General features: G+C 56.0%; 44 protein-coding genes, 1 tRNA gene and 6 pseudogenes. 34 read left to right on the forward strand and 17 right to left on the reverse strand.

What is annotated here, in order from left to right; genetic code table 11:
- The first annotated feature begins 257 nt into the window (after positions 1-257).
- The 4 genes and pseudogenes from FH061_RS24470 to FH061_RS24485 all read left to right on the forward strand — a co-directional run bounded on the left by FH061_RS24470 (position 258) and on the right by FH061_RS24485 (position 2,549).
- Positions 258-563: a DUF4158 domain-containing protein gene (locus tag FH061_RS24470; RefSeq protein ID WP_151638459.1), complete on the forward strand. Its 306-nt coding sequence runs from the start codon at positions 258-260 to the stop codon at positions 561-563.
- A 45-nt stretch (positions 564-608) separates the two neighbouring features.
- On the forward strand, positions 609-1,547 hold the full coding sequence (locus FH061_RS24475) for a hypothetical protein (protein ID WP_151638460.1): 939 nt from the start codon (positions 609-611) through the stop codon (positions 1,545-1,547).
- Positions 1,498-1,881: a phosphoenolpyruvate carboxylase gene (locus tag FH061_RS24480; protein WP_151638461.1), complete on the forward strand. Its 384-nt coding sequence runs from the start codon at positions 1,498-1,500 to the stop codon at positions 1,879-1,881. Before FH061_RS24475 ends, FH061_RS24480 begins: the two co-directional genes overlap by 50 nt.
- Positions 1,882-1,932: 51 nt before the next feature.
- Positions 1,933-2,549: pseudogene (locus FH061_RS24485) on the forward strand (transposase).
- Between the two features lie 804 nt (positions 2,550-3,353).
- Here FH061_RS24485 and FH061_RS24490 read toward each other — a convergent pair.
- Positions 3,354-4,991 (reverse strand): sigma-54 interaction domain-containing protein, encoded by a 1,638-nt coding sequence (locus FH061_RS24490; RefSeq protein ID WP_151638462.1) that lies wholly within the window; start codon positions 4,989-4,991, stop codon positions 3,354-3,356.
- A 130-nt stretch (positions 4,992-5,121) separates the two neighbouring features.
- Between FH061_RS24490 and FH061_RS24495 the strand changes: the two genes are divergently transcribed.
- From FH061_RS24495 to FH061_RS24510, 4 genes are read left to right on the forward strand one after another with little or no spacing between them, the layout of a single operon-like run.
- Positions 5,122-5,556 (forward strand): PaaI family thioesterase, encoded by a 435-nt coding sequence (locus FH061_RS24495; RefSeq protein ID WP_151638509.1) that lies wholly within the window; start codon positions 5,122-5,124, stop codon positions 5,554-5,556.
- Between the two features lie 51 nt (positions 5,557-5,607).
- Positions 5,608-8,922, forward strand: coding sequence for an acetyl-CoA carboxylase family protein (locus FH061_RS24500; protein WP_151638510.1), 3,315 nt, complete (start codon positions 5,608-5,610; stop codon positions 8,920-8,922).
- 4 nt (positions 8,923-8,926) lie between these two features.
- The gene (locus FH061_RS24505) at positions 8,927-11,392 is read left to right on the forward strand and encodes a CaiB/BaiF CoA-transferase family protein (protein WP_225984851.1); all 2,466 of its coding nucleotides are present in this window, start codon (positions 8,927-8,929) and stop codon (positions 11,390-11,392) included.
- Between the two features lie 45 nt (positions 11,393-11,437).
- Positions 11,438-12,463 (forward strand): Bug family tripartite tricarboxylate transporter substrate binding protein, encoded by a 1,026-nt coding sequence (locus tag FH061_RS24510; RefSeq protein WP_225984852.1) that lies wholly within the window; start codon positions 11,438-11,440, stop codon positions 12,461-12,463.
- 545 nt (positions 12,464-13,008) lie between these two features.
- Here the strand turns inward: FH061_RS24510 and FH061_RS24515 are convergent.
- From FH061_RS24515 to FH061_RS24525, 3 genes are all read right to left on the reverse strand, one after another.
- Complete coding sequence (locus tag FH061_RS24515) at positions 13,009-14,193, reverse strand: GGDEF domain-containing protein (RefSeq protein ID WP_225984853.1); 1,185 nt, start codon at positions 14,191-14,193, stop codon at positions 13,009-13,011.
- A gap of 380 nt (positions 14,194-14,573) precedes the next feature.
- On the reverse strand, positions 14,574-17,513 hold the full coding sequence (locus FH061_RS24520; protein WP_151638463.1) for a putative bifunctional diguanylate cyclase/phosphodiesterase: 2,940 nt from the start codon (positions 17,511-17,513) through the stop codon (positions 14,574-14,576).
- Positions 17,514-17,605: 92 nt separating this feature from the next.
- On the reverse strand, positions 17,606-18,391 hold the full coding sequence (locus tag FH061_RS24525; protein ID WP_151638464.1) for an N-acyl amino acid synthase FeeM domain-containing protein: 786 nt from the start codon (positions 18,389-18,391) through the stop codon (positions 17,606-17,608).
- A gap of 403 nt (positions 18,392-18,794) precedes the next feature.
- On the opposite strand from FH061_RS24525, the gene FH061_RS31870 reads away from it, so the two are divergent.
- From FH061_RS31870 to FH061_RS24550, 5 genes are all read left to right on the forward strand, one after another.
- A complete protein-coding gene (locus FH061_RS31870) occupies positions 18,795-19,094 on the forward strand; it encodes a putative glycolipid-binding domain-containing protein (protein WP_404822508.1) in 300 nt (99 codons plus the stop codon).
- Between the two features lie 965 nt (positions 19,095-20,059).
- Complete coding sequence (locus FH061_RS24535) at positions 20,060-21,106, forward strand: LacI family DNA-binding transcriptional regulator (protein ID WP_151638465.1); 1,047 nt, start codon at positions 20,060-20,062, stop codon at positions 21,104-21,106.
- A gap of 90 nt (positions 21,107-21,196) precedes the next feature.
- The gene (locus FH061_RS24540; RefSeq protein WP_225984854.1) at positions 21,197-22,609 is read left to right on the forward strand and encodes an FAD-dependent oxidoreductase; all 1,413 of its coding nucleotides are present in this window, start codon (positions 21,197-21,199) and stop codon (positions 22,607-22,609) included.
- The gene (gene ilvD, locus FH061_RS24545; RefSeq protein WP_151638466.1) at positions 22,606-24,279 is read left to right on the forward strand and encodes a dihydroxy-acid dehydratase; all 1,674 of its coding nucleotides are present in this window, start codon (positions 22,606-22,608) and stop codon (positions 24,277-24,279) included. The genes FH061_RS24540 and ilvD overlap by 4 nt, the downstream gene beginning before the upstream one ends.
- A 64-nt stretch (positions 24,280-24,343) precedes the next feature.
- Positions 24,344-25,324, forward strand: coding sequence for a Bug family tripartite tricarboxylate transporter substrate binding protein (locus tag FH061_RS24550; protein WP_151638467.1), 981 nt, complete (start codon positions 24,344-24,346; stop codon positions 25,322-25,324).
- A 772-nt stretch (positions 25,325-26,096) separates the two neighbouring features.
- Here the strand turns inward: FH061_RS24550 and FH061_RS24560 are convergent.
- The gene (locus FH061_RS24560) at positions 26,097-27,014 is read right to left on the reverse strand and encodes a LysR family transcriptional regulator (protein WP_151638468.1); all 918 of its coding nucleotides are present in this window, start codon (positions 27,012-27,014) and stop codon (positions 26,097-26,099) included.
- A gap of 138 nt (positions 27,015-27,152) precedes the next feature.
- Here FH061_RS24560 and FH061_RS24565 point away from each other — a divergent pair, with 138 nt between their 5' ends.
- The 5 genes from FH061_RS24565 to FH061_RS24585 are packed head-to-tail and all read left to right on the forward strand — an operon-like array spanning position 27,153 to position 33,298.
- A complete protein-coding gene (locus tag FH061_RS24565; protein ID WP_151638469.1) occupies positions 27,153-28,136 on the forward strand; it encodes a Bug family tripartite tricarboxylate transporter substrate binding protein in 984 nt (327 codons plus the stop codon).
- A gap of 10 nt (positions 28,137-28,146) precedes the next feature.
- The gene (locus tag FH061_RS24570) at positions 28,147-30,240 is read left to right on the forward strand and encodes an acetate--CoA ligase family protein (RefSeq protein WP_151638516.1); all 2,094 of its coding nucleotides are present in this window, start codon (positions 28,147-28,149) and stop codon (positions 30,238-30,240) included.
- Positions 30,233-30,994, forward strand: coding sequence for an enoyl-CoA hydratase/isomerase family protein (locus tag FH061_RS24575; protein WP_151638470.1), 762 nt, complete (start codon positions 30,233-30,235; stop codon positions 30,992-30,994). The genes FH061_RS24570 and FH061_RS24575 overlap by 8 nt, the downstream gene beginning before the upstream one ends.
- Before the next feature lie 42 nt (positions 30,995-31,036).
- Complete coding sequence (locus tag FH061_RS24580) at positions 31,037-32,452, forward strand: aldehyde dehydrogenase family protein (RefSeq protein WP_151638471.1); 1,416 nt, start codon at positions 31,037-31,039, stop codon at positions 32,450-32,452.
- A 33-nt stretch (positions 32,453-32,485) separates the two neighbouring features.
- Positions 32,486-33,298, forward strand: coding sequence for an enoyl-CoA hydratase (locus FH061_RS24585; RefSeq protein WP_151638472.1), 813 nt, complete (start codon positions 32,486-32,488; stop codon positions 33,296-33,298).
- A 273-nt stretch (positions 33,299-33,571) separates the two neighbouring features.
- Here the strand turns inward: FH061_RS24585 and FH061_RS24590 are convergent, their stop codons facing one another.
- Entirely contained in the window at positions 33,572-33,886 is a 315-nt protein-coding gene (locus FH061_RS24590) for a CopD family protein (protein WP_225984855.1), read from the reverse strand.
- 428 nt (positions 33,887-34,314) lie between these two features.
- Complete coding sequence (locus FH061_RS24595; RefSeq protein ID WP_151638473.1) at positions 34,315-34,599, reverse strand: hypothetical protein; 285 nt, start codon at positions 34,597-34,599, stop codon at positions 34,315-34,317.
- A 919-nt stretch (positions 34,600-35,518) separates the two neighbouring features.
- Between FH061_RS24595 and FH061_RS24600 the strand changes: the two genes are divergently transcribed.
- Positions 35,519-35,595: transfer RNA gene (locus FH061_RS24600), tRNA-Gln, on the forward strand.
- Between the two features lie 282 nt (positions 35,596-35,877).
- Positions 35,878-36,245: pseudogene (locus FH061_RS24605) on the forward strand (transposase); the annotation flags it as partial.
- 24 nt (positions 36,246-36,269) lie between these two features.
- Here the strand turns inward: FH061_RS24605 and FH061_RS24610 are convergent.
- Entirely contained in the window at positions 36,270-36,452 is a 183-nt protein-coding gene (locus FH061_RS24610) for a porin (protein ID WP_151638474.1), read from the reverse strand.
- A gap of 392 nt (positions 36,453-36,844) precedes the next feature.
- Here FH061_RS24610 and FH061_RS24615 point away from each other — a divergent pair.
- Positions 36,845-37,087 (forward strand): annotated as a pseudogene (locus FH061_RS24615) (IS3 family transposase); the annotation flags it as partial.
- Positions 37,088-37,234: 147 nt separating this feature from the next.
- On the opposite strand, the gene FH061_RS24620 reads toward FH061_RS24615, so the two are convergent.
- From FH061_RS24620 to FH061_RS24635, 5 genes and pseudogenes are all read right to left on the reverse strand, one after another.
- Positions 37,235-38,305, reverse strand: coding sequence for an SGNH/GDSL hydrolase family protein (locus FH061_RS24620; protein ID WP_151638475.1), 1,071 nt, complete (start codon positions 38,303-38,305; stop codon positions 37,235-37,237).
- Between the two features lie 16 nt (positions 38,306-38,321).
- Positions 38,322-38,537, reverse strand: a complete 216-nt coding sequence (locus FH061_RS31215; RefSeq protein WP_225984857.1) for a hypothetical protein — start codon at positions 38,535-38,537, stop codon at positions 38,322-38,324.
- Between the two features lie 84 nt (positions 38,538-38,621).
- A pseudogene (locus tag FH061_RS31665) lies at positions 38,622-38,690 on the reverse strand (hypothetical protein); the annotation flags it as partial.
- A gap of 360 nt (positions 38,691-39,050) precedes the next feature.
- Entirely contained in the window at positions 39,051-40,712 is a 1,662-nt protein-coding gene (locus tag FH061_RS24630; protein WP_151638476.1) for an SMP-30/gluconolactonase/LRE family protein, read from the reverse strand.
- 370 nt (positions 40,713-41,082) lie between these two features.
- Positions 41,083-42,024, reverse strand: a complete 942-nt coding sequence (locus FH061_RS24635) for a LysR family transcriptional regulator (protein WP_151638477.1) — start codon at positions 42,022-42,024, stop codon at positions 41,083-41,085.
- Between the two features lie 167 nt (positions 42,025-42,191).
- Here FH061_RS24635 and FH061_RS24640 point away from each other — a divergent pair, with 167 nt between their 5' ends.
- From FH061_RS24640 to FH061_RS31230, 10 genes and pseudogenes are all read left to right on the forward strand, one after another.
- Complete coding sequence (locus FH061_RS24640; RefSeq protein ID WP_151638478.1) at positions 42,192-43,439, forward strand: acyl-CoA dehydrogenase family protein; 1,248 nt, start codon at positions 42,192-42,194, stop codon at positions 43,437-43,439.
- A 31-nt stretch (positions 43,440-43,470) separates the two neighbouring features.
- Positions 43,471-44,529 (forward strand): phosphotransferase family protein, encoded by a 1,059-nt coding sequence (locus tag FH061_RS24645; protein WP_225984858.1) that lies wholly within the window; start codon positions 43,471-43,473, stop codon positions 44,527-44,529.
- Complete coding sequence (locus FH061_RS24650; protein ID WP_151638480.1) at positions 44,529-44,876, forward strand: histidine phosphatase family protein; 348 nt, start codon at positions 44,529-44,531, stop codon at positions 44,874-44,876. Before FH061_RS24645 ends, FH061_RS24650 begins: the two co-directional genes overlap by 1 nt.
- Before the next feature lie 20 nt (positions 44,877-44,896).
- Complete coding sequence (locus FH061_RS24655; RefSeq protein ID WP_151638481.1) at positions 44,897-45,655, forward strand: SDR family oxidoreductase; 759 nt, start codon at positions 44,897-44,899, stop codon at positions 45,653-45,655.
- 35 nt (positions 45,656-45,690) lie between these two features.
- Positions 45,691-45,873: a hypothetical protein gene (locus FH061_RS24660; protein ID WP_151638482.1), complete on the forward strand. Its 183-nt coding sequence runs from the start codon at positions 45,691-45,693 to the stop codon at positions 45,871-45,873.
- A 30-nt stretch (positions 45,874-45,903) separates the two neighbouring features.
- Entirely contained in the window at positions 45,904-47,601 is a 1,698-nt protein-coding gene (locus FH061_RS24665) for an AMP-binding protein (protein WP_151638483.1), read from the forward strand.
- 14 nt (positions 47,602-47,615) lie between these two features.
- Positions 47,616-48,719, forward strand: coding sequence for a hypothetical protein (locus tag FH061_RS24670; RefSeq protein ID WP_151638484.1), 1,104 nt, complete (start codon positions 47,616-47,618; stop codon positions 48,717-48,719).
- A 22-nt stretch (positions 48,720-48,741) separates the two neighbouring features.
- A complete protein-coding gene (locus tag FH061_RS24675; protein WP_151638485.1) occupies positions 48,742-49,581 on the forward strand; it encodes an SDR family NAD(P)-dependent oxidoreductase in 840 nt (279 codons plus the stop codon).
- A 33-nt stretch (positions 49,582-49,614) separates the two neighbouring features.
- Positions 49,615-50,580, forward strand: a pseudogene (locus tag FH061_RS31225) (NADPH:quinone oxidoreductase family protein); the annotation flags it as partial.
- A gap of 129 nt (positions 50,581-50,709) precedes the next feature.
- Positions 50,710-51,126, forward strand: a pseudogene (locus FH061_RS31230) (MaoC family dehydratase); the annotation flags it as partial.
- Positions 51,127-51,436: 310 nt separating this feature from the next.
- On the opposite strand, the gene FH061_RS31235 reads toward FH061_RS31230, so the two are convergent.
- Positions 51,437-51,748 carry a hypothetical protein gene (locus FH061_RS31235; RefSeq protein WP_225984865.1) on the reverse strand — a complete coding sequence of 104 codons (312 nt, stop codon included), beginning with the start codon at positions 51,746-51,748 and terminating at the stop codon, positions 51,437-51,439.
- On the opposite strand from FH061_RS31235, the gene FH061_RS31875 reads away from it, so the two are divergent.
- Positions 51,674-51,853: a winged helix-turn-helix domain-containing protein gene (locus tag FH061_RS31875; protein ID WP_225984862.1), complete on the forward strand. Its 180-nt coding sequence runs from the start codon at positions 51,674-51,676 to the stop codon at positions 51,851-51,853. The genes FH061_RS31235 and FH061_RS31875 overlap by 75 nt on opposite strands.
- A complete protein-coding gene (locus tag FH061_RS24690; RefSeq protein ID WP_151638488.1) occupies positions 51,775-52,350 on the forward strand; it encodes an IS630 family transposase in 576 nt (191 codons plus the stop codon). The genes FH061_RS31875 and FH061_RS24690 overlap by 79 nt, the downstream gene beginning before the upstream one ends.
- A 260-nt stretch (positions 52,351-52,610) precedes the next feature.
- Here the strand turns inward: FH061_RS24690 and FH061_RS31245 are convergent, their stop codons facing one another.
- The 3 genes from FH061_RS31245 to FH061_RS24710 all read right to left on the reverse strand — a co-directional run bounded on the left by FH061_RS31245 (position 52,611) and on the right by FH061_RS24710 (position 56,464).
- The gene (locus FH061_RS31245) at positions 52,611-54,041 is read right to left on the reverse strand and encodes an IS110 family RNA-guided transposase (protein ID WP_225984859.1); all 1,431 of its coding nucleotides are present in this window, start codon (positions 54,039-54,041) and stop codon (positions 52,611-52,613) included.
- Positions 54,042-55,120: 1,079 nt separating this feature from the next.
- On the reverse strand, positions 55,121-55,567 hold the full coding sequence (locus FH061_RS24705; RefSeq protein ID WP_151638489.1) for a hypothetical protein: 447 nt from the start codon (positions 55,565-55,567) through the stop codon (positions 55,121-55,123).
- A 135-nt stretch (positions 55,568-55,702) separates the two neighbouring features.
- Complete coding sequence (locus tag FH061_RS24710; protein WP_151638490.1) at positions 55,703-56,464, reverse strand: hypothetical protein; 762 nt, start codon at positions 56,462-56,464, stop codon at positions 55,703-55,705.
- 609 nt (positions 56,465-57,073) lie between these two features.
- On the opposite strand from FH061_RS24710, the gene FH061_RS24715 reads away from it, so the two are divergent.
- On the forward strand, positions 57,074-57,553 hold the full coding sequence (locus FH061_RS24715; RefSeq protein WP_151638491.1) for a hypothetical protein: 480 nt from the start codon (positions 57,074-57,076) through the stop codon (positions 57,551-57,553).
- The last annotated feature ends 118 nt before the right edge of the window (positions 57,554-57,671 follow it).

Genomic DNA, 57,671 nt, shown 5'->3' on the forward strand with positions numbered 1-57,671 from the left:
ACTCGCTTGGCCAGATCAATTCCGAGAACGGTAACCTTCATGATGGACCTCCGGTGAAGAACGGTTGATCGAACATGTAGTTTCCCCGAAGGGAAGGTGTCGGGTCCATCTCAGTAATTTACGACGGTAGCACGAGCAAGCATCCATGCGGGTTTGCAGCGAGTGTTTTTCGAATAATCGCATTAAATCAATAACTTGCTGTCGACCCCTGCTTAAGGCGGTAAGATTCCGGTCCTTTCCTTTTTCACAACGGAACGATGGACCATTGGCGCATACCTTATCTTGGCTTGCGACAGATACTCTCCGATCTCACTGCCTTCGAACTGGACATCTTCTTTACCTTTTCACCCAAGGAGATCGAACTGATGGGTTCGCGGCGCTCGGATCTATACCGCCTGGCGCTGGCCCTGCATATCGGATTCGTCCGCATGGCCGGACGTACGCTGGACGCGTACAAGCAAATTCCGAAGGTACTCTGGAAACACCTGGCTGAACGACTGAACGTACCTTCGCTCGACATAGGCACTCTGCGCTCGCTTTACGAGGCGCGGCCCCGTACATAGGTCGATCATCAGCAGTTAGCCTATCAATGCCTTGGCTTTGGTGTCATGACAGAACATCAGCGCAGGCACCTTATCCGCTGGCTTAAGGAAACGCTGAACGGGCGCCCGAATTCCTCCATGCTGCTTAGCCAGGTCAAGGCCTGGTTATATGAGCATCGCCTCCTGATTGCTGGCGACCGGTTGTTGAGGACGCTGATCGCCCAGGCAGTTCGCGCCTATGAAGATGAAATGGAGGAAGTCCTTCTGAACACGGTAGGACCAGCACTATCCGACTACTGGAGCGAACGATTGGTCGCCCAAACGCAAGACCGCATCAGCTTACAAGAGTGGCTATGGTCTGTACCGGTTCGAAACTCGACCGTGCAGATGAAAGAGTTGTTCGGCAAGGTTGAATTCCTTCGGTTTCTTCACGTGGACGCACGGTGGCCGGAGGCAGTCAATGAATCCTTGATTCGTCACTATGCACGGCGCTGCGCGAGCCGAACGCCTTCCGCCAACAAACGCCTGGCTCAGCAAACAAGACGGATTAACGCTGCCTGTTTCATGCGTTACGCGCTATGCGCAGCGACCGATCACCTGCTGCAAATGCTACGACGGTGGCTGGCGGACGTGGCCAACGACGCTGGCAAGCAAATTAACAACGGTCGTCAGGATGATGCAAAGGCGCTTTCCGAACTCGTGCAGGCAATCAAAGAACTAGCCGCCAATCCGGCGATGGCGGCTGACGAGCTACGCGCCGCGCTACCGCGACTCACGGACAAAGCGCTGCCACGTTGGGCATCAAGCCGACGTAAGCTTGTGCGTCTGCAGCTGATGACGAAGAGTACACAGGCCAGAAAGGTGCTACCCAAGCTCGTCGCGCTGCCATTTGCTAGCGAGACGCCGCATCGGCTACTTGATACGCTTGCGGTTCTTCGAGAGTTATACGGAAAAGATGACGTTAGCAAATGGCTTGCCAGAGGAAGTTCAAATCGACTTGGGTAGACCATGGCATGACCTCATTCATGGACAGGATCGAGTCAATGCACTACGTGCCTTTGAATGGGCAACGCTGTTCGGGCTGCGCGTAGCGTTGCGTAACGGCTCCGTCTGCATCAATCACAGCTTTTCCTTCCGCAGCAGAACCACCTTACTGATTCCATCGACGGGGCAGACCCGCGTGCTACGTAGTTCGAAGCTGTCGGTACTCGATGAAGTGGAAAACGGATTGTCCTACTTCGACTACACAATGCTGGCGGAACTGCCGCGTCTTTACGCGTGTTTGGAAGATGTTCTTGCTGCACGCATAGCGTCTAACTGCCTGTTTGAAAACAGATGAAGGAGGAGTAAGTTGGTAATCTGAAGTGGGGAAAGTGCACGGAGGATTACCATGTGGACAGAACCGCAGCGAGCCAGACAGGTCGAGCGCGAACGCAAAGCCAAGCGCTATCCAAGTGATCTGAGCGATCAGGAATGGCAAGCCATTGAGCCATTGTTACCGTCACCAGCGAGAACTGGCCGTCGCCGCATCACGGACCTGCGCGAAGTGCTCAATGCCATTCGTTACCTTGTGCGCTCCGGATGCGAATGGCGCATGTTGCCGGTGCATTTCCCGCCCTGGCAAACGGTGTACTGGTGGTTTCGGCGCTTTGTGAGGCGGCTACTCTTCAAGGTTATCCACGATGTGGCGCAGAATGGGTGCTAGTGGCATTGAAGAAGCGATGGCCATGGGTGAAGCATCTGTTTGCTGATGCCGCGTATGACCGACGCAGATTGCTCGACGAGGCAACGATGCTTGGATTCGTTGTTGAGGTCGTTCGCAAGCTGGAGAGGCAGCACACGTTTATTCCGCTCCCTCGTCGCTGGGTTGTAGAGCGTTCCTTTGGCTGGATGGTGCAATGGCGGCGCTTGGTACGTGACTACGAGGGCCGCATCGACGTCTCTTCCGAAATGATCTATGTCGCTATGGGTAGCTTGCTTCTCAAGCGATTATTTGAAAACGACTAGTTATCAAACGGGCTCTAAGGCCTTTGGGTTCTTTCCTTCCAAGGTGGTACTTATAGGTTGACTAAGGCGCCAGGTAATTGAAGTGGCATCCAAGTGGCAAGGAGGGGCGTGCCATGGTCATGAATTCGGTAGTTGACGTTCGGTAGAGCAAGGACCAGTAACTATCATGACCATGTTGGCCATGCAAAGGACGCTGAAGCCGGGTTGGATAGATGAGTTGTTGAACAGGAGGGCGGTCTGCAGTACACCTGTTCGCTGCTGTTCTCTACCACGGTCGCACACATGTCTATGGTAGCCGTAGGCCTGCGTCCTTCCTTGCATGCCGCTACCAAGGCGTGCAAGGACTCGCCGTTCTTCCTACAGGCGCTGTATAACAAGGTCAACGGCACTTCCTCGGCCTGGTTCACCCTCTGGTACAAAGCAGTGCGACTCGCTCTGGTGAAGTTCTGGCTCCCGTGCCGGGTGGCACATCATCCATGGTATCCGGTTACCATTTGCGCATTGTTGACAGCGACCACCTGCCAGCGAGAAGCGTCCCGAGGCGCTGCATAGGTTTCGTGTCGACGCTACCGGGACAGTTGCGGGTGGAATACGACCTGAACAGCGATCTTGATGTCGACATGCTGCGTTGCGAAGGTGGCCATACTCACGAACACATTGATGATGTAAGCCACTTTGCAACAGGGGCTGCTAGGCCAGCAGTGGATTGCCGAGCGGATCTTCAGCATACAAGCCTTCTTTTTTGCATGTTATGGAGGCAGGCCTACAATGCATTGAAAGACACTTATATAAGAATAGAAAATACTAACGCAATAGTTTATATAGATAGGAGCGTGAAATTCCTAATTGCTGAGCTGCACGTAGCTTATTTCCTCCGCATAGTTCAACGGCACGCATAGCGACAGTCCGCTCAACGGCTTTAAGTCTTTGTAGTTTTACGGGCACATAGCTATCCTGAACAGTCGATGTCTCGGATTGTGCCGTATCTAAAGGAGAATCGTCGCGGAATGCCTCATTGCGTTGAAACGCATCTAGCGTTAATAAGCTGGGTCCTGAAAATACTAAGGCTTCCTCTACCCGATGCTTCAATTGGCGCAGGTTGCCTGGCCAGGATTGTTCAGCCAAGTAACGTGAAACGGAAGGATCAACATCGGGCACAGGTAAAGAATTTCGTTGACAGAACGCTTCGATAAAGTGAGTCACCAATGCCGGGATGTCTTCAAGGCGTTGTCTGAGCGGAGGGAGTCGTAAGGTAACGCCGCTAATTCTGTAAAAGAGATCATGTCGAAATGTTTTGTTCCGAATCAGGTCATCCATGTCACGGTGTGTGGCGGCAACCAAGCGAAAAGTACACTGTTGGGATTTGTGGCTTCCCAGTCTTTCTACGACATGGTTCTCCAAAACACGAAGCAATTTAATCTGTATATCAGCGGGAATATCGCCCACCTCGTCCAAAAACAGTGTCCCATCATTGGCCATTTCAACTTTCCCCGGACGGCCTTGTCGTGCTCCGCCCGTAAAAGCCCCAGCTGCATAGCCAAACAATTCGGATTCCACCAAGCTTGATGGCATTGCTGCCAGATTAATGCTAATCAGAGCCTGATTCGGGCGACTGAGGCGGTGAATAGCGCGAGCTACCAACTCCTTGCCCGTACCGCTTTCACCAATAATCAGTACCGGGACGTCGAGTTTTGCTACCCGGGCGATTTCATTACGTACACGTGCCATTGCCTGGCTATCACCGATCAGTTCGTCCATCGCCTGTTGTGATTCGCGCAAGTCACTCAATTCTCGGCGGTAAAACTCTAGTTGTGTTCGAAGTTGATTAATCTCTTGAGCCATTTCTGAGACCGCATTGGCATCGCGAAACATTACACTACCCACGGCACCAATGACCTTATTGTTCTTCCAAATCGGACGGCGGGTAACTACGCGCGTAACACCATTAGATAATTCCTGCGTTTTTCCAATTTCCGCTTTCCCACTTTCAATTACCGAACGTAGCCGAGAATTTGGAATGGCTTCTTCTGCAGGCAAGCCTCGAGTTCCACCGTGGGGAAAACCGAGAAATTTTTCATGAACAGGGCTGACGTACAGCATAGATCCGGTGTGATCAGCCACCGTGAGACCCCGATACGGATCATTAAGAATTTGTTCAAGGATATCGAATGCGAAGGGGACTGCAGCAACGAAATCAAATAGAGTCGCATCCAAGCTCGCAGCTCTGACAAGCGCAACCTGCAACCCTTCCATGGACAGCACCAGGCATAGACTCGGGCCCGATGGCAATGTAATAGGGAACATCGTGCGTGACTGAGACCCTTCTAATGCACTTACCAGTGCCTCTTGAGCAGAGAGGTCGGCAACGATACCTAATGCTGAAACAGTCTTGCCCTCACTGCGAATAAGCAGGCCAAAAACATCATTTGGGATCTCGTCCATGTGTATTTTGTGCATACACAAATTCTACTATAAATACACTGAGTGTATTTATTGAGGACATTGGCAATCGCACTTCCTACTAAAGCTAGATATGGTCTAGTGGCATGGTTTATGCGATATGGCAGCCATGATGACGACAAAAACACCTACACCTAGCTCTGTAGATAACCCGGCTAAACCCTATTTTGGCATTGACGTTCCTTTCATGGACCACATCGGCTTGCAACCTGTGTCTCTGGACGAATCCTCCTGCCATACACACTTGGCGATAGATACTTCCCTGACCAATAGCCGAGGTGACCTGCATGGCGGAGTCTTGATGAGCGCATTCGATTTCACGTTGAGCGCTGCTGCGCGTGCACATGACCCCCTCCAGTTCGGCGCGGTCACAATCGAGATGAGCACACATTTTTATGAGTCGGCTCGCACTAGCGTGCACGTGATGGCACGTTGTCCTCGGCGTGGTAAATCCATTGCGTTCTGCGAGGGTGAGATCAGGGACGAGACGGGAAAGCTGGTCGCCGTTGCCCGAGCAACGTTCAAATTAATTGCGCTTAATAAATAACATTGCCATGATCGTCGGGTCAAGGGTGCCAGCAACTGTGAGGATAGAGTGATCAAGAAGATATTGATAGCCAACCGAGGCGAGATTGCGCTGCGAATCCAGCGAGCAATACACGACTTAGGATTGAAGTCGGTCGCCATATATTCAAGAGATGACAGTAACGCTCGGCATCGATTCCTTGCGGATGAGGCATATGCCCTCGAAAGCACCGGCCCTGCGGCCTACATTGACATCGCGTCGATACTAGAAGCTGCCAAGGACATGGGCTGTGATGCTGTACATCCTGGATACGGGTTTTTGAGTGAACGTGCCGATTTTGCGCAGGCCTGCAATGCAGCCGGAGTGCGGTTCATTGGTCCGGCCCCTAAACATCTGGAGCTTTTTGGTGATAAAGGCTCTGCCTTGAAGCTGGCGCGTCAGTGCGACGTACCCGTGATGCCAGCCACTCCAGGGAATGCCAGTCTGGAAGATATTGCGCAATTTTTCGAAGCGCAAGGCTCGACAGGTATCGTAATAAAGGCTGTTGGCGGTGGCGGTGGGCGCGGCATGCGTGTGGTTCGGCAGAAGGAAGACCTGGCGGAGGCCTATGCCCGCTGTCGTTCGGAAGCTGCCAGCGCGTTTGGTGTGGACGCGCTTTATGCCGAAAAGCTAATGGTCCGTGCACGCCATATTGAAGTGCAAATAGCTGGGGATGGCGTCGATGTGGTCGCTTTGGGTGATCGCGATTGCACTTTGCAGCGCCGTTTTCAGAAGCTGATTGAAATTGCCCCCAGCCCAACATTGGAAAGCAGCCTGCGCGACCGTATTGAACGTGCTGCAATTAAACTTGCCAAGGCAGTCAACTATTGCAGTCTGGGTACTTTTGAGTTTCTCGTTGAAGAAAACGAAGCACGCGAACAGAAAGCTTTTGTCTTTATCGAAGCCAACCCCAGACTGCAAGTGGAGCACACGATTACCGAACAGGTTACAGGAGTGGATCTTGTAAGGCTGCAAATCGGTCTTGCCAACGGACATAGTCTCCAAGATATTGGGATAGATCCGAATGCACCGCCCATGCCTCGAGGGTTTGCAATCCAAGCCCGGATCAATGGCGAATCGACAGATGCGCAAGGACTTTCACGACCTTCGCACGGATGCTTGGAACGTTTCGACCCGCCAACCGGGCCGGACATGCGAGTCGACACGCACGGATATACCGGGTATATACCTTCCCCCCAATTTGACACCTTGCTGGCTAAACTCATCGTGACCAGCCGCTCAGGACATTTTGAAGACGCTGTGCGCCGCCTGCAACGTGGCCTGGCTGAATTCCGTCTTGTCGGAATGGATACCAATCTTAATTTGCTGCGTGCTTTAACACGACGAAAGGATTTTATAACGCAGGACGTGCACACGAGGCATTTCGAAGCGATCTTGGATGAGTTGCATGCCTCCGCAGAAGTCATTGCAAACGAAGAAGCCGAGCGCTCGATGCTGGAGGGGGGGACTGTGCAGCGTCGTACGCCACCAGTTCGCGCAGTCGAGCCGCCTGAGCACTTCGGCGACAACATTTTGGCAGTACGCGCGCCCTTGCCTGGCCGTGTCGTAGAGCTTTCGGTTCAACCTGGTGATGTAATCAAATTTGGCCAAACTTTGGCTGTCCTTGATGCCATGAAAATGGAGCACACTATTTCTGCGTCCTCAGCGGGCCGCGTCCTGGATGTTCGAGTGCACACAGGCGGACTCGTCGAGGAAGGCAGTGTGCTCATTCTGCTGGAACCACTCGATGAGCAAGGCGCTTCGGTTGCCACCGAACAGGTGGCCGACCTGTCAAGCATTCGTCCCGATTTGCAGCGCGTGCATGATCGCCATGCCTATCTCTATGACAAGGCGCGTCCCGAAGCGGTAGCGAAGCGGCGCTCGCGTGGGCAAAGGACTGCGCGCGAGAATGTTGCGGACCTGTGTGATGCTGACAGCTTCGTCGAATACGGCGGATTGGTGCTAGCCGCCCAGGCGACGCGACGCAGCATCGACGATTTGATTGTCAATACTCCCGCTGATGGATTGATTACGGGCATCGGAAGCGTCAATAGTGAAATTGTAGGCAGAGATCGCTCCCGGACAGCAGTAATGGCCTACGATGCAACGGTTTTAGCCGGAACCCAGGGCAAGCGCAATCATGTGAAGACGGATAGGATCGTAGAGGTCGCTGCACGTGACGAGCTACCGCTCGTTCTGTTTGGTGAAGGTGGCGGCGGACGTCCTGGCGATATTGATATCCCCTCGGTTTCTGGACTGTATCAGCCATCATTTGCTGCGTTTGCTGAACTCAGCGGACACGTACCAGTTATTGGAATTGTTTCAGGGCGCTGCTTTGCCGGCAATGCTGCTTTTGTCGGCTGCTGTGATGTCATTATCGCCGACCGCTCCGTCAACCTCGGAATGGCAGGGCCAGCCATGATTGAAGGGGGAGGCCTCGGTGTGTACCGTCCGGAGGACATCGGTTCAGCGTCCGTGCAATTTGCCAACGGCGTGATCGACATTCTGGTCGACGACGAAGTTCAGGCGGTGAGCGCAGCAAAGCACTACCTATCCATGTTCCAAGGCCGGGCGTCTCATTGGAGCGCTCCGAATCCAATGGCACTGCGTCATGTCGTCCCCGAAAACCGACTGCGGGTCTACGATACCCGCAAGGCCATCGAAGGCATTGCTGACCTCGGTAGTGTGCTGCATCTACGCAGCGGCTTTGGTCTCGGTATCCATACTGCGCTTGCTCGCGTAGAAGGGCAACCGATCGGAATCATGGCAAATAATCCCTACCACTTAGGAGGCGCCATTGATGCGGATGCGGCAGACAAGGCGGCCCGCTTCATGCAGCTTTGCGATGCGCACGGGTTACCAATTATCTCGTTGATTGACACCCCAGGCTTCATGGTGGGACCGGAAACGGAAGCCGATGCACAGGTGCGGCACGTTTCACGAATGTTCCTTATCGGAGCGAAGCTTCGTGTTGCTTTCCTGGCAGTGACTCTTCGCAAAGGTTACGGGCTGGGGGCAATGGCAATGGCCGGCGGTGGATTCAGGTCGTCCAACTTCACAATTTCGTGGCCGACCGGGGAGTTTGGACCCATGGGTTTAGAAGGTGCGATACGCCTAGGATTCAAGAAAGAACTCGAAGCAGTCGCTGAAGGTCCTGCGCGGCAGACGCTTTTCAACAAGCTTGTTGCCCAAGCTTATGATCGAGGACATGCGATCAGTACCGCTGCGGCTGGAGAAATCGACGCGGTGATCGATCCGGCAGAAACGCGTAAATGGATCGCGCAAGGCATTTCGTCCGCTTCAACACGGACGTTACGTCCTCGCCGTTCTTTCATCGATGCATGGTGAAACGATGAAGACGATTGCCCACGGTGCTTCCCTGCCACGCGAAATGGTTTTCAGTTCAATTCGTGTGCTTGAAGTCGGTTACGGTCCTGCGCTGGCGTATGCAGGAAAACTGTTTGCGGATTTTGGAGCGGAAGTGATCAAGGTCGAACCGCCCGAAGGTGATCCATGGCGACGCATGCCGCCGTTATTGAATCCGGAATCTGCTGCATCCGACAGTGCGCTTTTCGCTTGGCTGAACACTAACAAGCGCAGTGTGACCGCGGACCTTTCATCAGAGCTTGAATGGCTTCATACGCTGGCTGCGACCTGTGACATTGTGCTAGATGCACGTGCGCTCGGAGAGGGCGGCAAGATTCAATCCGCACCTGAATTAGGTGAGCCCGGCCTGCCGGAGCAGGTGCCTGTCACCGTCGAGCTCACGTGGTTTGGAGAGGACGGGCAATATAGTCGCTTCAGAGGAACAGAATCGGTTTGCCGTTCACTTGCGGGTGCGGTTCATGGAAGCGGTCCCATAGATGGACCTCCGCATATGCCCCACGATATTCAGACCGGCATCGTTGCGGGCCTATCTGCGTTCACCACGGCTACCGCCGCCTGGATCGGACGCGAACACGGGAGCCGGCGCTTTGTGCTTAGTATCCACGAGGCCGTACTCGGCGTTGTGGAGATGGAGGCAGGTATGGTGCAGGATAATCGGCACCCATTGAAGCGACTCGGTGTTAACCGCTTCTGTGGCACCCATCCCTCCGGCATCTACGAAACAGCAGATGGATGGCTTGGCCTCTTCACGCATACCTTGCCGCAGTGGAAAGGGCTGTGTCTAGCCATTGGACATCCCGAACTGGGCAATGATCCGAGGTATTGCAGTGGGCCTGACCGGATGTCCCGAGCCGACGAAGTGGATGCTCTGCTCATTCCCGCGCTGCGTACCCGTACGGCTAGTGAGTGGTTTTCCATCCTGGGCAACCTGAAGCATCCAGCAGTGTTTGTGCCGACAATGGAGGAACTGCTTCAGCAAGAGGTGCATCGCCAACGGGGCGCTTTTGTAAGCGTCGCTGTTGAAGGAACGCATTTTAAAGCACCCATTGTTCCATTCCGCTTGGATGATCTTGGCCCATTAAAGGGCGGTAGGGCGGCCACGCTTGGTGAGCACAATACTGAGTACAAGGATGGTCTGCAAGGGACCCCTGTCCGGAACATGCCAGCGGCACCAGGAGATACGCTCCCTTTAGCCGGCTTGCGGGTATTGGATCTCACAATGGGATGGGCAGGGCCGTTAGCTACCCGTACATTAGCCGACCTTGGTGCCGAAGTAATCAAGGTGGAGAGCATTAGCTACCCCGACTGGTGGCGTGGCACTAACTTCACCGACGAGTTCTACCAAGAACATCTCTACGAAAAAAACAATAACTTCAACCTGATGAACCGGAATAAGTTGGGCATCACACTCGACTTGACATCGCCAGAGGGAAAGCGGTTGCTGTTGTCTCTAGCCTCACGCTGCGACGCGGTAGTGGAGAATTTTTCGGCTGAAGTATTACCAAAATTAGGGCTGGACTACGAGGCGATGCGTGCAGTCAATCCCAAACTGGTCATGCTTTCAATGCCCGCATTCGGCCTGGGTAACGCGTGGAGCGATACCCGCGCTTACGGTGGAACCCTGGAGCAAGCAAGTGGCTTACCGCTTTATACCGGCCATCCGGAGTATCCTCCTGCGATGACTTCCTATGCCTATGGAGATCCAATTGGCGGCATGAATGGCGGTGCAGCACTGCTACTAGCTTTAATCGCTCAGCGCCGCAACGGTCAGGGTCTGCATGTCAACCTCTCGCAAGTTGAAGCGATGTTGCCGATGACCGCGCCTTTTCTCATTGCACAATCGGTACACGGATCTGTCGCCCAACGACAAGGCAATCGCCATCCAGTGCATGTGCCGCATGGCTGTTACCGGTGTGCGGGTGAAGACTCCTGGATCGTGGTAAGTGTGATTAACGATGACGATTGGCGAACCCTTTGCAACGTTATGGGCCGAGGCGATCTCGCTGGAGATGAGCAGCTTGCAACGGCAACTGGGCGACAGGCTCGGCAAATGGAGTTGGACGTCGTGTTGCAGGCGTGGACCGAAAAGCAAGACGTAGAGCTTGTTATGAATACGTTGCAGGCAGCAGGGATTGCAGCCGGGGCTGTGCGGTCGATGGGGCAAGTACTGACTGATCCTCACTTGCAATCGCGGTCGTTCTGGCAACCGTTGAAAAGGGACTTTGTAAAACAATATTTGTCGACCAGCACACCCTACCGCCAAGGAAAACGTCCAATGCCGATACGGCTAGCGGCCCCTACTTTGGGGCAGCACACGGACGCTGTTTTGGGTGATCTGCTGGGCCTCGATGCAAGCGACATTGCTAAGCTAGAACGACAGGGCGTAATTGGAACGCAAGCCCAGAGAAAAGCAACCCGCACTGCTAGGTAAGTAACAGACTGTGCCAATCCGTAGACCACCAGAAAGGAAAAAATCATGAGACAAGGTCACTTCGCTGGAAATAGGCGGAAAACTATTGCACGTACAGGAAAGATAGCCTTTGCCTTGGCAATTTGCGCCATGACGACGTTGCCCGGTATAGCCGCGGCGCAGGCTGCTTGGCCCAGCAAACCCGTCCGCATTGTCGTTCCGTTCCCGCCTGGTTCGTTTACTGATCTAGTGGCACGGGTCGTCTCGGAAAACCTTTCCAAGTCGATTGGCCAACCAGTAATTGTCGATAACAAATCCGGAGCGAATGGGGTGGTGGGGGTGGGTGAAGTGGCCCGCTCGGCTGCAGATGGATACACACTGTTAGTAACAAATTCGAGCAGCATCACGATCAACCCGCAACTGTATAAGTCGATTTCTTACAAGGTATCTGATTTCGTTCCAATCACTAGCTTGGTCGAATCGCCGTTCATCTTGGTGGTAAACCCCGAATGGGCACAAAAAAATAAGGTTGGTTCGACTAAAGACCTACTCGAATATGCCAAGAAAAACCCAGGACAACTGACTTACGGTTCGGCTGGTCCAGGTAACATAGCCCACTTGGGCTTCACGATGTTGAGTAAAAAAAGCAATGTCCAAACCATGCATGTACCATACAAAGGTGCATCGATGGCACAAACGGCGATCATAAGCGGCGAGATCAACGCTGCATTTGACACTTGGGCAGCATTGCCTCATATCCAGTCCGGCAAGCTCAAGGCTTTGGCGGTTTCTTCCAACAATCGCATGCAACAACTCCCTGACGTGCCAACTGTAGAGCAAGAGGGTGTGCCAGACTTTAATTTGACGTTCTGGATCGGCCTGCTCGCACCTGCGGGAACGCCGCCGCAAATTATCAGAAGGATTCACCAGGCGACGTCGCAAGGCATTCTTGAAAATCCAAAATCCAAAACAGTGTTGAGCGCCCAAGGCGAGATTGTGATCGTCGAGCCCGACGTCTTCTCGCAGCGCATTAATCGTGAAGTGTCCGGCTGGCGCTCCTTGATCAAGAGCGAAAACCTCACGTTGGACTAACAATTATCAGGGACGCATGTCCCTGATGGCAGGCTTGGCATCTTACAGCGAAAAATTGAAGAGACGGCCATTCGGTGTTAAGACTCAGCATCTGGATGAGTTCATCGTGAATCTGTGCGATCTCGATGCCACTGAAGTAATAACCGCTACCCAGCAGCAGAGGGGAAAGCCCAAATATCCATCGTTGGACGTTGATCGACACCTTGATTACAGCAAGGGCTCGTATAGGTAACCCCATTTTTGGCGAGCTGACCGATCATTTTCATCACTTCCAGCCACGGAGAGACACGATAACAAGCTCACAACCTTCACCTTGAACACGAGTCTATGATCAAAACATGCGTTCAGACATTATGGTGATAATGTCGCTTTTCCCCCTTGGGACAACCTGGAACGTTTGAAGCATCGTCGACCGCTGGCAGTCTGGCAATTATGTCGAGACTCGGGCAGTCCTTTCAAATTGGATGGCGCAGTTGGAACCTTGAGGAGGTCAGCTTTGTGCCTAGTTCCTGACGTGCATTGAACTCTCGCAAGTCTATTCTAGGTTATACCGTCGAATACGAAAGCGACCGGTACTCCTTTTCTAAGGCGACTTGATTACGCCCCTTTTCTTTTGCTACGTAGAGTGCCGTATCGGCGCGCATCATCAGCGATTTGAGAGTGTCTTCCTTTTGCAGTGCGGCTACGCCGATGCTCACTGTGACTCCTGACAGCAGCTCGTGCGCGGCCGCTATTCTTAGCCTCAGGCGCTCGGCAACAACAGCTGCACCCGCGAGGTCGGTTTCCGGCATCAGTACCGCAAATTCGTCGCCTCCCATACGACACAATGAGTCGATGCTTCGCAGTTCCTGATGTATCTCGTGCACAATGTCTTGCAACACTCGATCGCCGGCAATATGGCCGGACGTATCGTTGACTGGCTTGAAGTTGTCCATGTCCACCAGCAGCAGCGACAGAGGGCGATCTGTGCGAGTTGTGCGCGAAATTTCCCGGTTCCCAATGTCGAAGAAGGCCCGCCGTGACCAGGCGCCGGTCAGGTAATCGTGGTTTGCCGCATGCTCTGCCAAGAGCACAATACGGCGATGTGCAATCAGCAGAGCGCCAAACGCAAGTACCGGCAGAGCGAAAGCGCCAGCAGAAAGAACAAACACATTCCATCCTGACGGCTCAAGTAAGGATGCTGGCGCGCCGTCGGAAAACAATTGGTATAGCACACGGATAGCGTGCCCGCCAGCGATCAGACCACACATCGCTAGAATGAAAAATTTCGGATAATAGGGGCGCCGCCATTCACTCCGTGCGCGGAGCAAGGTATAGCTAATCGCACCCGCAACGCCAGCCTGAAACAGGGACGCGACGGTAGTTCGAGCTATGAAAGAATCTTGCACATAATGGAAGAAAGCGATGGCCGCCGTCAGTCCAAGAACACCGAGCGCAAGCGGGCGCGTAGGTGCAGGGCGCTTGAACAGCCGGCGGTAGCCGATCAGGATGGCAGCTGAGGACGCGGCATATACCCCATTGGCTAGCTCATAAGCGAAAAAAGGCGATAACTCACGCCCATACGCAAACAGGATATTCCCCGCCATGCCAAGCACGCTCGCCAGGATAACTTGCCGCATGCCTTTCACGCCGTTTTCACGGAATGAAAACAGCACGAGGAACGTTACGAAGCAGAGGAGCGAGGCAATCAGGAAAACTTGTTTGGTACTTAACATAAGCGTCGTGGCCATAAAAGGCCATTGTCTGCGGGGTGGCCAGCGTGAAACCAATATCGTAGCATTGGATGTTTCACACGCGGGTACGAGGCCCCCAATTTGATCTATCCAGTTAGATTCCCTGTAAAAGGTTACTCACAACGTGGCGATACGGACAAGAGAGCTTTTGTTTGAATGCGCGTCGTGACAGAGAAGTCAAATGGGACAGTGCGCAGGACTTGGGGCTGTTCCCTTCGCTGGCAACGACCTCGCTGATTTGGATGACTAGCGACAGAACCAAGTAGTTAGGATATGCATCACGATTTGCGCGAAGCTAGAGCTTGCTGGCGGCTTTTATGGGTTGCTTGCAATGATAATCAGTGCAAATCTTCATAGGACAATTTGCAAGGAAGGACCTAATGCAAGTCGCCCAGACGAACGACATTGGGAGCTGACGCAAGGATGTCCGAGTTCGAGCCTAAGCGTTGGACCAGCGTCAAAAGCGTCTCGTCGGTGATAAAGCTTGTCGAAGAGGATGCCGTCAGCAGTTTATCAGGAGGTTGAGAGCGGGAGATCACATAGCCCTGAACATAGTCGACCCCAATCTCAGCAAGCGTTTCTACCGTTGCCGCGTCTTCGGCCCATTCGGCAATCGTCTTCATGCCAAGATTCACTGCCAGGTTTACGATCGCCTCCACAATGGCGACGTTCGCAGGGTGCGCATTGATATTGACCACGAAATTGCCGTCGATTTTCAATACGTCTGCAGGAAGCTCTTTCAGATAGGAGAATGATGTGTACCCTGCACCGAAATCATCGAGCCCGATCTTTGCCCCATAGCTGCATACCTGGTCAATAAACCGGCGGGTATTGTTGAGGTCGTGCAGCGCAACGCTTTCTGTAATCTCGATGCATACACGCTTCGCCGCTTTTGGATGATCCGCCAGAATGGACAAGGCGTCTTGCACGAAGCGTTCGTCGTTCAACGATGCGCCGCTCAAGTTCAGGCAGACGAACTGCGTCTGCTGCAACCGTTCATAGTTTGTCTCAATCCAGCCCAAGGTCGTACTTAACACCCATCGATCAATCACACCGGTGCGCCCGCACTTTTCAGCCGCACCGATAATGCGTCCGGCCGGAATGGTACTGCCATCCCGGTCCCGCATTCGTAGCAGAACCTCGAAATTAAGTGACTCTTGCGGTGCGCGCAATGACATGATGGGCTGCATTTCGAGAAACAAGTCATTGGTGGCATCGTGGCCGGAGAGCCGTTCGATAAAACCTAGTTCCATTTCCCGTTCATGAAACGCAGAAGCATTTTTCTCATAGACGACCAATCCGTCCGGAGCAGCCTTGGCTTCGCGGCAGGCGCGGTCTGCCGTCGACATGGCATCCTTGATCGGCATCTCCGGGCTGACGTCAATGAGCCCTACCGAGCCACGCACATGAAATGCCTTGTCGGCCACCCGGTAAGGCGTGTTGCCAATAGTTTCAACCAGGCCTCGGCATATCAGCGTTGCCAGCGGTAGCGCGGTGTCCGGCATTACAATCAGGAATTCATCCCCGCCTACCCGCCCCACTGAGTGGCTAGACGGCAGGATCGCGCCAATACGCTGGCAGACTTGCTTGAGCACTTCATCACCGGCCGCATGGCCAAACAAATCATTGATCAGTTTGAACCTGTCCAGATCCAGATAAGCCAATGTCAGTGGCTTAGTCCCGGTAGTTGGACTTGATCGCTTGAACGCGTCTTCGATTCCGCGTCGATTGAACACCCGGGTCAGCGGATCATTATTGGCCATGAAGCGTAATTCCTCGGTGGCTTTCGCTTTCTCGGTCACATCCTGCAAAAAGCCCTCGATCTTTTCCTGGGCCAGCGTGGCCTTTACCAGGAAGCGCCGATCACCGGCACGGCTACGCAATTCCAGCTCTCGATCCTGCTGGCCGTGCACCAGGCCGTGCAACCGTGTCCAGGCATTGTCTTCAAAGTATTGCTGCCAGGATAAGTCGGCAGCAGTAAGCACATTTGTTCCCAGTATTTCATTTAGGGCGGCGTTGGCACTGACAAATTGGCCGCGTCCATCCAATGTGAATAATCCAATCGGCATGACTTCGTAAGCATGGCGAAGCTGCGCCTGTGCCTCCATCCGTTGCCGTTGCTCCTGGCGCATTTGCTCGGCCAGGGCAAGCGCCGTCAACAGACTGGAAAGCAGGGCGCCAGTGACACTATTGATGAGCCCTACCAATTCCCGTCGCCCCGATGCCGCAGCAACGACTTCCAGCAGGCTGGTGACAAAGGTGACGCCAAATGACGCCGCATACCATAGGGCTACGCGACTACGAGATTGCCGGATGACCGACGTCAGGCTCACCATCATCAGCAGAAGGCCGAGACCGGCCATCACCCACATCACAGGCAGGAAATGGCGGAACGGCAGTGCGATGGAAGCAAGCAACAGGAGCGGGCAAAGCCATTGTGCCGCTACTAAGGTGCCACGCGACTTGGTGCGGGCCAAGTCCTCCCGAAACAGCTCCTGATAAAGAGTTAATGTCAGAAGGGCATACAGTGCAACCATAAACGCCCGGCTAAACAGGATCCATTGCTCGGGGACTTCCTGCCCGAGCCATTGTGTATCCCAGCCTGCAGACAAGGCGCCAACCCGCAAATTCACGAACAGCCATGCCGCGAACAACAGGTTAAGGCTTTGCCGGTTCATCAATGCGGTGACCAGCACGAATACAGCGAGTACCGTCAGCCCGCCATCAAGCAGCCCCGATTTGCGATGGTAATGTTGGATCGCGTGATCCAGTTCCGCGGATGGCCAAAGGCTCGCCGTCAGGCGCGCCGGTCCGGCAAAGGAGGCCTTGCAGAGAATCTTTGAAGGCAATTCTGTAATGTCGAGGGCAAAACCAGCCTTTGCCTGTTTGATTTGCCCTTGCGTGATGCTGCGCGATCCGGAGCCGAGCATGTCACCTCGGATCGCATCCCAGCAGGCGATCTCGGTGGCGTGCCTGGATGGAAATTCGACCGTATAACGGCCGGGCGCTCCACTTGCTGTAAATCCAAACCATACCGGTTCCTCGGACAGGTCGGTATTAAAATATTTCACTGGAGCAACAAGATCGACCTTATCGCGGGCTTCAGCAAGCGCCAGCGATGGCTGACCTGACCATACGCGCAATTCCAGCGGTCGATCGCCTTTGGCCGCGTAGTGGTTGTCCCAGAAAACCAGTGCAATGATTGAAATCAGTACAATGATAACGGGTACGGCGAACAGGGACAGTGCACGCAGCAGTGTCTCCAGCGCTGTCTGGTATCGACTCAGCTTGGTCAACGAGAAGGGCATGTAAGGCATGGTCGCGATCCGGTAAGCCAGACGGCAGCGGGTGACTGCCGTGTCAGTTGCCAATAGGATACCAGTCGCGTTAGAGGAAAGTCACTTTCGACTTATGCAAACAGGGTCTCTGGCATGCCGCGCGGCGTGCTGGACTGCCTGAAGTGGCTGGATTTCATCTTCGCCGACGATGTGACCATGATATCGGGGTGATGGGTATGGCAAAAGAACTGCAGCAGTGGATGATTGGCTGCTGTCCATCGCTGCTCACCGGTTGCGATCTCGAAGAACATCACACGATGAGGAAGATTGCCGGCATGCTGAAGGGGAAGAAACCCGGTTTCTGGAAATAGGTCCTCAAACAGCAACTGCTCATAGTGCCGATCGATGGGAGCCCGGCCTGCTGCGACTGCATAGTCAATCCCATTACGCGCACAGTACTCAAAACAGGCCTTGATAAGCGCTATTTTAACGATACGTCCGACACGTCCTTCTTCGATGCCTAACCGGGTCACTTCAGCGAGCGAGTACCCTTCCAGCCAATCGGGGAAGACCACAGATTTTTCGATGCTAAGCGACCGGTAGGCATTGGTCTGGATCCGTACGCTGCCAAGCGGTGAGCCATCAAGCTTGGATTCGGCTAGCAGCACGACAGTGTCATCGGCATAATCAGCCGCTTCCGGACTACGTAAGCTTTCGGCAAATGCAGGGACATGACGAGCGTATGCCTGATGTCGTATCTGCACGGCCTTATAGAGGTCGATATCGTTCTCTACGATCTTGATGGTAAAGGGCAGCCTCTCCTGCTTCATCTGCATATTCGTTACGGCGAAAGCAGGGGCAGCAACGTTCTTGTCGCTTGCATTCTTGAGTGCGTTTAGATTGAATTCTGTATGCATTGCGATACTCCCTGAAGATGTAAAGACTAAACGAGGCCAGACGGATAAACCGTCAGGCGTTCGTCAATAGCGGTCCGCAGGCATGCACGGACTGTTCGGCATGCGCATCTTGATGCTGCAATACTCAAGCTAACGGCCGAAATTTGGAAAAATGAAGGGGAAAAACCTATCTAATTATGATCAAGAAAATCTGCGCTTTGTGCTAGTCACTTTCCATCTACCTGTTCAGCACTATTCCGCCTTGTATTAGCAAGCGCATAGATGGGCCCCCATTACCTATGGGATTGCGATAATGCTTCTTCTTAATCGTATCGGCTCGCCTTAGCTTAGGAGCTAATACATTGATTTAGCGAATTCAAAAGAAGGAGTCTGCATACTGTTCTTCGGATGCCGCCACAGGCAAATCGCCGAATTGAATGGCTGCCGCGACATCGACATTTGGCCTACCCCATTCACCAATACTTTTCCAATTCGTCGCCAGCCGCTTGCGATTGGCGAGCGTAAAGAATTTTGCATGGCATGGGTACACGGACCCGACTTAACCGTGCGACCTCAATCTCAGAGTTACACCCGCCTATCCGAAAGACTATACCTCTTCGAAAACTTGGATGGGAGCGGGTTCAAAGTAGAGTTACCAGTGGATGAAGACGGCGTTGTGCAGGACTATCCTGGTTTATTCCGACGCGTGAGATTGGAACGCTGACGGGCAACAATGGGTCATCCTGTGCCGCCAAGTATTGAATAGGCACCGGTCGCGTCTGTTTCGAGACTTGCCTCAGACGTTTTGTCCTGAGCCGGAAGTGAGGACTGCGACTATGTGGTGTTGGAAACGGAAAAAGGGTTATACCTGGTCTGATACCAATCATCGAGGCGGCTCTCAGCCAGCTTGCGGTCGGTTCCTGCGCCAAGTAAATAATATTCGATACTCCCCTAAGTCCGTATCGAACGTTTCTCTGAAAAAGGGAGAAGGGCTAGCTGGAAATTCGGATCTAGCCCTATTTTCTCCTTATTTTGTGGAATCGAGCGCCACATAGCGCATAGCTGAATGGACATACTTCCAGCCAACATATTCCATAAGGCTTTTGACGTCCCAGCCATTCGCCTATATGTTACGACGAACGAGACGCCGACAGCGACTGCTCTCAACCAAGACATTCTGGCGATAATGTCGCAAAACCAAACGCCGGACAAAATTCAATACTACCCCGGCGCCATATCCAACGTTCTATCGGAACAGCATTATTTCGAAACGTTCTATTCACTAATTTCCCTTGATTCGCAAAATAAGCGGGTAGTCAGCCTTCGCTTCAATGGCGTAGGAACGTAGCTTTTAAAGTTTAGGAATCTCTTCCCCGTAATTGGGCGATATGGTGAAAATTCCGCGTGCGTTCCCCAACATATTCCTGCGAAGCCAGGCGCGATATGGAAGTGGCTTTATGTTTGCAAGCCGGACGTTTGGGTGAGGACACAAGCTTACTCTGTTTTCGAAGGCCCGGGCGGAGGGATCGCATAAAGTGCCATCAAGGGTGCTGGCGTTACCGCAGATTTAATAGAGTGAAGGGCATACATGACGTGTCGTGTATGAACTTGCACTAAGGAAATTTAAACATTTTCAAGCCAGGTTGGCGTGAATACGTATTCATGCTTTAATCACCTTCAGCTGAACGCATGTTGGAGACAAGCTTGCATACGTATTCGAAAGGCAGCCCCGTCACGAGCCACGATATCGCGCGCCGCGCACGGGTTTCGCAATCCACGGTATCGCGCGTCCTCACGGGAAACACGAAGGTCGGCAAAGAAGCTCGGGAAAGGGTGATTGCCGCCGTACGCGAACTCGGTTACCGCCCGAATGCAATGGCACGCGCGATGCGCACTAGCCAGACTGGGAACATCGGCGTGGTGGTTTCACGGCTTGCAAACCCGTTATACCCCGAACTTTTGCAAATCCTCGGAAAGTGCCTGAATGGCGCTGGTTTCAGGATGGTCGTCTGGAATTCCGATGAACTGGATGAAAAGGCGGCCATGGATGCGATTCATGAAAGCCGCGTAGATGGTGTCATCATGACCACGGCGACTGCTGATTCCACACCCCTGTACGAAGCGCTGCGACTGAACGCGCCGGTTGTCCTGATCAACCGGGTAGTGGAAGGATGGCCGTGTGACCAAGTCTCCAGCGATAATCTCGGCGGCGGCCACAAGGTGGCGGAGTATCTGTTCAAATCCGGGCGGCGGCGTATCGGCCTGATCACCGGCCCTGACGATGCGAGCACCATACGCGATCGGGAAGTTGGGTTCCGCCGAACCCTGAAAGCACTTGGCAACCCGATTGACAGCATGCACTGTGTCACAGTCGATGTTTTTTCCTACAAGACAGGATTTGATGCCGCATCGCGCCTGCTCGATCTTGCCGACTATCCAGATGCAATCTTCTGCGTGAATGACGTGATCGCGCTGGGCGCTAGGGATGCCGCGCGCGCTAGAGGCATTGAGGTGCCGGCCGATCTCTGGATAGTCGGCTACGACGATATCGAAATGGCGTCTTGGCACAGCTTCGATTTAACCACAATTCGCCAGCCGCTCGCGCTGATGGCGGAGACAGCAATCAATCTGCTGCTGCAGCGGATTCGCGGCATCGGCGACGGCTGGCAGCACGTCTGCCTCCCGAACGACCTTGTCATCCGAAGTTCGACCGCACGCTACGCCGCCAGCGGCTGACCCAAGCCAGCGCAGGACGGTAAAAAACAAGTCAAGCAATGCAAACCGCCGCCGAAGGCCGGCGCAATGGGTTCGCTTTGCCCGACAAAAATGCAAACCAAGCAGGAGTTAGACATGGCATTAACGGCAAAGGAAGTTGCACCAGACAGCCTGGAAGAGCCGTCACGAAGAGTGTCGGTTAGGCATGTTGTTGAAGTACTGGTTGTAGGTGGCGGTTCTGCAGGAATTGCGGCAGCGACCACAGCGGCCAGATTGGGAAGAAAGGTGTTGATGGTCGAGCGCAACGGTTTTCTCGGCGGGACCATCACCATGGTCACGCTGGGCAGCATCTGCGGAATGTACACTGTCGACGGTGAGCAAGTGACGCCGGTGGTCGGTGGTTTTGCACAGGAACTGATCGACCGGTTGCAGCAAATGGGTGGGCCGAGCGAGCCGATGCGCTGGCTGAAGACGGCCTCCATGCCCTACGACCCGTCGGCGATGAAGATTGCCTGCGATGAAGTCGTGACGGAAGCAGGAGTGCAGCTTGCGTTCCATTGCACTGCAGTTGCGGTACACATGCAGGACAACCGGGTGCGCGGCGTGATCTTCGAAGGGCGCGACGGACGCTGGGCCTGCCTTGCCGATGTTGTTATCGATTGCACTGGTGACGCGGATATCGCGGCGCTTGCCGGAGTACCGTTCGAGCATGACCCGGCGGTGATCCAGGCGCCGACCACCATGTTCCGGTTCGGCGGCGTCGATGTACAGCGCGCGACCGGGATTTCGCGGGATGAACTGCGGAGCTATTTGGAAAAAGCGGTTGCGAGCGGACTCAACTTGCCGCGCACCGCAGGCGGTGCGTTCAGCACGCAGCCGAATTCGATGCATATGAACATTACACGCGTTGTAAAGGACGATCGTGCGCCTGATCCGCTCAATACAGCGGAACTGACTGAAGCGGAACTGGAAGGCCGCAGGCAGCTGAAAATGTACCTGCAGGCTTTCCGTAACTTCGTTCCTGGCTATGAAAACTGTTACATCGCCGACATCGGCGCTTTCATTGGGGTACGCGAAAGCCGCCGCATACAGGGTCGGTATTCGCTGTCGCTTCAGGATGTGCTCGGCCAAGCGCGCTTTGACGATGCAGTCGCCTGCAGCGCTTGGCCTGTTGAGGAACACGGCGCCGGGCGCGCGACAAAATGGGTATTTCTGGAACCCGGCGCCTATTACCAGCTGCCATACCGGATGATGTTGCCGACAGGTGCAAGCGGACTGCTGGTGGCTGGCCGCTGTTCATCAGCATCACATGACGCGCATGCATCAATGCGGGTCGCGGCTGTGTGCATGGCGCTTGGAGAAGCCGCCGGTACAGCCGCCGCAATTGCCTGTAATTCCTGCGTGGCACTCGATGCAATAGACACCGCCTTGCTGCAGAAACAATTGCTGAAGCAGGGTGCAATTCTCTCCCCGGTGGCTGGCACGCGCGCTGCCGAACAACTGCAAACAGAAGGCGCATCATGACGAAAAAATACCGTTCCAACTTCGAACCGGGCACAACTCGCTGGGCACTGCGCAAGGCACAATGGCATGCACTCGGCATTCCGGAAGCAGACATGGAAAAGCCGAAGATCGCAGTAATCAATACGTCTTCGGAGCTGTCGATCTGTTTCAGCCATCTCGATGAGGTGGCGGACATTGTAAAACACGCGATTCGCGAGGCCGGGGGCGTGCCGTTCGAGATCAAGAGCACTGCACCCAGCGACTTCATCACCGGCGCCGGCCGCAGCGGTCGCTATCTGATGCCAGCGCGCGACCTGATGGTCAACGATATCGAAGTATCAGTGGAAGGCGCGGTGCTGGACGGCATGGTCTGCCTGAGCAGTTGCGACAAGACTGCGCCAGCGCACATGATGGCGGCAGCTCGCCTTAATATTCCCTCGATTCTAGTCATAGGAGGTTACCAGGGATGCGGCCGGCATGAAGGCAAGCCGGTCGACATTGAGGATGTATTCGAGTCAGTGGGAGAACTGGCGTCTAAGAAGATCTCGATTAGGGACATCTCCGACATGTGCAATGTCGCGGTGCAGGGGCCCGGCGTCTGCGCCGGCATGGGTACTGCGAACACGATGCACATCATGGCGGAGGCAATCGGAATGACCTTGCCAGGCAGCGCTCCGGTTGCGGCCCGCAGCGAAAAGATGAAGGAGTACGCGAGCGCAGCGGGGCGCCGCATTGTCGAGATGGTGAATGAAGACCTGCGACCGCACCAGATTATGACGCCGGCCGCCTTCAGGAATGCGATTACAGTCGGGTTGGCGGTCAGCGGTTCGATCAACATGCTGCGCCATCTGCAAGGCGTGGCAGCGGAAGGCGAGATCCCGGTTGATGTGTATAAGCTGGTCGAGGAACTGGACGGCAAGGTGCCGCTGTTGTCTGCCGTCAAGCCCAACGGCCCGCGTCGGATTGAGGAACTCGATGCAGCGGGCGGCGCACATGCGGTGATGAAGCGGCTCGAACCGCTACTCGCGACCGATGTACTGACTGCTAACGGGAAGACGCTGAAGGACAATCTGCAGCATGCGAAGGTGCTCGATGAGGCCGTGATCACAACGCTGGAGAAGCCGGTCAGCCCGGGGCCGTCGGTGGTGATCTTGCACGGCTCGCTGGCGCCGGAAGGCGCGATTATGAAATTGGGGATCGGTGACAAGGCGTCCTCCTTCAGAGGAAAATGCCGGGTCTTCGAGACGCAGGAAGCGGCAATGGGTGCACTTTCGAACGGCGAGATCCTCGGCGGTGAAGTGATCGTGCTGCGCGGCCTCGGTGCCCGCGGCGGTCCCGGCGTTGCATCAGCATCCTGGTTTGTCGCTGCCGTCAACGGATCGGATCTCGGCAAGGAGATCGCAGTGATCACCGACGGACAGTTGTCGGGCCTGAACCGAGGATTCACGATCGGCCAAGTTATGCCGGAAGCCGCCGACGGCGGACCGATCGCCCTGCTGCGCGACGGCGATGAAGTGCTGATCGATGTCGAATGCCGCAAGGTCGAGATCGAGCTGCCGGCGCAGGAACTCGACAGCCGGCGTGCCGCATTGAAGCCGTTCCAACCATCCGAGCCGAAAGGCTGGCTGCGTATCTATCAGCACATGGTCCGGCCGCTTTCCGAAGGAGGAACGCTCAAGCCAAAGACCTGATTCGCAGCATTGGAAGCAAGTACTTGTTCGAAGTCTCTATACAAAGAGTTGAAAGGAGCATCTGATGAAAACAATTACCAGAATTTTTAGCGTAATGTGCTGCGCTGCGGCTGTCGCAGGATTCGGAGCGTCGGCATTGGCCCAGAGCGCGGCGAATTTTCCTGATAAGCCTATCCGTTTCATTGTGCCTTATCCCCCAGGCGGCGCGTCCGACGTGACAGCGCGCGTACTCGGTCAGAAAATGACAGAAATCTGGGGGCAGCCGGTAGTGGTAGAGAACCGTCCTGGCGCCAACGGCAACATCGCTTCAGAATTCGTGGCTCGGGCTCCCGCCGATGGCTACACTATCCTGATGGGAAATGTCGGCCCGAATGCAATCAGCGCCAGCATGTATAAGCTTTCCTACGATGTGGTCAAGAGCTTTGCGCCAGTGACACAAACCACAACCGTTCCTATCGTACTGGTGGTCAATAATTCACTGCCAGTAAAGAATGTGAAGGATCTCATCTCTTACGCGAAGACCAACAAGCTTACGTTTGCTTCGGCCGGCAACGGTTCGTCAAACCACCTGACCGGTGAACTACTCAAATCGATGGCGGGCATCGACATCATGCATGTGCCGTACAAGGGAGACGGGCCGGCAATGAATGACGTGATCGGCGGTCAGGTATCGATGATGTTCGCCACCCTGCCGGCCGCGCTGCCGCATATTAAGTCCGGAAAGGTGCGCCCGATCGGAATGGCGACCGCAAAGCCGTCCGCTGTACTCCCGGACGTTAAGCCGATCGCAGACTCAGGCGTTCCCGGATTCGACTCCAGCTCCTGGGGCGGCATCTTGGCCCCGGCCGGCACGCCTAAGGAAATTATCGCCAAACTCCACGAAGGCACTGTGAAAATCTTGAAGATGCCGGATGTTGAGCAAAAGATGCAAGCGCTTGGCGCTGATATAGTTGCCAGCACGCCAGAGCAGTTCGGCGAATACATCAAGTCTGAGACCAGCAAGTGGGCGAAAGTCGTAAAGGAATCCGGCGCTACGGTCAACTGAGCGTACGGGGAATGCAGGTCGGATCAATATAGTGAAAGAGGCCGGCCTGCCTGAAAAATTGTTTCTTGCACCAAACCGGGACTGTTCTATGCAGCATTCACGATATGAGTAAGCATGGGACTCAAATGCCAGTCAGGCATCGTGCACCAGATATGGAGAGCGTCATGACCATGTATGCGGTGTAAAGAACACTCAGTGGAATCAGCATGAAGCTACTCAGGCAGCGGCCGTTAAAGCAAGCAGGTAGGCGACTGAGCGGGGTTCACCGGTTACCTATGTGCGCAGTAATTTCTATCTAGCAGACCAGCGATGCACGTGCCCTTTCGATGCGCAAGGTTGGGACGCAGAACTACCAATATCGTACTGCCTGGACGCGTTGCCACCTTACGCATTGCCTTCCTTGACGAACAGAAGGCCAAGCGCGAAGGCAAGCCGGTCGAGCAAGTTGCAGCGGAAAGCACGGCATCTATCCTGATGGGACGCCATGGCCTTCCCGAGGAGTACGGTTCCGTCGTCGCGTTCCTTGCCAGCCAGCCAGCAGGCGGGCTATGTCACCGGCTCAGTGGTAAGAGTCGATGGCGGCCTGATCGCCAGCGTTTGATATTTGACCCAGGTACTTCTAAGGCCACTTTTAAAAACGGAATCCCATGGTTACTGGGTCCGAGCCGCCCGATTCAGCAAGTCAAGACAGCGAGGTTGTGGCGGACGTTACCCAGGCAGCGTAGCTTTATTTTGACAAGGTGGAGAACGTGCTGGATCAGCTGGACCCCAGTCATTCCTGCATCGAAGGCGATGCTTGGCTCAGCATGGCAGTGGCAAGCGTACGCATTTTTGACACCGCAATCCGCGCTGCGCTCGATAGCGGACGCTGCTTTGTGATGCTGAGCGTGATGGTGCGCCGTATGCCGGGGTCGACGATCTGCGCTGCGCATAGTCTTCCATCCGCCACTTCCTCGCTCACCGCGAACAAGGGAAGTACCGTGCAGGCGACGCCGCTCAGCGCGACATCTTTCATTGCCGACAAGGTGTCGACTTCGAGTGCGATGTTGAGCGTCAAGCCTTTTTGCCGGCTCGTTTGGTCGAGGATGGATCGCAAGCCGTTAGGCGCCGCCGGCAGTACGAGGGGCATGTCCGAAAGCTGCTGAAATGTCACAACTTCCTGCATGGGCAACCTGTCCTTGCCGCCGATGAGGCAAGTATCCGCATATCCCAGCACATCTTCGCCACGATCCGGCGATGGGCCGTAGCGATTGATGACAGCGAAATCGAGTCGCCCCGACAACAGTTGCTCGTCAAGGTGGCCGCTGAAGCCTTCGATGAAATGGAGCCGCACCGCAGGTGCTGCCTTCTGCATGGCTTCGAACAGCTGAGTCACCAGCTGTCTCGACATTGACGGCAACACGCCGACATGCACCGTCCCGGTCGGCACACCTGCTGCTTCCTTCACCGCGCTTTGCAGGCGGCCCGCCTGGTCAAGCAACACACGCACTTCGGGGTGCACAAATCTACCGAAATCCGACAGGACCACGCCGCGCCCGGTGCGTTGGAACAGCCGGTCTCCCCATTCCTGCTCGAGCTGTGCGATGTTGCGGCTTACCAGCGACTTAGCCATGTCTGCAGCCTTTGCCGCCCTCGACAGGGAGCCCAACTCGGCGACGAGCATGAAAATCTCCAGTTTTTTCAGGTCCATTCGCATTCCCAACATTCCTTCACTTTATATCCATAAAAGTGATATCTGGTATCGCAGATTTTACTCTATCGGATGGCTGGGGTGCTGCTTAGAATACGGTAACTGTAACGCGCTATTACAACGACTCAGGAGACAAGCATGAAGCTGCGTTTGAAGTCATATTCCATCTTCACGGTGCTGGCGGCCGTCCTTTCATTCTTTATGGCAAATTTGGTATGGGCGGCGTATCCCGACAAGCCAATCAAGCTCATCGTACCGTTTCCGGCTGGCGGTCCTACTGATGGAATGGCGCGCTTAGTTGGGCAGCATCTGTCGCAGTCGCTTGGCCAGGCGGTGGTAATCGATAACCGCGGTGGCGCTGGAGGCACCATTGCCACTGAAGTGGCAGCCAATTCGGCCCCCGACGGCTATACCTTGTTTTTTGCCACGACCGGCACCATGGCGATTAACCCTAGCCTGTATCGGAGTTTCAAGATTGACCCGATCAAGGCCTTCGAGCCTGTTGGCTCCGTTGCCGCCACGACGAATGTATTGGTGGTCTCGTCCTCCTTTCAGGCAAATTCGGTGAAGGATCTGATCAGCCTTGCCAAGCAGAAGCCGGGAACGCTGACCTATGGATCCGCAGGCAACGGCAGTTCCAATCACATATCGGGCGAGCTCTTCAAATCGCTCGCCGGCATTGATATCACCCATGTGCCTTACAAGGGATCCGCAGCCGCCTTTACCGATATGCTGGGCGGACAGATCTCGATGATGTTTGATACCGTATCGAACCAGGTGCCGCAAATCTCCAGCGGCAAAGTCAAGCCGCTTGGGGTAACGGGCCGCACGCGATCGCCGGCGCTGGCAAATGTACCGACCATCGCGGAGTCTGGCCTGAGCGGTTACGAAGTCACCATCTGGTTCGGGTTGGCGGCACCAAAGGGTACGCCGGCTGACATCGTCAACCGCGTCCACACTCAGCTGAACAAGATGCTCGCCGACCCCGAAGTTAAATCCAAGCTTGCCGCCCTCGGCGCCGAGCCGCTGCCCGGTACTTCGCAGGCATTCGCCACCATGATCCAGCAAGACACTGCCAAATGGAGCAAGGTCGTGAAGGCATCCGGCGCCACTATTGATTGATTGCGTGAACATGAAATCATCATTGTTTGAACCCTCCTCGGTCGCCGTCATTGGCGCATCTGACAATCCCAACAAGGTCGGCGGTCGCCCGATCCACTACATGACGAAGTTCGGTTTTGCGGGCGACGTTTTTCCGGTAAATCCGGCGCGCACGGAGATACAGGGGCGCCGCGCCTATCCTGCGCTGGCCAATATCGGCCGCGTGCCCGATACGGCAATCATCGCTGTCGCCGGAGATGATGCCGTGAGGGCAGTGCAGGAGTGCGCTGATGCTGGTGTCGCCAATGCAGTGGTCATGTCTTCCGGCTTCGCAGAAACCGGAGATCAGGGCCGCGTCGCCCAACATCAAATGGTGGAATATGCAAAAGCACGCGGTATGCGCATCATTGGCCCGAATGCCCAGGGTATTGCCAATTTCTCCAACGGCGCGGTACTCAATTTCAGCACGATGTTTATGGAAGTAGAACCGCAAGATGGCCCGATCGCGATCGTCAGCCAGAGCGGCGCCGCCAGCGTCATGCCGTATGCCTTGCTGCGCGAAATGGGACTGGGGGTGCGTTACCTGTGCGCCACCGGCAACGATGCCGACATGGATGTGCCTGAGCTGACCAGAGCTGTCGCTGCCGACCCCGGGATCAAGCTGATTCTGGTCTACATCGAATCCCTGCTACGCCCTGATTTTCTTGCCGAAGCGGCGGACATAGCGCGTTCACACGGCGCCAGCATCGTGCTGCTAAAAGGCGGGTCTAGCCTCAAGGGTGCCGCCGCTGCAGCATCCCATACTGGCGCGATGATCGGTCATGACGGCGCGCTTGATGCCTTTCTCGTCCGTCATGGCATATGGCGCGCCCACAGCCTACAAGAAATAGTCACGGCCGCGCCGCTCTACCTGCGCGACGCCAAATGCGGAGAGCGCCGCACCGTCGTGCTCAGTCACAGTGGAGCAGTCGGCGTGATGTCCGCCGATGCGGCAGAGCAGGTAGGTTTGCCATTGGCGGACTTATCTGCACACACACGTGAGCGCCTGCGTGAAACCTTGCCCGGATTTGCGACGCCCAGCAACCCACTCGATCTAACCGCAGCATTGATGGGTAACGACGGCATGTTTCCGAGCGTTCTCGACATCCTCGCGAAGGAAGAACAGGCCGACATGCTGCTGGTCGGCATCCCCGTAGCCGGCCCAGGATACGATGTACCCGCGCTAGCCCGGGCAACTGCAGAATTCGCAAAGCAATACGACAAACCGGTTGCGCTCAGCGCACCCCAGCCATCTGTTCGGCAAGCATTCCAGGCTCACGGCATACCGGTATTCCGTACCGAGCGTGAAGCGATCGGGGCGCTTCATCAATACGCCTCTCATCAGGCAATGATGAAGAAAGTGAATGACGTTCGTGTGCAAGCTCGGGTTTCCGACATCCACTTTCCCGGCGCTGCCGGGACGTTGGCAGAAGCCGAAAGCTTGTCTCTGCTGCGGCAGGCCGGCATACCGGTCATCAGCCACGTGATCTGCGGCAGCGAAGATGAGGCGAAAGCGGCTTTCTTGAATTTCGACCGCCCTGTCGTGGTCAAGGGATGTGCGGCGGCGGTGCCGCACAAGAGTGAGCACGGCCTGGTGCATCTGAATCTAAAGACGTCACATGATGTGCACCGCGCTGCCCGGGCATGCCTGGATTCATTCAAAGCAATGGGATGCGAAGACGGCAAGGTGCTGGTGGCGCCGATGGTGCGCGGGGTGCATGAACTCATGCTGGGTGTGACAATCGACCCGGTTTTCGGCCCTGTCGTCATGATGGGCGAGGGCGGCACGTTGGTGGAAGTGCGTCGTGATGTGATTTCCCTGCTTGCGCCATTTTCCTCCGCGGATGTGCTTGAAGCATTGCATCGCCTTCGGATTTCCCCATTATTTCATGGCTATCGCGACAGGCCAGCGCTCGATCTCGCGGCGTTTGCCGACGCAGCGGTGAAGCTAGGGGATTTTGCTTGCCGCTACCGTGACCGGCTCTGCTCCATCGACATTAATCCAGTGATGGTGCTGGCACGAGGCGAAGGCGTGTTGGCCGTGGATGCCGTTGTGGAAATCACGAGGGGTAACAACGATGAATGAAATTCAAACTGAGCATCGCGACGACGTCGCCATTGTTACCTTGCATCGTCCAGAGCGCATGAATGCAGTCAATCAAGCGTTGCGGGAGCAATTGTCTTCCGAACTGAACATGCTTAATCGCAGCGATGCCGTGCGTGCCATCGTGCTAACCGGGGCGGGCGACAAGGCGTTCTGCGCGGGACAAGATCTGGATGAAGCCAGTGCGATCGAATGGCAGACCCTGGTTCCCTGGCTCAATGCGCAGCGTGCGATGTATCAGGCAGTACGTGATCTCGACAAGCCTTGTGTCGCCGCCATCAACGGCGTTGCCGCCGGCGCCGGGTTCCAGATTGCCTTGTGCGCGGATTGGCGAATCATCGCCCCGGACACAAGAATCGGGCAGCCGGAGGTGAAGGCAGGACTGGCCAGCATCGTCGGTTCCTACCTGATGACCCTGCATACCGGGATGACACACAATGTCCAGCTCTCCCTGTCCGGTGAGCTCATCACAGGACGGCGCGCCCATGAGGTTGGACTGGTCACTGAACTTGCCGAACCCTCTGATGTGTTCCAGGCAGCATGTCAACGGGCCAGCAAACTAGCGCGGCTCCCCGCCACGGCGGTCCGCCTGTCCAAGCAGCGTTTTCGCGCCATGACGCAGGCAAAGTTTGACGAAGCCTGCGTGGCAGGCATCCGCGCGCAACTGGAATGCTATGCGCAGGGCGAACCTCAACAGGCCATGCGCCGCTTTCTCGAAGCGCGCAATAAGGCATGAACCGTTCATCTCCTTTTATCTTTGAGAGAAATAACACGAACGATGCAACAATACAAACAGGCATACATCCGGGGCAAGTGGCGAGACGTCGAGCCGGTATCGGGCATTTCCCTTCTCGATTCGTACAGCGGCGAGCCGCTGGCCGAAGTCGCCCTCGCCGGAACTAAGGAGGCATGCGATGCGGTGCTCGCGGCAAGACAGGCGTTCCTAGCTTGGTCAAGTATGCCGGTCGCCGTCCGCGCGCAACTGATCAGGAAGGTGGGCGACGCGCTCGCCAATGACATAGATGGATTGGCAGAAGCCATCACGCACGAAGTTGGCATGCCGCTGAAATTGTCGAAGCGCATTCAGGTGCAGGCACCTGTAGCTGCATGGTCCGCATATGCGGACATGGCTGAGAAGTTTGCTTTTGAAAAGCGGATTAGGAATTCCATCGTGACCCAGGAATCGGTAGGCGTGGTCGCCTGCATCACGCCGTGGAATTATCCGCTGCATCAGATCACCGCCAAGGTCGCACCCGCGCTTGCCGCCGGCTGTACCGTGGTATTGAAACCGTCGGAACTGGCGCCGGCGGCTGCCTATGCAGTGGCGCGGGCTATCGAAAAAGCGGGCATACCGCCGGGCGTCTTCAATTTTGTGATGGGCGAGGGAAGGATCACCGGCGAGATGGTCGTCAATCATCCGGAAGTCGATATGGTGTCGTTCACCGGTTCGACCGCCGCCGGCCAACGGGTCGCAAGACTGGCAGGAAACGGCATCAAGCGGCTGGCGCTGGAACTCGGCGGCAAATCGGCTTCGATCGTTCTGGCGGACGCCGACTTAAAATTGGCAATGCGTCATGCATTAGGGGCATGCTTCCTAAACAGCGGCCAGACTTGCACTGCAATCTCGCGTCTGCTGGTACCCGCTGCACTTTATACGGAATGTATCGCACTGCTCAAGCAAGGTGTCGGTGCATTCGCAATGGGAGATCCTGCTGATCCGGCCACCCGTATTGGGCCGCTGGTATCCATGGAACAGCGGGAGCGCGTAAAGGCCCATATCGCTGCGGCAGTGGAGGAAGGCGCCGAAATCATTGCCGGAACTGAAGCCGTGCCGCCGCTAGGTTGGTTTGTCGCTCCCACCATTCTTGGGAAGGTGGCTCCGGACAGCCAAATCGCACAGGAAGAAGTCTTCGGGCCGGTCCTATGCGTGATTGCCTACGAGACCGAGGAAGACGCCGTCCGTATCGCCAACGGCACGCGATACGGACTCGCCGCAGCGGTATGGTCTGCCGACCAAAACCATGCGCTTGCCGTCGCACGACGGCTGAGAGCCGGCCAAATAGACGTCAATGGCGCACCGTTCAACCCTGACGCGCCGTTCGGCGGATTTGGCATGTCGGGCATTGGACGCGAGAACGGCATTTTCGGCTTCGAGGAATTCCTGGAGCCGCGTGCCATTCAACTGCCGGCGTGATCCGCCGTCGACATCAACCCAGTGGAGATGACAATGAATTTCGAACAGCTGACTTATGCAGTGCGCGACCGTGTCGCGCTCATTACTCTCAACCGACCGGATCGCATGAATGCACTGACCAAGGTCATGGAACGCGAGATCCGCGATGCAATGGAGCAGGCCGGGCAGGACCCTCAGGTTCGGGCCATCATTCTGACAGGGGCGGGACGTGCCTTCTGTGCAGGAATGGACCTGGAAGAGCTGGAAGTGCTGCCCCCCGACGATATCCGCGCGCAACACTGGATGCGGCCCTACGACATGAACAGGCGTGCGGACTACCAGACGCGCTACTCTTACTTTCCTGCGGTGCACAAGCCGATTATTGCGGCCATCAACGGCGCGGCAGCAGGCCTTGGACTCATCATGGCGCTCTACAGCGACATACGGTTCGCCAGCTCCAAGGCCGTCTTTAGTACCGCTTTCGCCAAGCGTGGGCTGATTGCCGAGCATGGCATTGCCTGGATACTGCCGCGGCTGGTCGGACCCGGCCATGCCGCCGACCTGCTCATGTCATCACGCAAGGTATCCGCCGAAGAGGCGCTGCGCATGCAGCTGGTAAACCGCCTCGTCGAACCGGAAGTTCTGCTCGACGAAGCAGTCGCTTACGCCCGCGATCTGGCTGACAATGTATCGCCCAGATCCATACGCGTGATGAAGCGCCAGCTATGGGAGGCGCCTTATCAGACACTTGGCGAAGCTGTTGCCGAGGCCAATCAGGAAATGTTCCTGAGTATTCAGAGCGCTGATTTCACGGAAGGAGTGCAGCACTTTGTGGAAAAGCGTCCAGCAATGTTCACTGGGAAATAGGGCGTTGGCGTCTGGATCCAGTGATTCAGCGTGTGACCGGCAAGCTGCGTTTATGGTCGGTGGCATCATATTGACGAACGGTGATGTCGGCATCCACTCGGCGATGGTCTTGCCTTTCAAGGAATCTTCAATGGTGTAATAGCGCACGCTAAATGCATCTTCATCCAGTTTGGACACCGCAAGTTTTCGAGATCGAGGGTTTGCACCTTGAATACCAGGGAGTCGGGCACCCCCAGCGGGTACGACGAAGGGAAAAAGTGTAGAGTGCGCGACTCAGGACGTACAACGCAACAGTATGACAACCAATACTAGGCCTCCAAGGCCAAGATTGATCGAGACCCATGTGCGAATCTGCGCCAAGGCCACACCACTAGCGCCCAACCCGGCCGCTGCAACAGTCTGACCAAGCTTCTTGTAAAGCGCAAAGCGGATGTACATAAAGATCGCCACCATCACGACGCCCAGCAACGTCATGACGGCCCAAGCCAGTGGCATTTCGAAGCTAGCCCCCGACTGCACCACCTGCTTAGCCACACGGCCCAGCATCCCCAGTCGGTCGTCTTTCGGCTCCTCACTGTCATCGTCCAAGGCGTGGAGCGCAGCGTTTGATTACGGACAGTTCGTGCATGCCGCGTATTTTACAGAGTGGCTCGTTGCCTAATCGGCGCTATTCGGTGATGAATCTAGCGGTCCAGTTCAGAAAAGATTTGCGTCCTCACGGTGAGATGCTGGGGATTAACGGAGTGCATGACCCTGACGCTTTCACCATTATTCATGTGCAAAGCTTCGATCCTGATACGCCGATACTGGGTCACTCCTCGGACAATGCTAGGGAGCAACTGAATAGTGTCCGGCCCGGCGGCATACATACTGCTACATCACCCGGTCGTCCCGCTTCCACTTAATATTGCTCAGGCGGCTATTCTACCGTCAAGCCTAGCGGCGAAGACAGTTCGGCCTATTCTACAGAAGCTACAGGAGGGCTGGATCTTGACCTTGGGGTAGTCGCTGATAGATCAATGCGCCTTACCGGGTTCAAGAGAGTGACTTCCAGAATCTGTTGGAACAACCTGGATGTTTTGGTTGAAGCCAAAGATAAGCGCGCCCTTAGCCATTTCGTAAGCTTGCTCTTCTGAAACCGACTGTTTCTTACTCGCAAAGGCCTCCGCGACTAGAAGTTTAGCTGCAAAGCCTAGTGCAATCGTGACATCACCATGATTTAAGCCTGTAGCAAGACCTTCATCCCGAAGTTTCAAGGCTAGTTCCTTGATCTTTTCGACGTTAGCCTGTGTTTGATCCATGGTCTGCTCCCAATTCAGATTGGAGCGTTTTTAGAGCAAAACCAATTGATGTAGTTCACTTGTTTTGGCACCTCCACGCAGTGGAGCATTACTATCTTGCTTCTGGCAAATCCGTTAATACCATCGTTCAACATACAGGTTTACGTATTTAATTTATTACTGCCATACAGGGCCAATTTCGGCGTGTAAAAGAGGCATGCACCCATGCCAAATAGGTATCAACCGGGCACAGGCGGGCCAGAGCTGGAGCCTTGAACGTCGTTTCCTTAATCTGACGGTCTGTTTTAGTAATCGGGAAATAACAGGCCGAGGTGACATTGAACGAGGGCGGCGAGGCGCTGGCGCAGCTTATTGACCGACAGCGTTTCGGTATGGTCGACCAGTAACGGGCAATGCTTTCTGCTGTGTCGGGCAGAAAGCCGCCCCATTTGACCTCGAAGTGTCGAATTGCCCCCTGATAGGCCTTGTGCCTGTTATCGCGGGTAGCGGCTTTACGTACTGATCGAGCTCAGACATGCTGTAGCTGGAGGGCCGGGAATTACGGTTCAAAAAAGCTGACTATGCCCGTTGACGGTTTCAGTACAGGTTAATGAGCGCCTTATCCTAGCTACGCGGTCCGTAGTAGCACCCCTGAGACCTATTGAGCGCCTTATCCAATGTGTCGCTATAGAATAGCGCAGGCCTTTCCACCATTCCCCCGTGTGATGGCCTATGGCGCTCCAAACGCTTACCCGTCCTTATAGAGAAGTGCTTCACTATTCTGTACACCGTTCGACGATGCTGCCGATGGAATGTCTTGATTGGCATTGGCATCTGGATCAGTCCAATCAGCTACGCAAGAACACTTACCAGTCGGATTTGACGAACGGCGTACCCATCGTTATAGTGGCGGCCTTCGCACGCGAAGTAACTGGCATATAGGGGAGTCGCCAAGCTGGTCAAGGCACCGGATTTTGATTCCGGCATTCGAAGGTTCGAATCCTTCCTCCTCTGCCAACCATAATGTATGACTTCTAGTGCGGGCAGGAAGGCGCGAACTCACACATCCACAGGCAGCAGGGCTTAGACTTACTGCCTATCAGTTTCGCCACGTGTGCAACGATATGTTTCCATATATGCCGAGCGCGTGGCACACAAGTGTAGAAAGCTAACACCATCTGCCAGCTTAACAACGGCAGCTTTGTGACTGCTTCCTGCCGTTGGTTGCAATCGAAGCAAGGGCAGGGTGCGGCCCAGAGTGTGTAATACATCTGGGCACTGGTGCTACGGGAGGGATCGATGAAACGCTTTATAGAGGCCAACACCGAACGCAAGCTACGCTTCTACCGGAATGCCTGGACGACTATATCGGCGAAGAGAACCCCGTCCGCGTAATCGATGCCTTTGTTGAAGGACTGGATCTGACGGCACTTGGATATGAAGGCGCTTTGCCGGCCAAGACAGGCAGACCATCGTATCATCCTGCAGTCCTTCTTAAGATCTATAACTATGGTTACCTGAATCGGATTCAGTCAAGCCGTCGCCTGGAGGCCGAGGCGCAACGCAATGTTGAACTGATGTGGCTGACCGGTCGACTTACTCCGGACTTCGAGACCATTGCCAACTTCCGTAAGGACAATGGTAAGGGAATCAGCAATGTCTGCCGCTAGTTCGTCGTTCTGTGTCGTGAACTAGGACTTCTTACGGAAGCCATTGCCGCCCAGCGCGTAATGCGCATTCGCATCGTTGTCGGCAAATGCGAAGAACAGGTACACGTCGGTCCGCTCGGACAGGTTATGGTTGTAGCCGAGCGAGATCAGCGTCACGTCGCTGTCGGCGAACAGGTTATTGCGGGTATGCGCGACGGCGCCCATTAGCCGACCGGCGCCGACAGTGTAATGCTGCCCAGCGAAACGCTTTCCGCATCCAGCCGCGCATTGCGGTTGATGGCACCCATCACTCACGGTTTTTCAACTTGAAGGCGGATAGAAGTAAGGCCATTGACCCTCTATGGTGTCTTACCAAAGTGCGCGATCAGTTAAGTAACCTACGTGACGCCGGAACAGCGCCACAGTGGTGTGTCGGAAGCGTTGCTGGCACATCGCCGTGTTGTCTATGCGGCGGCGCGTACGAAACATCCATTGCGCTGGAAGCGCCAACCCAGACCATGGCAGGCGCCGGGTGAGGTCTGGCTTAACGCGCCTGCATCGAAAGATCTAAAGTTCGCAGCTTGATTTATGCGACAACTACCTTGACGCGCACCGTCGGCATGCGGGCATCGATGTCACGCAAGGGAAACTGTTATGACAGTGCGCCGATGGAGAGCTTCTGGGGCAGCCTGAAAAACGAGATGACGCATCACCAGCGCTATCCGACACGGGCACATGCCGAGGCAGCGATCCACGAGTACATCGAGATCTTCTATAACCGCCAGCGGCGCCATTCACGCCTGGGCAATGTAGCACCGGCAGTGTTTGCAGATGCCTTCAAGCACAAGCAAGCTGCCTGAAACACGAGGTCCATTATTGACAGGGCACCTCAGTTCGTACTTTTGGAGTAGCTTTGACGGAAATCCTTCACGCTTCTAAACACGCTGCCAACCACGACTGAAGCGTGATTGGCAGGCACTGCACTATAAGTCCGCTAATTTAGCGGTTCACTTCGGGTAAATCGGCGCAATTTTCCCGATTACATAATCAGAAATAATGCGATTGGTCCTGTCCGTATAGTGCACAGTATCAGCGTAAAGGTGAGTATTGTTTGCGTTCGGCGTCACGAGTGTCGACTGAGTGCAAATAAGAGAATAGCTGCTTACACGGGTACTCGCAGCACACGCAGGAGTCGTCAAGTTGATAATGCCGTACTTGGACGGATTTGTGCGTATATCTGCAAAGAGACTGTAAATATCTACAAGAACCACGCCGCTTACGCCTTGCAGATTTGCTGCCAAGCGTCCATTGAAGGTCGACGACAATGCTGAAGCAAAACCTTGCGCCGCTGCGCTAGCTGCAAACGCAGGTGCCTTTCCCCAGTCGTCAATGTTCAAGACAACTACTTTCTCCGCCCCGTTTGCCTTCAATCGTTTGATTTCGGTTGCCAGATCATCCGCTGCTTGTTGCAACTGGGCAACTGCAGCATCAGGAGGTAGGGGTGCAAACGCAATAGGTCTGAAGACGTCGTTGGCACCTACCCAGACCATGACAAGATCGGATGCTTTGAAGCTTCCTTTTTGGGACAAATGAGTAGAGATCTGATCCTTTACCGGCAAGGAACTATTGCCCGAATTGGGGCCATTCGTCGCATCAGTATTGAAAGAACCTGGCTGTTGAGAAACACGCGAACCACCCTCAGCATAGCCGGTTCCGCCTAAGGTAAAAGGCCCAAAGCCGTATCCCGCGTTTCGGTTTGCGCTGATCGTAAGGCCATAGTAATCGGCCACATTTTCTATCCACAGAGGGCCAGGATTGACCGTGAACTTACCGCCAGTAGGGGACCCGGCCGCTTCAGCAACTTTTTTATACGTGCCCAAGTCCGATAAACTATCGCCAAACATGACAACGCGCTCCACATTCGGCCGGTCTGAACCACCACAGGAAGCCAAGGCGGTTATAACAACCGGCAGTAAAAGCAAGGAACGGATTCTATCTTTGCGCTTAGCGAATTGAGGTAAGAATGATTGTTTTAGATATTTAAGCACGTCTTCTCCTTGTAGAATTTGGTTGTTCAAGTATGTTAATCGCCGACTAAAAAGCTATATTTCTTTGGCGGCCAATCGGATCGGTGAATTCGATCGCAAATGGAAAAGCGCCGAGGACTTTCTGGATTAGCGGCTTATCGGATTTGTCCGGCGCATCTATCCGCACGACGACACCACGTTTTGAGCATTTTTTAATTGCAAGCCGTGCGCAGCAAATATTTGCGTCTTTCAGCGCCAGAGTAAGCGCATCAAGAATTTCCAATTCTTTCAACGCAGGTTTAAAGCTTTTTCCTGCAGCGGTCAGGGGTATCTGATCAACGATGTGAAGCGCCTTTGGCCAAGCAGCACGTTCGGTGATATGAGTCTTTGCAAATGCAAGCAGTTCGGCCTCGCTTACTTTCAGCCCCGGGCGCAGTTGAACATATGCGACAGGTAACTCTTCGCATGGATGTCAGGCGCCCGATCGCTGCCGCAAGTTGAACGGGTGGATGAATGTGAAGCGGTTCTTCGATAGTATGCGCCCCTGTATTTAGAGGTCGAGTTGCTCAGCATAGAAAAATAATACCGTGAAGATGCTCGCCTGGCTTGCGCGACCGGGCGTCTTCACAGCCCCCGTGAGCAAATTTCGATTGTTAACATTTCTTCGCTGTGCAGTAGGGCCAGTACAACACTGCGACATCCAGTGCAACAGCTTTACGGCAGCAAAAAACTGGTGTCCGGAGCTGTTGGCCAGCGCCGCATGGCCGCAGGCTTTCGAACCAGAGCACTCCATGGGTTACCGAACAGGTATGCGATAGATTGCATTGTTGCGGTCAGCAGTAAAATAAATGTTGCCGCCTGCATCTACTGCAACTCCTGTTGGAATATTTGTTGGCGGCATGCCAGGTCCCGGTTCGAAGCCAATCGGCAGGTTTTCGGCAATCGTCCGTTTTGAGCCATCCACCGGATTGATTTCGGTAAGCTTACCAAGCGCTGCCTCGGCGACAATAAACCGGCCGTTTGCCGTTTCAGCAAGCCCTTCCGGCAAAGTCAGCCCATCGGCGACCGTTTTCTTGCTCCAGTCTTTCGTGCTGATGCGCGTCAGCTTGCCCGCCGCTTCGGTGACATACACGTCTCCGTTCCTGCCGGTGATCATCTGCACCGGCCCGATCAGCCCGTCAACGACGGTGGCGCGATCGGAATAGTTGGTGCCGCTCAGACGGATGATGCTCCCCAGTGCAAGATCCGAAACAAGAATTGTCCCGTCATGCATTTCAACGGCGTCACTTGGAGCAGAAAAGCCATGCAGCATCGCCTTGGTCGCCATGCCGGAACGATCGAGGATTTGCAGGCTGCCGGTCGAATAACTTGTCAACAGCAGGCTTTTCTGACTTGCACCGACACCGAGGGGATATTCCAGATCACCTTCTTGCATCCGCCTGATGTCAGTGACTTTGCCGGTCTGCGTATCGACGGTGCGGAAGGCAAAGGTATCGGCAACATAGAGCGTTTTGCCGTCGTCCGAAATCTTCAGCCCGGCTGGTGCAGCAAGGTCGCCCCTCGTAATGTAGCGCGATGTGCCAGTAGCAGGGTCCACTTGTTCGATGGAGTTGTCCGCCATGTTGGAGACATAGATACGGTCCTGCTTATCGATCGCCAGATTGTCGAGAGATGTCTTCAGCCTGGCAACCACGGCCTTGTTGCCGTTGCTGATATCCACACGAACGAGTTCGCCCGCCTTCGTGTCCACCACATACAGATTGCCTTTTGAATCGAAATTGGCGGCCGCCGGAACTTGGAAGCCAGAAGCGATCACTACCAACTCGCCCGTATCCGGATTGATCTTGGCTACCTGGCCCTTGAACCAGAGGGGGCCGTAGAGCCATCCATCCTGGCCGACTTCGAAGCCATTGAATCCGCCCATGTCTTTTCGAATCAAGCGCGGCGCCTGCTGCCCGCTGATGTCGATTTCATACAAGGCGTCCCCCAGAAATACCTGGCTGGCATAAAGCTTCCCAGTCTTCCGGTTGAAGTCGAGCGAGTTGATGCCTGGAAGATCCTTGGCCAGGACCCTGATCGGCGCGCTGTCCGACTCGCGGTAACGCAGTACGCCCTGCAGGTAGGAGGTCCATGCCAGCTCCCCTTTCGGGCCAACGGCGATGTCGTCTGCCTGCCCCTCGTAGGGAGGAATGAAAACGGAGGTCTTGCCGGTAGTCCGGTCGACAGTGTACATGGCGTTTCCTATGACACTCCCTGCCAGCAGCCGATCGCTGGCATCAATGGCAAGACCGTGGACACCCTTGAAGCTGGAAGGCGCAACCACGATCTCGGGCGCAGCGTAGACTCTGCTGGCCGCGGCATTGGTATCAGCGCTGGCATATTCCGCCGTTGAACTTCCACATCCGGCAACCAGTGCCGCCGCCCCTGCCAATACTGACAACCTTAATCGAACGCGCATAATGTCTCCTTGTATTTGAAATGAATTTACGCCGGGCTCATAGCCTGTTGTGGCTTAACGATGTCAGCCTAAAAAGTGTAGGCCAAACGCTTATCCACTTAGAATTGAAATGGTGTTATAGGCACTCATCAATCAGATTTATAGCCTGGGTCGTATGCAGATATGCATCCGATCTCAAGGTGTCGAATGGCGTGCAATTGCTATTTAAGCGGGCGCCGCTACGCGCATGCAAACGCTGCGTACCTGTAGCGCTACAGTGCGAAGACGGGCAGCAGCATCTTTTATTGCTGGACGTGAGCCGAAAATAGTCGGCGTTTACTTGGTGCCAATCCTTGAAAAGGACAGCGTTGGCGGGGCGTGCAAGACGGGTTCAGCGTTCAGGTGGCGAGTTTTCCGGCTTGCCCGGAATGAGGTCTGCGAGGGTCGTTCGCAACCAAGCGTGACCTGAGTCGTTCTCTTTCATTTCATGCCAGTACATCTCGAGTCGGATTGGCTTGAGCCGAATCGGCAGGGGGCGCACGACTATCGGTAGCACGCGAGTCAAGTCGCGCGCATAGAGACTCGGCATAGTGAGCAGGAGATTGCTGCTTGCGACCACGTTACAGGCGGCGTAGAGGTGTTGACAGACGATGCTGACTTCCCGGAAATGTCCTGCCTCATTTAAAAGCGTGTCGAGTGATTCCCTGGCCCCTTGCTGCGCGACCACGACGTGGCGTGCCCGCAGATAATCGTTCTTCTGCAAGTTCCCGCTGACCAAAGGATGATTCTTCGCCATAACAACCACCATCGTTTCATCGCCCAGGTAAGTGCTCTTAACACGCTTTTCAACGTGAATCCGCCGCTCAACGACCAAATCAACTCTTCCGGCGCTCAGCTCCTTTTCAATTTCCTCACGCACCACCCTTCGACTGATGATCGTCATCCTCGGAGCTGCTGTCTGAATTATCTTGGTAAGCGCCGGCAATACCGTTGCCTCCAGCACATCCCGGAAGCCGAGCGTGAACGTCAGTTCTGCCTCGCGCAAATTAAACTCCTGTTCATGCATCACCGTGGCATTCAACCCTTGAAGACAAAGTTGAACTTGCGGAAGAACCAAGCGGGTCTTCTCCGTCGGGATCATCTTGTTGCCCTGCCTGACGAACAACGGGTCGTCGAAGACCTCCCGCAGGCGATTAAGCGAATGTGTGATTGCAGGCTGCGTCAAATGCAGTGCACGCGCAGCGCCCGAAATACCGCCATTCGTGTAAATCGCATCGAGAACCCTGAAGAGATTCAGGTCAAGCCTTTTTATGTTCCACTGATTTACGCTCATTCATTCCCCCGCAAGCATTTCATGCCGCAATCCGGATAGAGCTATCCGGCGACTAGACCGCTGCCCAGCGACATATCAATTTATTTTATATCCCGCCATGCACTAAACTAAATTCCATTGATGGAGATCATCGGCTAGACTGCGTCAAAATGTCAATGGGGAGCAGCATGGATTTTGAACCGAGTGCAAAGGCAGCAGATTACTTGAGCCGCGTGAAGCAATTTATGCGGGATGAGATAGTTCCTATCGAACCTGCCTTTTGGGCTGAAGTCCGCAAGACCAATCATGGCGGTGACTGGAGAGTTTGGACATGGCCGGCCACGCTGGAGGAGCTGAAACAGAAGGCGAAGGCCGCTGGCCTGTGGAACATGTTTCTGCCCGATGATGAACTCGGCGCAGGCCTATCGGTTCTGGACTACGCACTGATCGCCGAGGAGTCGGGCCGTAGCCTCATCGCACCAACCGTATTCAACTGTAACGCTCCAGACAGCGGCAACATGGAAGTGCTTTGGAAGTACGGGTCTGACGAGCAAAAGGAGCAATGGCTTAAGCCGCTCCTCGACGGAAAAGTCCGCTCCGCGTTCTGCATGACCGAGCCCGACGTCGCATCATCGGACGCGACCAATATGAGCGCTACCGCGGTCATTGAGAATGGCGAGATTGTCCTGAACGGCAAAAAATGGTGGTCCAGCGGCATCGGCGATCCGCATACCAGGATCCTGATTGTAATGGCGCATACGCCTGATTCGGAAAAAAGCAGGTATCACCAGCATTCGATGGTGCTGGTGCCGCTCGACGCACCTGGCGTGGAAGTCATCCGCATGCTGCCGGTGTTTGGAGCCTATGACGAGCCGCACGGGCATGGCGAAGTTCACTTTAGGAACGTGCGCTTGCCGTTGTCGGCCTTTATTGCCGGCCCGGGACGCGGTTTTGAAATTGCGCAGGGCCGCTTGGGTCCGGGCCGCATCCATCACGCGATGCGCTGCATCGGTGCAGCCGAGGCCTCGTATGAGTTGATGGTGCATCGCGGCATGTCGCGCGTAGCCTTCAGCAAGCCGCTCATGAAGCTAGGCGGCAACGCCGAACGGCTGGCCGAAGCACGCATGGAAATTGACCAGGCGCGTCTGCTGACGCTCTATGCGGCATGGAGGATCGATAAGGTCGGCGGCCTGGGCGCGATGAAGGAAATTTCCGAAATTAAAGTCGTGGCGCCAAATGTGCTGCAGCGGGTGGTCGATATGGCGATCCAGATTCATGGCGGCGCTGGAGTATCGGATGACACGTTCCTGAGCGCTTTCTTTATCCAGGGCCGGAGCATCCGCATCGCCGACGGTCCGGACGAGGTGCACCAGAGCCTGATCGCCAAGCTTGAACTCGCGCGCTTCGGCTATGCCAAGTCCAAGCAGAAGTCATAAGCAGGCTGAACAGGATATGAATCCGATAAGCATGATCGATCAGGCTACGAATGTGCGTCCAGGTGAGCAGCTGGATGGTCAGGCAGTTAGCGATTGGCTGCGCACGAATGGCGTTGAGCTGGTCGGCGAGCCCGAGATCACTCAGTTCTCCGGCGGTGCATCCAACTGGACGTATCGCCTCAAATATGCATATCGTGACCTCATCCTGCGCCGCCCGCCTAACGGAACAAAGGCCAAATCAGCCCACGATATGGTGCGCGAATACCGCATCCAGCACGCGCTCAAGTCGGTCTATCCGACGGTGCCGACCATGGTCGCGGCGTGCAAGGATCACGCAGTGCTGGGCTGTGATTTTTACGTGATGGAGCGGCTCGAAGGCATCATCCCGCGCGCCAATTTGCCGCGCGACGTGAAGCTCGACGCTACGCAAGTACGCAAGCTGTGCACCAACGTGCTCGACGAGCTGATCGCCCTGCACAAGGCCGATTACCAATCCAAGCCCGATCTGGTGGCGCTCTACAAAGGGCCGGGTTTTTGCCAGCGCCAGGTCGAGGGCTGGGATCAGCGCTACGAGAAAGTGATTACCTGGAACGTGCCGTCGTTTCGCAAGGTGCGCCGCTGGCTCAAGGCCAACTGCCCGGCCGATTCCACCGCCTGCCTGATCCACAACGACTGGCGCTTCGACAACGTGGTGCTCGATCCGCACGACCCGACCAAGGTCATCGGCGTGCTCGACTGGGAGCTGTCCACGGTGGACGATCCGTTGATCGACCTGGGCAGCATGCTGGCCTACTGGATTCAGCCCGACGACAACTTCGTCATGCGCTCCATGCGTCGTCAGCCCACGCACCTGCCGGGCATGATGACGCGCGAGGAAGTGGTGCACTACTACCTCGACAAGACTGGCCTCTCGGGTGCGCACTGGACGTTCTATGAAGTCTTCGGCGTGTTTCGGCTAGCGGGCATCGCGCAGCAGATTTACTACCGCTACCACCACGGGCAAACCGACAACTCGGCGTTCAAGAACTTCTGGATCGTCGCGCATGCGCTGCACCGACGCTGCCTGCAACTGATGCGCAAGGCACGCTGATGGCCAGCCTGCTGCTCATCCGTCATGGCCAAGCCTCGTTCGGCGCGGAGGTCTATGACGAACTCTCGCCACGCGGCATCGCGCAATCGGTGCATCTGGGCGAAGTCTTGCGCGAGCGCGGCGAACGCATTGTTTCGCTGCGCACGGGGCCGATGCGACGGCATTGGCAGACGGCGCAGGGGCTGAGTGAAGGTTTGTGTAGCGACTTGTCGATCAGCGAAATGCCGGCGCTCCCCGAGTTCGATCACCACGAATCAATTTCGATGCCAAGGGGCGCGCCAACCTGCTGGCTTTCAACGAACACGGCCACTTCATCGGACAGGATGCCGCCGTGTCGCAACTGCTGACCTGGCGCTAGGAGAGCCCAATGTCAACGAACAAAACCAAGACCATCGTCATCACTGGCGCCAGCTCCGGCCTTGGCGCGGGCATGGCACGCATGTTTGCCGCGCGCGGCTACCAACTCGGCCTGTGCGCACGTCGCATCGATCGCCTGGAAAGCCTGCGCGACGAACTCATCCAAGCCCACGGCGTGCGCGTCGAACTGCTGGCGCTGGACGTCAATGATCACGCGCAGGTATTCGAGGTGTTCAAGGAATTTCACCAGCGCTTCGGGCATATCAGTCGCCTCGTGATCAACGCCGGCCTCGGCGATGGCCGTCGCTTGGGCACCGGCCATTTCGAGCTGAACAAGAAGACCGCCGAAACCAACTACATCGCAGCGCTGGCGCAGGTCGAAGCCGCAATGGAAATTTTTCGCGCGCAAAAATCCGGCCATCTGGTGCTGATCTCGTCGATGAGCGCGATGCGCGGCCTGCCCAGGCACCTGACCAACTACGCCGCCACCAAGGCCGCGCTGGCGCATTTGGGCGAAGGCCTGCGCGCGGAGCTGCGCGGCAGCCCGATCAAGGTCAGCACGATTTTCCCGGGCTATATCCGCACCGAGATGAACAAGGGCGCCAAGAAGCTGCCCTTCGAGGTGGACGAGAAAACCGGCAGCTGCGCGCTGGCCAATGCCATCGAGCGCGAACCGGACACCGCCTGCGTGCCCGGCTTCCCGTGGACGCTGGTGGGCTTCCTGATGCGCAATCTGCCACTGGGCCTGGTCGTAAAGCTCAACGGTTAGCCGCCCACACCAAAACAAATCAGGGAGGATTAACCATGTATCTGTTCAGCCGCCTGCATGCCGCGATGAATCGCATCGTTGTGCCTGTGTTCAACATGCCGACACCGCTGTCGTTCACGTCCCGACGCGTCGCTGACGTTGTGCCGTTTCATTGCCCGCACGGGTGCCAAGCGCGGGATGCTGGTCACGGACGAGCCGCCAACCTCGCCAACCAGTAAAGCGTCTGAAAGACCACCAAAAGGAAATCCATGAACACCATCACTGCCAACGAACTTCCTTTGCAGCGCGCTTATTACTGGGAAAAGACGCGTGCCGACGATGCCTTCCTGACCCAACCCATGGGCCATGGCGACGTGCGTAAGTGGACGTGGTCGGAGGCCATGGAAGAAGCGCGCCGCATCGCCGCCTGGCTCAAGGCACAGAACTTCGAGTCCGGTGCGCGCATCGGTCTGATGAGCAAAAACACCGCGTGGTGGATCATGTCGGATCTGGCAATCTGGATGGCCGGCTATGTCACGGTGCCGATCTATCCGAATCTCGTTGGTGAATCGGTGGCGCAAATCCTCAATCACAGCGAGGCACGACTGTGCATCGTCGGCAGGCTCGACGACTGGCCGGCAATGCGTTCCGGAATCGCCGAAAGCATGCCAACGCTGCTCACGCCGGGTTCGAGCGCGAGCGACCTGGTCGGTAGCGCCAACTGCGCCAACTGGGCTGGCGTCATTGCCACCACCGAGCCGATGCGCGACAGCCCGACCCGGCCCGCCGACGCCATGGCCACCATCGTCTACACCTCGGGCACCACCGGCATGCCCAAGGGTGCGGTGCATAGCTTTGCGTCCTTCGCCCACTCGGGCAAGGCGCTCACCGACTTCATCGAACTTTCGCCCGACGACCGCGCGTTTTCCTACCTGCCGCTGGCGCATGTGGCCGAACGGGCGATCGTCGAATGCACCGCGCTGTATGCGGGCTTGCAGGTGTTTTTCAACGACTCGCAGGCCAGTTTCATGCACGACCTGCAATGCGCCCGGCTGACGATTTTCTTTTCCGTGCCGCGACTGTGGAGCAAGTTCCAGCAAGGCATTTTTGCCGAGACGCAGCCACAAAAGCTTGACGCCATGCTGGCCGACCCGACGCACGGCGAGACCGTCCGCCGCCAGGTCTTGCAGCAGTTGGGCCTCGATTCCGTGCGCTTTGCTGGCAGCGGCTCGGCGCCGCTCGCGCCGGACATCCTGTCCTGGTATCGCAAGCTGGGGCTCGAACTGCTCGATGGCTACGGCATGACCGAAAACTTTGGCATTACGAATGTCGCCCAGCCGGGCAAGGTGCGCCCGGGCTACATCGGCCGGGCGCTGCCGCATTGCGAAATGCGAATTTCCAACGACGGCGAAGTGCTTACGCGCGGCCCGGCGCATATGCAAGGCTATTTCAAGGATGCCGAGCGCACCCGCGAAGCGCACACCGAGGACGGCTGGCTGCGCACCGGCGACATGGGCGAGATCGACGAGGAAGGCCGCTTGCGCATCGTCGGTCGCGCCAAGGAACAGTTCAAGACCAGCAAGGGTAAATACGTTGCTCCCTCGCCAATAGAGAACCGTCTCGCCGCCTTCCCGCGCATCGAAGCCTGCATGGTGACCGGTGCGTCGTTAGCCCAGCCGTTTGCCTTGGCGATGCTGCCGATGGGGCAATGGGAGGCCCTGCGCGATGCAGACGAGCGCGCTGAATTTACCAAGGCGCTGGCGGCCCATCTGGCGCAGGTCAATGAGCAGCTCGACCCGCACGAGCGGCTCGATTTCGTCGCCGTGGTGCCCGAGCAATGGACGGTTGAAGATGGCTTCCTCACGGCCACGCTCAAGCTCAAGCGCAATGCGCTGGAAAACCATTACGCCGAGAGCTTCGCGCGCTGGCTGGCCGCCGCCACGCCCGTCGTCTGGCACGACCAGTGAAGAAGCGAGGACACATGAACCGACTCATTTTGTCATTGTTGTGTGGCGTCGGCCTGGCCGGCTGTTCGGACAAGCCTGCCCTGGTCAGCGATTGTACGGCCGTTGGGGCCATGCAGCCGGTGTGCACATTCCAGAACCCCGAAGACATCGAGGCGCTGCCGGATGGCAAGATCCTGCTAGTCAGCCAGATGGGCAAGAGCATGGAAAGCGCCGATGCGGGCTCGCTGGTGTTTTTCGAGCCTAGCTCGCAAACGGTCAGCCCGGCCTTTCCATCCTCGGCAACCGAGCCTGCCAACAACGAAAATTGGCGAACGAGCAACTGCCCCGGCAACCCGGGTGCGAAGCTTGCGCCGCATGGCATTTCGCTGCGCCAGCGCGCCGACCGGCGCTGGCAGCTGGCCGTGGTCAATCATGGCGGACGCGAGAGCGTCGAGCTGTTCGAGTTGCTCAATGCCCGCGATGCCACCAGCGCACCGCGACTGGCCTGGCGCGGCTGCGTGCCGATGGCCGATGGCATGTTCGTCAATGACGTGGTGGTGCTCAAGAACGGCGGCTTCATCGGCTCGCACATGTTCGACAAGCGCTCGACCAGCATCTTTGGCCTGAACTTCGGCATCCTCAAGACCATGCTCGGCATCAAGTCGGACTATGTCTTTGAATGGCAGCCGGGCGGCAGCGCATTTCGCATCCTCGACGAGAGCCACGGTGCGTTTATCAATGGCGTCGAAATGAGCGCTGACGAACGCCATGTTTATGCCAACGTTTATTTCGGCGGCGAAGTGCTCAAGCTCGACCGGCAAAGCGGCAAGAAGCTCGGCTCCGCGCCCATTGGCCACGCCGACAATCTGGCCTGGGACGAGCACGGCAATCTGCTCGACGTTGCCCATACCGGGCCGCTGCTCATGCACATCGAATGCAACCATCATCCGGGCGCAACCTGCGCGCTCGACTACGCCGTGCATCGCATCAACCCCGAGACCATGGCCAGCGAAATCATCCTGCAGCACGCCGGAGCTCCAATGGGCGCGGCCACCGTCGCCCGCGAACACCAGGGCAAGCTCTGGCTGGGCAGCTTCACCGGCAACCGGCTGGTCAGCGTGCCGTATTCCCCGAAATAGCCCTCGACCCTGAAAGCCTCTTATGGATAACTTCACCGACAAAACCGCCGTCATCACCGGTGCTGCCAGCGGCATTGGCTTTGCCCTCGCCAAACACGCCGCCGGGCTGGGCATGAACCTGGTGCTGGCCGACATCAACGACGCCGCGCTGCAAAGCGCCGCCCAAACGCTGAACCTGCCGCCCGAGCGCGTGCTTTCCTTGCGCACCGATGTGCGCCATGCCAGCGAAATCAAGGCGCTGGCCGATACCGCCTATGGCCGCTTTGGCGCTGTGCATCTGCTCTTCAACAATGCGGGTGTCGCGCTTGGCCGCGTCACCTGGGAGCACACAACGCAGGACTGGGAATGGGTGCTCGCGGTCAATCTGTGGAGCGTCATTCACGGCATCAGCGAATTTCTGCCGCGCATGCAGGCCACCGGGGGCGAAGCGCACATCGTCAATACCGCCTCTGCGGCGGGCTTTCTTTCCAACCCCGGCATGGTCGCCTACAACGTCAGCAAACACGGCGTGGTGACGATGTCCGAGACGCTGTATCAGGAACTCAAGATGACCCGCTCGCCCATTGGCCTGTCGCTGCTGTGCCCGGCCTGGGTGCCCACCGGCATTGCCGATTCGGCGAAAAACCGCCCGGCCGATGCCGGTGAGACCACGGCTGTGGAGGGCATCTCCGCCGTCATCAACCAGCGCATCGGCAAGGCCATCGCCTCTGGCCACTTGGGCGCGGATGACATGGCCAGCGAAACCTTCAAGGCCATCGCCGAAAACCGGTTCTACGTCATCCCCCACCGCAGCATCAATGCACCGATCGAACTGCGCATGCAGGGCATTCTTGCGCAACGCAATCCGTCATTGGCCACTTAAGCCAATCTCAATCCAACGTCAGGAGACAACTCAATGAAAGCGCTACTCTGCAAAACCCTCGGCATGCCTGACCAGATGGTTGTCGAAGAGATTCCGGATCCGGTTCCAGGCCCAGGCCAGGTGCTGGTGGAGATGAAAGCCGCCGGGGTGAATTTCCCCGATGCGCTGGTGATTCAGGGCAAGTATCAGTTCAAGCCGCCGCTGCCGTTCTCGCCGGGGTCGGAGCTTGCCGGCGTCGTGGTCGCCATGGGCGAAGGCGTCAAGGGCGTCAAGCTTGGCCAGCATGTGATTTGCTCGTGCCAGTATGGTGCCTTCGCGCAGAAGGTGATTGTCGATGGCCGTCAGCTGATCCCTATGCCGCCGGGCATGCCCTTTGACGTGGCGGCGTCATTCACGCTGACCTACGGCACGTCCTACCACGGCATCAAGGGACGGGCGAACCTGAAGGCTGGCGAAACCATGCTGGTGCTGGGCGCTGCTGGGGGTGTTGGTCTGGCAGCCATCCAGATCGGCAAGGCCTTGGGTGCGCGCGTGATTGCCGCTGCCTCGACACCGGAAAAGCTGGCGGTCTGCAAAGAGAACGGCGCTGACGATCTCATCAATTACAGCACCGAGGACATGCGCGAGCGCCTCAAGGAACTCACCGGCGGCAAAGGCCCGGACGTGATTTACGATCCGGTTGGTGGCGAATACGCCGAGCCCGCCTTCCGCTCGATTGCCTGGGGCGGGCGTTACCTGGTGATCGGCTTTGCCAACGGCGACATTCCGGCGCTGCCCTTCAATCTGCCGCTGCTCAAGGGCGCCTCGATCATGGGCGTGTTCTGGGGCGAATTCGTCAAGCGCCAGTTGCCCGACTTCATCAAAGACCTCCCCGAGATGTTCGGCCTGATTTCGAAGGACAAGCTGCGTCCGCACATTTCCGGCCGCTATCCGTTGGAACAGGGCGCGCAGGCGCTGCAGGATTTGCTCGACCGCAAGGTTACCGGCAAGGTGGTCATCACCAATGGCGAGGCGGCGGAAGTCAGTGCTGGCAAGACGGCGCCCACACACAAGCCGGCGAGCGACGCGCAAGCCGAGGTCAAGGCTGACACACCAATGAAGCCCGGTGATATGGCCGCGCTGGTGGGCAAGGAAATTGGACTCTCGTCGTGGATCACGCTCGATCAGGAACGCATCAACGAATTTGCCCGCTGCACGCAGGATGAGCAGTGGATTCACGTTGATGTGGAGCGCGCCGCCAAGGAAGGCCCGTTCGGCACCACCGTGGCGCATGCCTTCCTAAGCCTGTCGATGATTCCGGTAACGATGTACGAACTGCTGGGCGGCAAGGTGCAGGTGCAGGCCTCGCTCAACTATGGCCTGGACAAGGTGCGCTTCATGTCGCCAGTGAAGAGCGGCAAGCGCGTGCGTAACCGCGTCAAGCTGCTTGCCATCGAGGGCAAAGGTATGGGACGCTGGCTCGTCACCACCGAAAACACCTTCGAGATCGAGGGCGAAAGCAAGCCGGCCATCGTGGCCGTGAACCTGGGCTACCTGATCGAGTAGGCGTGGAAGCGGAGTCCTTAAGGGTAAATTTTTGGCGCCAAAATTAAACCGATTGGCGTGTGGCGTAAAAACAAGAGGGACTTGCTTTCGCACGATCCCCTCTTGACCAGCGAGACTGAAGCCAACTTGGTTACGGACAAAAGGGAGCACGCTGGTGAAAAAAGCCAGGGCATCGATTTTGGCGGGTATGGAGCGCGCCTGCGGGGTGCTGTTACTCGGTTGGATGGTGCTTGCGGCGAGTGCCGCGACCCTTGGGCAAGTTAGAGCAGGCCAACGGGTATCGGCGCGATCTTCGCGCTTAGCCGCGCTGTTAGCCAACAACCGATTCTAGAGCATTTTCGTGTTGAGCTGCACCATTAAAGGTGGTGAACCTACAGTAGAACCAAGACGTCAGAATGTCACGCACGGTGAAGCGGAGGCTGTGATGGCATGGCATCTTGGTCAAGCCTATGTGTCGCGCGCCCGTTCCCGACGACGCCGCCTCGGCGAAGAGACGCCCGGCGTACAGTGCAGCCACCGGCAACTCAAACTGACCGGCTTCGAACAGGTGCTCATTGACCAAGTCAATGCCGTCAACGATCTCACCCTCAAGCAGCTCTGCGCCTGGCTTGAAGCTGAGCATGGAATACGGGTTGGTACCTCTACGCTATGGAAGACGCTGGCACGGCTGAACCTCAGCCTCAAAAAAAGTCGCTCCATGCATCCGAGCAAACGCGCCCGGACGTAGCGCTGGCCCGGCAGATTTGGCAGGAAAAACAACCTGAACTGGAAGTCGAGCACCTGGTATTTTTGGACGAAACCTGGGCCAGCACCAATATGACCCCGACCCGGGGACGTTCACCTATTGGCACACGCTGTCTTGGGCATGCCCCTTATGGCCATTGGAAAACCACCACAGTCGTGTGTGCCTTGCGCTGCGATGGCCTGGTGGCGCCTTGGGTGATCGATGGCCCTATCAACGGTCAGACCTTCCGAATCTGGGTCGAAGAAGTGTTGGTGCCGGTGCTACATCCGGGCGACATCGTGGTGCTGGACAATCTGGGCTCACACAAGGTGGCCGGCATCGAAGCGGCGATGGCGGCAGCCGGCGTGCAATTGCGTTACCTGCCGCCTTACAGTCCAGACTTCAATCCTATTGAACAGGTCTTCTCCAAGATGAAGACTTCTCTTCGGGCGGCGGCCAAACGCACTTATATTGACTCCCTCCAAAGTACAAGGGACTGATCGATAGGAATGGCATGAGGGAGGAGCCTGCAGTCGTATATCCGGCATCTAAGGTGGACTCTGTTGTGGTCCGTGCCGACATGGAATCTGCGACATCACTGCGCCAATCAATGCGAGCGGCAGGCGTACAGCTGCCAAGTGCGTTTTCGGCGTCAAACGATGTGGGGGTATCCCTGGGTGCCATGATGGGCGATCAATCTCTTCGCAAAGGCGGGTATGTTCAACTGCGGTTCGTAGCGTATTGCTCAGGCAGGCACCGGTTACGTCGGATCGTTAAGCTTCTGGCTCATGCGCGTAACGCTTCCTCCATATATTTCTCCATCACGCAAAGTCGCATAACAGATCCGTGCAAGTTTGTTGGCCAGCGCGCACGCCGCCTTGTTGTGGTTGGCGCGGGACTGCACATCAAGTGCCCAAGTTCGCAGACCGTCAATCTGGCGATTAGCCTTGACAGCGACGCTTGCCGCTCGGAGTACCGAACGGGCACCGTGCGTCAGCAGCATGCGCAAGTATCGTTCTTCTTTCTTGGAGATGCGTCCGAGCTTTCTGGTAGTGCCGGACGAATGTTCCTTCGGCGTCAAGCCAAACCAACTAGCGAAGTGCCGGGCATCTTTGAAGTGGGAGACGTTTCCACTGGTGGCCGCCACCATCGCGGTAGCGGTCAACAAACCAATGCCAGGAATCGACAGCAGCGTGGTGCAAGCAGGAGACTGTTTCGCCAGCGCCGTGAGCTCGCGTTCGAGCTGAGCAACCCGAGCTTCGAGCAATTGAATCTCTTCCACCAGCAACTTCATTGTGCCGCGAATGAGCGTTGGGATGGTAGAAGCAGGATCGGCAAGAACCCGACTGATCTGCTCCAGGCCGTTGCGACTGCCAGTCGCAACGGAAATACCGAACTCACGACAGAAGCCGCGCAAGGCATTGATTCTTGCAGTGCGTGTGGCCATCCACAGCGAGCGGACACGGATAATCCTGTCGATCTTGGTATGGGGGATACCGGAAATTTCCATCACGCCGATTTCCATTGCCTGTCCGAAAGTGGAATCGCGTCTATAGATCTGGCTGGCGATGAGCCGTGTCTTGATGCGTTCAAGCTCCTCTGCAGACATGCCTTCCTTTGCAATATGCGCGATCTCGGCACGCATGAGCGCCTTGAGCTCCTGCGTCGTCGTTTTCCCGGTCGGTGTGCCGGAAAGAATGAAGAGGGAAGGCCCGTGCGAGATGTTGGAATATTCCGCATTGGCTGAGTTGGCGCCCCGATCGGTTCGCACCAGCCTGGCGTTCAGGCGCGCATTATCGTACCCGTCGAGCACGGCCGCCAGCATTTCAAGCGCATAGACGTCCTCGTCCTTTTCGACATCGCGCAGGGTCGGCGCCTTGAACGCGATCGCGACGTGCGGGTTTTCTGCAGGTGCTTTCACGGTCACTCGCCGCACGCCGCGCTGGGGCGCTTCGTCCTGCGACCGGGTAGCGCGTCCCGAGCGCGACGGAGTCGGCCCGAAGTGCTTGCGCGCAAGCGCACATACCTGCCGGGGTTCGACGTCGCCCGCCACTGCCATCGTGACATTGTTCGGGACATACCAGCGGCCGTACCAGTCTTTGGCGTCTTCAACTGTCATGTTGCGCAGATCGCACATCCAGCCGACGATCGGGTGATGGTATGGATGCGAAAAGAAGGCCGTTGCATACAACGCCTCGTAGAGCAGCGGAAGCGGCTGATCTTCCGTGCGTCAGCGGCGCTCTTCCATCACGACACGGATCACGCGCTCAAACTCTTCCTTGCTGAACACAAGATTTGCCATCCGGTCGGCCTCGAGCGCCATTACCTGCTCCATCCGGGATTTCTCCCTTTCCCTTGAATTCGCGCTTGTCGGTCAACGTCACGGTAACCTCGTCAGTGTTGGCGACAACATGGGCATTCGTCAGAATATATCCATTCTGGTGGATGATGAACCTAGACCCCAAACCAATCCCTTCCGCTCGGCTTGATCTTGCGGCGGCATGAAGTGGCGGAAGAATTCATACATCGGATCGTCTTCCGGAATCTGGACTGCTGCCTTGAATTCGCGGATCGTGCGCATGGTGCTGAAATTGACCACAGCACTGCCCCGTTGTTTGATGAACGTTGAGAAATTCGGGAGGCCGGTCGATTGCTGCGCGGACGGTCCAAACCTGTTCGCTGACGGCTAAGACGGAGCCTGCGTTGGCGCGGCTTGTGCGCTGGCCGACTAGGTCGTAGCCAGCGAAATCGACAGCATCACCACCACTACCAAAGTATGGAATACCTGACGGAAAACCTGCATGTCTGTCTCCTAGATGGCGACAAGAATGTTCGCAGTTGCTGTGAATGGCAACGGTGGAGTGCTTACATCACAGCGGTTGATGTGAAAGCGCATCAACCCTGATTCCAGCAACTGTTCTTTGTGCTGCTTTCACTGTTGAGCAGGTCAATCGGTACCAGCAAGTTGAGTGGATCTCCGATGTTGCCTTGCTGGCCGCTGTTTGATGGATGGGTAGCGCATAGGACATCGCCAATGCAGCACTGCGTCTGTCGACCGACGAAGCCCGCTATATCACTGGCACCAAACTCGTCATCAATGGCGGACTGAGGGCGAAATACGCTTAGGCTGCGACAGTACAACACTCTTGAGCGTCTTGTGAATGCACGTGTGGCCGTCGTTGCTGTCCTTACCGCCGTGTTCGTTGCTTGTGTAACCCGCCACAACGAAAAGCATACAAAAGAACGGAATCCTAATCCCGCTAGCGTGCGTTACTGCTTGCAGCGAACGATCAGCGAATCGATGGATTGCATGAGCCGCAAGCCCTCGCGCAAGTTTGTTTCTCTGGTGCCTGCCTTGATGCTCGCCGATGGTCCACGAAAAGACTGGTTCTCATAGGCGATGATCGTCGCGTTTGGTCCGGCGATGAAACTCTCTGGCTTGTGTCTCCAGTAGACGTTGCCGGATGGTGCCTGCAACGCGGGAATATCGATCGGACCGGCAATCGTGAGATCATCCTGTCCTTTGTATCCGGCTTCGGGAAATAATCGGATCCAGCAGCCCTGGGCAAGTGTGGGGTCGGCGCGGATTTCCGTCGGGGCGATAATGATTTGCGGCGGTATCGCAGGCGAGAGAATGGCGGGTGATTCTGCCGCGCCAGCGAATGCAGGCAGTCCGCTGCACAGGAATGCAACAGCTTTAAAGATTATCCGTTTCATATCAACTCCTTAAGTATGAACCAGGTCCGGGGTTTTACTGCATGAGTGATCCAAATTTTTACTTGCACATGAAGGTCGCAGTGCATTCGCCATTCTTTGAGGCGAATGCCGCACTTGTGACGCGATGCCGACCACTTACTCCGCATACTCGATCGATCTGGCAATAATGGCCGGCTTGCCCACAAACCGACTGGCTATTTGTGGATCGATGCCACCGAGATATTCATGCTGAAAATCGCCTGCCTGCAGAATCCGAACCGTACCGGTCACGCGCACTCTGTTTCCCTTCCATGCGCGATCGAACCCCAGCAGCGCAAGAGGTTCAAGGGACACTACGAGGATGTCGTTGTCAATGCCGGCGACAAACATCTGTTTTTCGTCCATCCGGATGGACCAAGGCGAATAGATTTCCTCGACTGTGCTGCGCACTGCAACATTGCGGCCGGCGTATCCAAGAGGGTTGCGGACGATATCGGCAATCGTAGTGTTGATGGCGGTAAAAAGCAAACCCGCTTCTGGAGCATGTCCATCCTGCGCAGAATCGGCTGGCAGCGCCACGCGTTGACGTAAAAGCCTATCTCGGACGAGAGGTTCATTCTGACGTGAGTGTTCTACATATCCTATTTTCACAACCGTCCACCGGAGCAGCGGGCTTTCATTCGATACTACCCGCGCCATCGTTTCAGTGCGGCGCGCAGGCAGAACGTGTTCAGGACGAGTCGGCAGTGGATGCGTGTCGCAATTTTCCAGCGGGACTTCCAATTCGCTGGTTCCTGTATTGAAGCCGCCGTACATGTATTCCATCTCAGGACAGATACCATGCTCCATTGATCTATTCCATGAGCATGCCGTCGAGGGCAGCGAAACAAGAAGAGTTGTGAGCAAGACGATCTGCATTGAAAGATTTCCAATCATGATTTGCACCATTGCATGGAATTGCCGTTCAAGGGACAAAGAAACCCCCTGTATTTTCCCTGCCTACCTTTCATGGCGTGACTCGAAATACCGGATGCATTGTCATTGAAGCCAGGTCGAGCCGCGTCATTGCAGAGAGCCTTTACGTACAAGGCCTTAGCGCTTGCCGATGATGGCTTGAACGAGTCTATGCAACACGAATTAAGTAAAAATTAAGTACGTCGAGGTAACGGCTGGAGCCGCAGCCGTTATATCTATCTTGCTTGCCGGCGGGCGTCCGCCAGACCTAGGGACCGGCATATCCTGACCGGGGGACCTACGTGCCGGATGCAGCCAGGAAAGGGAAGGCGCGATGCGCCTCGACGGGACAAGAGACGACTTGCAAGAGAGGCAATCCAGATCGTTCACGCCGCCAGGCGGCATGCCACAAGCTTAATTCTAATTTAATTCCGGTGCCATATTCTCTTGCTGTACCCACTCACCGGCCGGGTCTGAAAGGGTAGCAATATGACTTGAGATATGAAGTAAGCATATCATACCGAGCGTTCACCGGCTGGCATCCATGAATGATGTCTATTTAAGGAGCATGTCATGAAAACTTCATTAAGATATCGGATTGCACTGGCTGCTTCCGTCACCAGCTTACTGCTTGCATCATCCCCCAGCTGGGCCCAGAGCGGCGCTGCCAATGCCAGGTCATCGGCAGGCAGCCGAGATGTCGAACCAGCGAATACATTAATCTTCCCGGGATCTCAGCCTGATCCATTACTCTATAACGGCTGCTGGGTGCAGCTGATGGACAATGTCGAAAAGCCCAAAGGAAAGGAGTACCTTACGATCGTAGGCAGCAAGTACATGCCTGCACTCGTGACGGCATCAGGAAAAAACTGGGCGGGACGGGCGGACGGGATCAGTATCGGGCCCAATGCCATGGTAAAGATCTATGGAGGTCACGCATATACAGGCAGGTCTGCCACGCTGCAGCCGAATCAAATCGTTCAGGATTTGCGCGCAGAAATCGGTCTTGTTGATTCGATCGATTCGATGCAAATCGAGTGTCGCAATTCCTGATGCGTCGTACGGCCATACCCGCCACTTTCTTCAGTGGATGCAAGGTGCGACCTTGGTGTGCCGGTTCCGATGTCCGACTGGACTAACGAACATCCCATACGAGGAATGCCTTGAATAC

Origin of the sequence: Noviherbaspirillum aerium (assembly GCF_008929045.1) — a bacterium.
GTDB classification, from domain to species: Bacteria; Pseudomonadota; Gammaproteobacteria; order Burkholderiales; family Burkholderiaceae_D; genus Noviherbaspirillum; species Noviherbaspirillum aerium.

Coding starts and splice junctions, on each gene's coding strand:
- FH061_RS24470 (WP_151638459.1), top strand. CDS start 258: ATGGACCATTGGCGCATACCTTATCTTGGCTTGCGACAGATACTCTCC.
- FH061_RS24505 (WP_225984851.1), top strand. CDS start 8,927: ATGAAGACGATTGCCCACGGTGCTTCCCTGCCACGCGAAATGGTTTTC.
- FH061_RS24675 (WP_151638485.1), top strand. CDS start 48,742: ATGGATAACTTCACCGACAAAACCGCCGTCATCACCGGTGCTGCCAGC.
- FH061_RS24690 (WP_151638488.1), top strand. CDS start 51,775: ATGGAAGACGCTGGCACGGCTGAACCTCAGCCTCAAAAAAAGTCGCTC.
- FH061_RS24635 (WP_151638477.1), bottom strand. CDS start 42,024: ATGAGCGTAAATCAGTGGAACATAAAAAGGCTTGACCTGAATCTCTTC.
- FH061_RS24560 (WP_151638468.1), bottom strand. CDS start 27,014: ATGGACCTGAAAAAACTGGAGATTTTCATGCTCGTCGCCGAGTTGGGC.
- FH061_RS24475 (WP_151638460.1), top strand. CDS start 609: ATGACAGAACATCAGCGCAGGCACCTTATCCGCTGGCTTAAGGAAACG.
- FH061_RS24670 (WP_151638484.1), top strand. CDS start 47,616: ATGAACCGACTCATTTTGTCATTGTTGTGTGGCGTCGGCCTGGCCGGC.
- FH061_RS31235 (WP_225984865.1), bottom strand. CDS start 51,748: ATGCTCAGCTTCAAGCCAGGCGCAGAGCTGCTTGAGGGTGAGATCGTT.
- FH061_RS24665 (WP_151638483.1), top strand. CDS start 45,904: ATGAACACCATCACTGCCAACGAACTTCCTTTGCAGCGCGCTTATTAC.
- FH061_RS24525 (WP_151638464.1), bottom strand. CDS start 18,391: ATGCATACAGAATTCAATCTAAACGCACTCAAGAATGCAAGCGACAAG.
- FH061_RS24585 (WP_151638472.1), top strand. CDS start 32,486: ATGAATTTCGAACAGCTGACTTATGCAGTGCGCGACCGTGTCGCGCTC.
- FH061_RS24480 (WP_151638461.1), top strand. CDS start 1,498: ATGACGTTAGCAAATGGCTTGCCAGAGGAAGTTCAAATCGACTTGGGT.
- FH061_RS24655 (WP_151638481.1), top strand. CDS start 44,897: ATGTCAACGAACAAAACCAAGACCATCGTCATCACTGGCGCCAGCTCC.
- FH061_RS24515 (WP_225984853.1), bottom strand. CDS start 14,193: ATGGCCACGACGCTTATGTTAAGTACCAAACAAGTTTTCCTGATTGCC.
- FH061_RS24580 (WP_151638471.1), top strand. CDS start 31,037: ATGCAACAATACAAACAGGCATACATCCGGGGCAAGTGGCGAGACGTC.
- FH061_RS24565 (WP_151638469.1), top strand. CDS start 27,153: ATGAAGCTGCGTTTGAAGTCATATTCCATCTTCACGGTGCTGGCGGCC.
- FH061_RS24575 (WP_151638470.1), top strand. CDS start 30,233: ATGAATGAAATTCAAACTGAGCATCGCGACGACGTCGCCATTGTTACC.
- FH061_RS24490 (WP_151638462.1), bottom strand. CDS start 4,991: ATGGACGAGATCCCAAATGATGTTTTTGGCCTGCTTATTCGCAGTGAG.
- FH061_RS24630 (WP_151638476.1), bottom strand. CDS start 40,712: ATGCGCGTTCGATTAAGGTTGTCAGTATTGGCAGGGGCGGCGGCACTG.
- FH061_RS24570 (WP_151638516.1), top strand. CDS start 28,147: ATGAAATCATCATTGTTTGAACCCTCCTCGGTCGCCGTCATTGGCGCA.
- FH061_RS24520 (WP_151638463.1), bottom strand. CDS start 17,513: ATGCCTTACATGCCCTTCTCGTTGACCAAGCTGAGTCGATACCAGACA.
- ilvD (WP_151638466.1), top strand. CDS start 22,606: ATGACGAAAAAATACCGTTCCAACTTCGAACCGGGCACAACTCGCTGG.
- FH061_RS24495 (WP_151638509.1), top strand. CDS start 5,122: ATGACGACAAAAACACCTACACCTAGCTCTGTAGATAACCCGGCTAAA.
- FH061_RS24640 (WP_151638478.1), top strand. CDS start 42,192: ATGGATTTTGAACCGAGTGCAAAGGCAGCAGATTACTTGAGCCGCGTG.
- FH061_RS24650 (WP_151638480.1), top strand. CDS start 44,529: ATGGCCAGCCTGCTGCTCATCCGTCATGGCCAAGCCTCGTTCGGCGCG.
- FH061_RS24715 (WP_151638491.1), top strand. CDS start 57,074: ATGAAAACTTCATTAAGATATCGGATTGCACTGGCTGCTTCCGTCACC.
- FH061_RS24510 (WP_225984852.1), top strand. CDS start 11,438: ATGAGACAAGGTCACTTCGCTGGAAATAGGCGGAAAACTATTGCACGT.
- FH061_RS24540 (WP_225984854.1), top strand. CDS start 21,197: ATGCAAACCAAGCAGGAGTTAGACATGGCATTAACGGCAAAGGAAGTT.
- FH061_RS24595 (WP_151638473.1), bottom strand. CDS start 34,599: ATGGATCAAACACAGGCTAACGTCGAAAAGATCAAGGAACTAGCCTTG.
- FH061_RS24535 (WP_151638465.1), top strand. CDS start 20,060: ATGTTGGAGACAAGCTTGCATACGTATTCGAAAGGCAGCCCCGTCACG.
- FH061_RS24705 (WP_151638489.1), bottom strand. CDS start 55,567: ATGAAACGGATAATCTTTAAAGCTGTTGCATTCCTGTGCAGCGGACTG.
- FH061_RS24645 (WP_225984858.1), top strand. CDS start 43,471: ATGATCGATCAGGCTACGAATGTGCGTCCAGGTGAGCAGCTGGATGGT.
- FH061_RS24610 (WP_151638474.1), bottom strand. CDS start 36,452: ATGGGCGCCGTCGCGCATACCCGCAATAACCTGTTCGCCGACAGCGAC.
- FH061_RS24550 (WP_151638467.1), top strand. CDS start 24,344: ATGAAAACAATTACCAGAATTTTTAGCGTAATGTGCTGCGCTGCGGCT.
- FH061_RS24660 (WP_151638482.1), top strand. CDS start 45,691: ATGTATCTGTTCAGCCGCCTGCATGCCGCGATGAATCGCATCGTTGTG.
- FH061_RS24710 (WP_151638490.1), bottom strand. CDS start 56,464: ATGCAGATCGTCTTGCTCACAACTCTTCTTGTTTCGCTGCCCTCGACG.